Genomic DNA, 57,671 nt, shown 5'->3' on the forward strand with positions numbered 1-57,671 from the left:
TGATTCATTCTGAGGCAAAGCATGATCCGCATGATGATATGGCCTATGAGCGGTCGCGACGGACCGCAGCTGATCTCTTAAAAGAACAGCCTGATGCGATTTTTGACGTACATCGTGATTCAACGCCACCGCAGGTCTATCAGACACAGATCAATGGTCAGGATGTGACGAAGGTGCAGCTCGTTGTGGGCCAGTATGGTCCTACAGGCAAGCAAATTGAAGACTATGCGTTGCAGCTTAAATCGGTAGCGGATACGAAGCATCCGGGACTCATTAAAGGGATCTTTTTTGCCAAAGGCGGCGATTATAATCAGGACTTGTTTCCCCGATCCATGTTATTAGAAGTAGGAGCTCATACGAATAGTAAGGAAGAAGCCGAACGCGGTATTGCCTTATTTGCCGATGTGCTTCCTGGCGTAATTGCCAAAAGCGGTGCCAATGGCGTGAGTGGCCAGGCTGGTGTCGGTACCACCACGACAGGGCCATCGGGGGCCGTTAAATCGATGGGCATTATGGCTGTAGTGATTGTGATTGGCGCCGCACTATTTCTCCTGCTCAGTACAGGCAGTATGAAAGAAGCCAAGGCAAAACTGAAGCAATTTACTACAACGGAATTTGTGAATTTATTTGCGGCAAAACAAGAAAAAGGGGAAAACAAAGCGGAAGATGGAAAGAAAAAGGATGAATAAATAGCAAGTTCATGATATGATTAATTAGGTGTTCATTCTGGTGTACAAAAGAGTGATGTTTTTCATCACTCTTTTCCTTTGTATTTCTAGCCAAGCAGGAAAAGGCTAGATAATAAGGAATTATGATTTTGAGGTGAGTAGTTTGGCATATAAAGCCTTAATTGCAAGTGTTCAGCCTGAGAGCATTGCCGAGGAAATAGGCCTTGTTTCTGGTGATGCACTCATCAGTGTAAATGGCGAAAGTGTTGAGGATTTGATTGATCTTAGCTTTGCCTTAGCGGATGAATTTGTGGAACTTGTTATTGAAAAAGCATCGGGAGAAATTGTTGAAATAGAAATAGAAAAAGATTTCGATGAAGATTTAGGAATTGAGTTCGAAAGCGCTGTTTTTGACGGTGTGAGACGGTGCGGCAATCATTGTATTTTTTGCTTTGTTGATCAGATGCCGACAGGTATGCGACAAAGTTTATATGTAAAAGATGACGATTATCGACTCTCTTTCCTCTATGGAAATTTTGTCACCTTATCGAATATCGGACCTAAAGATATGGAACGGATTAAGAAGCTGCACTTATCGCCGCTCTTTATATCAGTTCATACGACAGATGGTGAACTACGCTCGCGTATGCTCAATAACAAACGAGCAGGACAGATTATGCAGCAGCTCAAGGCCTTGATTGATATTGGCGTCGATTTTCATGCCCAAGTTGTATTATGTCCTGGCTTTAATGACGGCCCTGCCTTAAAAAAGACTTTTGAGAATTTGTATGCGCTGTCGTCTTCCGTACTCTCTATGGCGATTGTTCCGGTTGGCTTAACCCGCTACCGGGAAAAGTGCTTTGAACTCAGAGGCTTTACGGCCGAGGAAGCAGGAACCATTATTGATGAAGTTTCTTCGTGGCAGGAACAATGCCGGAAGGAACAAGATCGCACTTTTGTTCATCTTGGCGATGAGTTTTACATGGCGGCAGGCCGTCCTTTACCGAAAACAGAGGATTATGATGGATTTCCTCAGCTTGAAAATGGCATTGGTCTTGTCCGCAGCTTTATTGATGAATGGCAGGAAACGGAGAAAGTGACACAAGGTTATGAAAAGCCCTTTCATTTGACTGTCGTTTGTGGCGCTTCCGCCGCTAAAATCATTGCTCCTTTGACCGAAGAACTTGCTATTACAAATTTAAAGGTTCGCGTAGTGCCGATTGAAAATACTTTTTTCGGCAAAGCTATTACTGTGACAGGACTTTTAACTGCCACAGATATTATCAATCAATTGCAGTCGCTTGGCGGTGAAATGGATGGACTTATTTTACCTGGCGTGGCTTTACGCAAGGGCGAGCATATCTTTTTAGATGGCAAAACGCCAGATCACGTGAGCGAAGCTCTCAACACCCCCGTGCGTTTGGCTTGGTTTGCCAAAGATTTACTGGAACTATTGAAAAACTGGAACTAATGGATTTATCGATTCAAGAGGCTGATTAATAATCAAATCCAGAGGTTGAATTAAAGGTTGAATTTTGGAAGGTGAGAATGATGAGTAAACCAATTGTAGCGATTGTAGGAAGACCGAATGTCGGTAAATCGACGCTCTTTAATCGTATTGCGAAAAAAAGAGTGGCGATTGTAGAAGATTTTCCCGGTGTAACACGCGATCGCCTTTATATGGATGCGGAATGGCTTGACCGCACCTTTACCATGATTGATACAGGCGGAATTGAAGTAATGGCTGAGGATATTATTTCGACGAATATTCGTATTCAGGCAAAACTAGCCATGGAAGAAGCCGATGTAATTTTATTTATGGTGGATGCCAAAGCCGGTATGACTCAATCTGATGAAGAAGTAGCTTCCATGTTGCGCCGGGCGAAAAAACCGGTGATTTTAGCTGTCAATAAAGTAGATAGTCAAAAAGACAGTATGGAACTATATGAATTTTATAATCTGGGACTTGGCGAGCCGATTCCTATTTCGGCGGCGAATGCGCTTAATACAGGCGACTTACTTGATGAAATTGTCAAAGCTTTGCCGAAAGATGATGCCGACACAGTGGAAGACGATCAAATCAAAGTAGCTTTTATTGGTCGACCCAATGTGGGAAAATCCTCGATGGTTAATGCCATTTTAGGCGAAGATCGAGTTATTGTGAGTGACATTCCTGGTACGACCCGCGATGCCATTGATACGCATTTTGTCAAAGACGGTCAGAAATATGTTCTCATTGATACAGCAGGAATGCGCCGCCGTTCTAAAGTGGAGATTGCCGTAGAACGCTATAGTGTCATGCGTTCGCTGCGAGCCGTAGACCGTTGTGACGTCGTTCTTATGGTCATTGATGCGACTGACGGTATTACGGAACAAGATAAGAAGATTGCCGGTTATGCCCATGAAGCAGGTAAAGGCGTAGCCATTGTAGTCAATAAATGGGATCTCGTGGAAAAAGACGACAAAACCACCCTTCGTTATACTGATACCATTCGCAGCGAGCTTGCTTTTATGCAGTATGCGCCAGTTCTCTTTATTTCCGCTTTGACAAAGCAGCGGATTCAGCGCGTAACCGAAATTATTAAATATGTGGCTGAGCAGCATAGCATGCGCGTGTCTACCAGCGTGTTGAATCAGGTGGTTGAGGATGCGATTCACATTAGTCCGCCGCCATCAGATAAAGGCCGGAAATTGAAAATTTACTATACGACGCAGGCCAGCGTAAAGCCGCCTACTTTTATTTTCTTTGTCAACGAGCCGGAAATCGTGCATTTCTCTTATAATCGTTACTTGGAAAATAAGCTCAGGGAAGCCTTTGGTTTTGAAGGAACGCCGCTTCACCTGATTATGCGCGGGAAAAAACAAGAAGAATAAAAGGAGTTTTACAATGGAATATGTCATGACACTGCTCGTAAGTTATTTGATCGGTTCCATTCCTAACGGTCTTTTAATCGGAAAATATTTCTGCCAAGTTGATATTCGTCAGTTTGGCAGCAAAAATATCGGTGCGACGAACGCCTTTCGTGTGCTTGGGCCTAAACCAGCGTTGTTTGTTTTGCTCACTGATGCGGCAAAAGGAATCGCCGGCGTTTATTTGGGTGCTTATTTAGTTGGTACGCCGCTTGGCAGTTTGGCTGGGGGGATTGCTGCAATTTGTGGTCATAACTGGCCTGTTTTCTTGAAATTTCAAGGCGGTCGTGGCGTAGCGACTGGCCTTGGCGTAATTGCAGTTCTTGTGCCAAAAGTTACGGCAATTGTGTTTACTGTGTGGCTGCTTATTGTTCTCGTTACTCGCTATGTATCGCTTGGCTCGATTGTGGCAGCTTTCCTTGTTCCTGTGTGCATGTGGTTTTTTCAAGTGCAAATGGAATATTTTATCTTTGGCCTACTAGCGGCTTTATTTGTTATTTATCGTCATAAGCCCAATATCGGTAGATTGCTGCGCGGCGAAGAGCTTAAAATTAAGCCAGGCAATAGCAAAAATATCGTGAAGAAGGAGTGAGCTTCATGAAAATTGCTGTAATCGGCGCTGGCAGTTGGGGCACCGCTTTAGCGAAACTATTAAGTGAAAGCAGTCAAGCCGCCACTGAAAACAGGCAGGTTTATCTGTGGGCGCGCAGCGACAATCAGGCCCAAGCAATGAAACAAGATCGGGAAAATAAGACCTATCTGCCTGGTGTTGCTTTGCCTGATTCATTAGCGATCACTACGGATTTAGCGGAAGCAGTAACGGAAGCTTCGGTGATTTTTTTCGTCAATCCTTCAAAAGTCATGCGGGAAATGGCCGAACGAGTCAAGCCTTATATAGCAAAAGGGGCGATTCTCGTGAGCGCCGCAAAAGGGCTTGAGGCCAAAACCTATTATCGTATGTCAGAAATTTTAGCACAGGTAATGCCTGATGCAGGCGCTGTTGTGGCTTTATCCGGACCGAATCATGCTGAAGAAGTGGCTCTTAGTTCACCGGCAGCGACTGTGGTGGCTTCAGCGAATCGGACGGCGGCGGAGCTTGTGCAGACACTCCTTATGACAATAGCCTTTCGGCCTTATACAAATGACGATATTATTGGCGTCGAACTAGGCGGCGCCTTAAAAAATATTATTGCTCTTTGTGCAGGTATTGCCGAAGGACTGGGCTTTGGCGATAATGCCAAAGCGGCATTGATGACCAGAGGGCTTGTTGAAATTCGTCGTCTTGGCGTGGCCATGGGCGCAACCAATGACACTTTTTCCGGTATGAGCGGCGCTGGCGATTTAATTGTTACTTGTACCAGCCGTCATAGTCGGAATCGTCGTGCCGGACTGATGCTTGCCGCTGGGCAAAGTATGACGGAGATTCAAGAGGGCAGTAAAATGGTTGTGGAAGGAATTCGAGCGACAGAAGCTGCTTATGAGTTAGCGCAACTGCACCAAATAGAAATGCCCATTACCTATGAGGCGTATCGCGTAATTTATCAAGGCAAAGATCCCAAACAGGCTGTGCTTGATCTCATGACTCGCGGTCGAACCGAAGAAAACTGGTAAAAAGAGTATGGAATATTCCATACTCTTTTTCTTTTGGTATAATTAGGAACCCTCCACATATATTTATAATGATAATGACGATTTTGCTTAGTTTGTGAGCCGAGGCCAGGGGAAGCAGGGGAGGGGACAAAATGGAAAGATTTGATTTATTTCGCGATATTGCCGAACGGACCGGCGGCGACATTTATTTAGGCGTAGTTGGTCCGGTACGCACAGGAAAATCTACTTTTATTAAGCGGTTTATGGAAACTTTAGTGCTGCCGAATATTGTGGATCCTTATGACAAAGAGCGGGCCAAAGATGAACTGCCCCAAAGCGCTGCCGGAAAAACAATCATGACAACAGAACCCAAGTTCATTCCGAATGAGGCAGTGGAAATTTCCATCAAAGAAAATGTTACAGTACGCGTTCGCCTGGTTGATTGTGTTGGTTACACTGTTGACGGAGCATTAGGCTATGAAGAGCAAGATGGGCCGCGTATGGTGCTGACTCCTTGGTTTGAAGAAGAAATTCCCTTTCAAGAAGCAGCGGAAGTAGGAACGAAAAAAGTCATTGCCGAGCATTCTACGATTGGTCTTGTGGTTACGACGGATGGATCAGTGACCGACTTACCCCGTGAGAACTATACGGCAGCGGAAGAACGGGTCATTACCGAATTAAAAGAAATCGGCAAACCTTTTCTCGTATTATTCAATACGAATAGGCCGACAGCGAAAGAAACGCGCGAACTGATTGCCAAACTAGAGAGTAAATATGATGTGCCGGTTTTGCCTGTCGACTGCGCTCAATTAAATTCTGATGATATTTATGCGATTTTGCAGGAAGTTCTCTATGAGTTTCCTGTCAAGGAAGTTAATATTTCTTTGCCCAAATGGGTAGAGGAGTTAGAAACAGATCATTGGCTGCGTCTTAAATTTGACGATGCTGTCCATGAAGTCGTCCAATATATTAAGCGTCTGCGAGATATTGACAGGGCTATTGATGATTTATCAAGCTACGAGTTTATTGCTGATGTCATTTTGCATGATATGGACCTGGGTAGTGGTGTCGCCGTGATTGAGATGACTGCAAGACCGGATTTATTTTATTCCATTTTAGAAGAATTGACTGGTTTTACTATTGGCGGTGAACATCAGTTGCTACGGCTCATGAAAGAATTATCCTACGCGAAACGGGAATATGACAAAGTGGCCATGGCGCTATCGGAAGTCAAAACGACAGGTTATGGAATCGTTACGCCCCAGCTTGACGAGATGGTTTTGGAAGAGCCGGAAATTATTCGTACAGGCAACCGCTTTGGCGTAAAACTGAGAGCGTCCGCTCCTTCACTGCATATTATTAAAACGGATGTGCAGGCGGAAATATCGCCGATTATCGGGACGGAAAAGCAAAGTGAAGAATTGATTCAATATCTTATGAGAGAATTTGAGGGCGAGCCGGAAAAAATCTGGCGCACAAATCTCTTTGGAAAATCCTTAAATGCACTTGTACGGGAAGGAATACAGAACAAGTTAACAGGTATGCCCGAAAATGCCCAGATCAAACTTAGAGAAACTTTACAAAAAATTGTAAATGACGGCAGCGGTGGCCTGATTTGTATCATTTTTTAAAGGGAAGAGCCAGTCAGAGGAGACTGGTTCTTTTTTTATAAATTGCTTTATACTGAAAATTCACTATAAATATACCTTGTGTTGATAGGTGAGAGACGTATAGTGAAAAATAAATAATTTTTCTTGTGTTATTTTGGCCTGTATTATATAATGTCTACTGTAAATAGATAATGTTCCGTTTATGAAGCACTAGAAGGAGGCAATACAGTGACGGGTCAAAAAGCCGTATTTTATCTTGTCAGGGAGGAAATCTTGCCTGAAGCAATTAAAAAAACAATCAAAGTCAAAGAACTCTTAAAACGAGGCGAAGTAAAAACCATTAATGAGGCTGTGGAAAAAATGGAATTAAGCCGCAGCGCTTATTACAAATACAAAGATTATGTATTTCCTTTTTATGAAGCGAGTCAGGAGAAAATTGTTACTTTAGCGCTGCTTTTAGAGCATAAGCAGGGTGTGCTTTCGCGTGTCTTAAACACCATTGCTGGCGATCGCGGCAGCGTTCTTACGATCAATCAGGGTATTCCTCTCCAGGGAGTAGCCAATGCGACGATTTCCATTGAAACGGCGGAGCTTGATATTGATTTAGAAGCGTTGCTTGATAAACTGAGAATGATTGAAGGCGTCAAACGATTAGAAGTATTAGGTCAAGCCTAATAACAGAGTTGGTCATGGGAGAGGGGAAGCTGCGATGAAAGAGACGATTCAGGTCGGTTTATTAGGACTCGGGACAGTCGGTACCGGAGTTGTTAAAATTATTGAAAATGATACTTGTTCCATGGCCCAAAAAGTAGGCATGCCTGTAAAGATTGCTAAAATTTTGGTGCGCAACAAGGAAAAGGCTAGAGGAGTACAGACGGATGCTGTCATTACGACAGATCCTGATGAGATTCTGCTTGATCCGAATATCGACATTGTCGTGGAAGTTCTCGGCGGTGAAGAGCCAGCTCGGACGTATATATTGAAAGCCCTTAAGGCGGGAAAACATGTCGTAACAGCAAACAAGAATGTAGTTGCGCTGTATGGCAAAGAGTTTTTTGCGGCAGCTGAAGAAAATAACGTGGACTTTATGTTTGAAGCTAGCGTTGGCGGCGGGATTCCGATTATTCGTCCGTTAAAGCAATGTCTTGCTGCGAATCATATTACGGAAGTCATGGGAATTGTCAATGGTACGACAAATTATATTCTGACAAAAATGACGGAAGAGCTGCTTGATTTTGACACTGTGCTTAAAGAAGCCCAGGACAAAGGGTATGCCGAAGCCGATCCGACTGCCGATATTGGCGGCTTGGACGCGGCGCGTAAGATTGCTATTTTGGCATCTATTGCTTTTAATACAAGAGTTCCATTAGATGATGTATCAGTAGAAGGAATTGAAAACATTTCTGCCGAGGATGTAGCCTATGCGAAAGAACTTGGCTATATCATTAAGTTGATTGCTACCGCGAAGGAAACAGAGGAAGGCCTCAACGTACGAGTTCATCCGACTTTTATTCCGAAAAGCCATCCTTTAGCTGCAGTCAGCGATGTGTTCAATGCGATCTATGTAAAAGGCGATGCCATTGGCGAAGCGATGTTTTATGGTCGCGGTGCCGGAGAAATGCCTACGGCGAGCGCTGTCGTAGCGGATGTTATGGATGTGGCTCGCGATTTGTATCATCATGTCAGCAGTCGTATATTGTGTACATGTTTTGAAACACGTGATCTTTGCCCCGTAGAAAAGACCTACTCTCCCTACTATATCCGCATTCTTGTGGAAGATAAGCCCGGCGTTTTAGCGGCTATTGCTGGCGCTTTTGGTGCGCAGCAAGTCAGTCTTCACTCTGTTATTCAAAAACGTAAAGTAAATAATTACTCAGAAATTGTTCTGATTACTTACCGAGTTACCGATGGCAATGTACGTATGGCATTACGGACTTTATCAGGAATGCCTGTAGTGACAAACATCAAGAGTGTAATTCGTGTAGAAACAGAAGAAATCGACGGAATTTAAGCGGGGGATATCATGGCATCTGTAAGAGTACGTGTTCCCGGAACAACGGCCAATTGCGGACCAGGCTTTGATTCACTGGGGATGGCTTGTTCCATTTATAATTATGTATCCATCGAAGAGCGAAATGATGCTTCGATTGAAATTGAAGTAGAAGGCGAAGGCAAGGAATCAATTCCTGGCCCAGATCATAATATTGTAGTAAAAGCAATTCAAAAGGTTTGGGAGAAGGTTGATTACCCTAGCCGTGGTTTTCGTCTAACCTTGGAAAATCAAATTCCTTTAGCCAGAGGTCTAGGCAGCAGTGCGGCGGCTATTGTAGGCGGTCTAGTTGCGGCTAATGCTCTAGCTGGCGGCAAGCTGTCAAAAGCCGAGCTTTTAGAGCTAGCTACAGAAATGGAAGGCCATCCTGATAATGTAGCGCCAGCCTTATTTGGCGGTCTTACCATCGGCTTTATGGAACAGGGCAAGGGAAAGTGCTTACCAATTTTACCGTCAAAGCCTTTAACGATGGTTGTGGCTGTACCAGATTTTCAGTTAGCTACCAAAACAGCGCGGCAAGTACTGCCGAAAGAAGTGACTTATAGTGACGCTTTGTTTAATGTAAGCCGCACAGCTTTATTAGTAGGCGCCCTTTGCAGCGGCAATTATGATTTTTTGACGACGGCTTTGGAAGATCGACTTCACCAACCTTACAGAAAGTCCCTTATTGCCGGATTTGATGCCATTATAGCGGCAGCAAAAGAAGCTGGTGCGATTGGTACGGCTTTAAGCGGCGCTGGTCCTTGCATGATTTCGTTTACCATGAGTGAGCCGGAAAAAATCGGAGCGGCTATGGTTGAAGCTTTCCAACAAGCAGGCGTTCAAGCTTGCTATCACATCTTGACATTAGACGAACGCGGTGCTGAAGTTCTTGCCGCAAATTAACATAAAGTTATTTTTATGTTTTCTATTGACAAGTAAGTAAAATCTAGGTATAATATTTTTTGTGAGTCGGGGCGTGGCTCAGCTTGGTAGAGCGCTTCCTTGGGGTGGAAGAGGTCGTGAGTTCGAATCTCGCCGCTCCGACCAATTAAATACTAGTAATATCAAGGCTTCTGAGGTTTTTCTTCAGAAGCCTTTTTGTGCCCTTTTCGTGTTTTGACAGCAACCTGACAGCAACCCGATTTTATTGCTGTCAAAGTCTTACCGATTTTCCGCGCTGCATCTTGCTGCGCTTTTTCGGTAACATGTGTATACCTTCTCGTTGAGCGCTCATCGTTGTGGCCTAATTGAGCCTGGATCAAGCGAGTATGTACATTAAGGGCAACTAGCTGCGTTGCGTAGTTATGGCGTAAATCATATTGCTGGCGCTTATTTTCTCGGACATAATCATACCAATGTTGACGATCGTGAGGAGCAGCCGGTTCAAATTACACAAGAACTTCTGAATAATGTCAACGTATTGCAGAATAAACTTGATATTTCCGAGAAAAATGCGAAATATTTGGCGGATGAATTGGCGAAGATCCGATTAGGACAAGTGCAACCGGTAGCCAATTATTATGTAACAGCGCTGGATGTTACCAAGACTGCCGAAACGGTCCAGCAGCAGATCAAAAATAATAATTCGACATTTACCGCATGTAGTTCTCGAAGAAACCAATAGAACTGTAGTTACGCCCATCACGAAAGATTCGTCAGGCAGCACGTTCCCCACGGAGCAACAAAAGGTAGTCATTTATAAGATTGATCTTGATCGGCGCTGAGATGTTGGTGGCGGTAGTGGATCTATGAACGGTAAGGCTATTGCTGTGGCCGCTGTACAATATAATACAAAGGAAGTATCACTATGAAGTGATCGGCAACAAGGAAAACGTGATCGGACTTTTGAAAAAGAGATTTTGATAAAAAACGCCATTACTTTAGCAAAGGCAAAGTAATGGCGTTTTTCATTTAATATTTATAGGGATGAAGATGATCATATTTCTAGCAGTTTTGAGTTGTTTTTAGATAGTAGGATGTGGAATAAGTCACTAATTTTGGCACAGGTAGTAGATAATATAATTTGGATTAATGTCTATATAAAATCATGGATATAATCTATTAACATACTATTTTTTCCACAACGCTTGTCTGCTTCATTTTGGACGATGCAAACATCATAGTAGTAGTCCTCTATAAGAGGAATATAGATAATTCCTTCGCGGTCAAAGTATGTACAGACATCTCTTGTTGCAAATGCAATGCCCATATTTTTTTCAACTAAGTTGAATATCATCGGCAAGTTATAATAGTTGGTATACGTGTGGATTTCGAGATCAATCCCTGCATTTTTCATAACTTCTTTTGTCATTATATAGGGATATTCATTTGTATCACTTGTTATCAATTTGTTTCCTTCTAAGTTTTTTACAGAAATTTTATTGTATGATGCAAGTGGATTGGACTTACTCATTAGTACGTAGAGCTTTTCTTTGAATAACACATCATATGCTAGCTTTGAGTGTCGTTTCGCAATAGGCGTATATTTTATAATAGCAATATCCAAATGATTGGAAAGCAACATCATTTCTAAATTCTCCATGTTATCCACTTTGATTATATAATTATCCTTGCTATTACTGGATATGAAACTCATAATAGCATCATTGAGAGATGTTGTGAATGAGAGTTTGTATAGCCCAATGTAGTGTGATGAATTTTTCTCCGAATAATTTTTCAGCTTAGAAATAAAAAGATTATATTCATTTAGAAGTGGCGTTGAATCTCTTATAAATTTTATTCCGACCTGTGTGAGTTCCACACCTCGTTTACTCCTTATAAACAAAGGGGTTTTTAATTTTTCTTCAATGGCTTTAATGCTTTGTGATAAACTTGGTTGAGTGATATGTAAATATTCAGCTGCTTTCGTAAGATTCTTAAAATCTGCAACCGTTTTGACATATAAGAGCTCTCTTATTTCCATGACGCCCCCCCTTTTTTTGCTTCTTTATTATAGGGTACACTTATGAATATCATTATATATAGCTATTTTAATTATTACAAGTTGGTTGATATAATAAGGCTAAGCTAATAAGAAATATCGTTCTTTCTTATTGTTCATTAATATAGCCTATTATAAGGAGGATACTATGACAAATATTAAATACAAAGTGGTTACATCTAATAGCATTGATTTCTTAGAAGGATTATGTAATCAGTTGATGAAATTTCAAGCGGACCATGCAAGGATTCGTGCTGATATTATGGGGAGTATGAACTATAATAATAGATTAAAGTTGGAATATGCTAATATCTCAAGAAAGCATTTAGTAGTTGCTTATGATGGAGAAAAGCCTGTGGGATTTGCTTTTGCCAGTGTTGGACGAGTAACTGAAGAAATTTTGAAGGTGAAACCTGATTGGGCATCAGAGCTGAACGGTATAGGCTTTTATCCTGAAAACTACGAAGTTCCGAAAACGATTGGAACATTTAAACTACTCTATGTGAATGATGATTATAGAAGCCTAAGTATAGGTAGACAATTATCAGATATGATTATGGCATGGCTTAACAGTCAGCATGATGTAGAGGATTTATGGGTATATGTGGCAAATGGTAACGAGATCGTTGGTAAATTATACGAACAATATGGTTTTCAGTTAAGTCATAATGTTTATGATGGGTTTATTTATGCTTACTGCCAAAAAAAATAAAATGAAATCCTATCATTTCATGATGCCAGCTGCAATTTTGTCAGCTGGTGTTATTATTACTGGCAAAATTGCTGTTTTAGAATTAGGGACGTTTACGATTCTCTTTTTCAGATTTTTAATAGCTTTGATTACATTGTTACCCGTTGTACTAAGTAACAAGAAAAAGATATGTTTCAAGGTCAAAGATCTTCCAATTTTAACAATTTCAGGCTTGATAGGTTTCCTTGCATATAATCTATTGATTGTAATGGCCTTGAAATACACTTCTGCTTCCAATATTGCTATCATCGGTTCTTTAATTCCTGCTATGACTCTTTTTTTGGAAGGCACCTTTCTGAAAAAAAATTATAGCTGTCAAAAAGTTATCGGGATTTTTATATCTCTTGTAGCTGTACTGATTACAATTACAGATGGTCACATTGGTACGTTCCTAGAGATAAAGTGGAATTACGGTGATATTCTTATGTTAATGGGGGTCCTTTGCATTTCTTTATATAGTATCATTAATACAAAAATACCGAGAAAATATACGCCTAGTCAGATCCTTCTTTATTATTTCGGAGTTACCCTATGTGTTATATTGCCGTTTTTCTTATTTGAAATAAGCAGTGACTTTTATAAAGTGGTGACATGGAGAGGAATAATAATGGTTATTTATCATGGTATTTTTGGATCAACACTGACATACATTCTGATACAGTACTCATTAGAAAAATATGGCGCAAGCAGTACGATGATTTATTTGAATTTAGTCCCAATATTCTCGCTGGTACTAGCAATAGTATTTTTAAATGAAAGTTTTAAAATGTCCTTAATGGTTAGTGCAGTCTTAATTTGTATCTCCGTATATTTGAATAATAGAAGCAGTGGGATTTAAAGTTTTTTATGAAGAATTTCTCTGAATGCACTTAGCTTTTTAGAATAAGTGCCCTGGTTATATTTTATAACCAGGGCACTTCATAATATTTATTAAAGATATAAATTAAAAAGTATATTCTACCGGTAAGCTGCCCGAAAAATCGACTATAACGGCCTTGGCATTTTCAAGATAAAATACTTCTAGTAGAGGATTATCTGCAGACTGATATAGACTCTTTACAATAGGATTGCTAATACATATCTCTTTTATAGCAATGTTATTTTCAAATAATAAAAAGAAAGAGGCATAGATCATAAAAAAAAATTACCCGTTTGTCATATAGAGACAACCTTATTACTTATAGGGGATAAGTGGAAAGTGCTGATATTAAGAGATCTTATGGATGGCACTAAAAGATTTGGAGAGTTGAAAAAATCGATAGGTGCTGTAAGTCAAAAGGTACTTACACAACAATTAAGAGATATGGAAAGAGATGGTCTTATAGAAAGAAAAGTATATGCTGAAGTACCACAAAAGGTTGAATATTCACTCACACTTATTTATAGGAGACTCGGATGTAGGAGGGGATTATATGCATTTAAGCTGCAAATGCGGGAACACAGAGATCTTAGCTGCTAAAATGGGGGCTTTGGTTTTGAGATCGTTAGATTATCTAAGGATAGCCAAACTGTTGTTATATCGGTAAAGTGTCATAACTGTGGATTGGAGTCAGAAAAGATTTTGTTAGGGGCTCATTAATAAATAATATTTTTTATAATCAACCCTACTTTGGCCTTGAGGCTGCGGTAGGGGCGTTTTTTATTTTATACATGAATTTCGATTGTTGATGATCAGAATTGTTTTCTATAACTTTTGATGTAGTTCTTTATTACTTCATAATCGTGCTCAACCCCTTGTGAAATATGTGTTTTTTATTAAAGAATAATTATTACAAAATATATCTTTTGGCAGAAGTAACTTTACTTTAATTCTATTACACTGTACTCAAGAGAAGCAAGAAAACAAGAAGGACAAGCTACTCGAAAGGAGATGGTTTTATGAAAAAGAAAAAGCTGCTCATGTTCCGCTGGGGCGCTGTTGAATATGGAATTCCCTTAGAACTTGTTACAGGAATGATTCACGAAAAGTGGCTAGAAGGATTGGTTGACAGCGGTTCTATTCCCGTAATTAGAGATACACGAGAAGAAGCATCAGATAACAAGCATGTGATTTTAATTGAATCGAATGGTTTGTTCCTAGCTCTGGTCGTCGATGAAATTCTTCCCCATACGAAAACAATTACCAATGATCAAATAACAAATATGATAGAATCATCTTTTTCACTCTTTCAATTCAAACCAAGTACCTACAATTAACTTTCAAATGATCAAAATAAGAATGAAAATAACAACAACTAGTGAGGAGGCGATCCCCATGACTATAAAAAAGAAACTTTCCTTAGGTTTTTCCTTAGTGATTTTGATTAGCATACTTTCTTCATCCTTCGTGTTCTACCAGCTCAATAAGGCACAAAGTGAAGTGCATGAACTTGCTACAGACTGGGTTCCTAGCATTAAAGCGGCTGGTAAAATCAATGATGATTTCTTAAACTACATTCGGTTCTTATATGCTTTCGCACTCGAATCAGATAGCGCGGCCAGGGAGCGTTTAGATCAGCTCATTACTGATAGACAGCAAAAGGTAGAGAAAGACCAAGCTATTTACGAACCCCTATTTAACAGCCCGGAAGAAAGAAAACCTTACGAGCAATTTGTTGCTAGATGGCAAGAATATCAGCCAATTGCAGTACGAATCAAAGAAGCTGTCCGGAAAAATGACATCGCCGGAGCCAATCGCGAATTTGTCAAAGGTCGTCCCCTCGTAAATGAGATGGGTGAATTATTGCAAGAACTTGTTAAAATCAACGAAGATGGATCCGGCGAATCAGTTGCAATTAGCACTCAAGCTGCTTCCTTCAGTAAGATTAGTCTAATCGTCGCATCGATCATCAGCGCCATCAGTGGCACGATCATTGCAGTAGTCATCGCTTTGTCGGTAGTACGGCCCCTAAGGACTCTGGAAAAATCAATAGGTGATCTTGTGGAAAAAGGCGGCGATCTAACCCAGGAAATCGCTATATACAGCAAAGATGAAGTCGGTGATTTAGCGAAAGTCGTCAATGCCTTTATTGCAAACCTCAGAACAATTATGGCTGAAGTGATTGATGATGCACAGCAAGTTGCCGCTGCATCGGAAGAATTGACGGCCAATGCGGAACAATCAGCTCAAGCATCGAATCAAGTGGCTGTATCAGTCATTACCGTAGCTGATGGCGTAAACAAACAGTCAACAGCTGCAGCGGATACACTAAATGTAGTGACCCAAATGTCTGGCGGCGTCCAGCAAGCAGCAAGCAACGCCACAGCCGTTGCAGCAATTGCCGACAATACAGCTCGCTCAGCTCTCAAAGGCAGCGAAGCTGTGGGCAAAGTAGTGGATCAGATGAATGAAATTGAGAAAGCGTCGAAGAATGCAGCCGAAGCAGTGAATAAGCTCAGCATTCGTTCGCAAGAAATTGGTCAGATAGTAGAAGACATTACGGCGATTGCCGGACAAACAAATCTGTTGGCGCTCAATGCCGCAATTGAAGCGGCTAGAGCGGGAGAACAAGGCAGAGGCTTCGCTGTAGTGGCCGAGGAAGTTCGTAAGCTTGCCGAGCAATCGAAAGAAGCAGCCAAACGGATTTCTGGGCTGATTACGGAAATCAAGAAAGATACGGATGAAGCTGTAGGGGCCATGAATAAAGGCTCTAATGAAGTAAAAAACGGCGCCCAAGTTGTCCGGACAGCAGGAAAATCCTTTGATGAGATTCGCGGTTTGATTGACAATGTATCAAGTCAAGTAACCGATATTTCCGCAGTGGTACAGCAATTAGCAAGCAGCAGCGAAAATATCGTGGATGCAGTGCAAAGCATCACCGGAGTAAGCAAGGCAACAGCTACGGAAGCCGAATCCATTTCGGCAGCTACGGAAGAACAGTCGGCCTCTGTGGAAGAAATTGCTTCCGCCAGCATGAATCTTGCTAAGCTTGCACAGAATCTACAAAATGCGGTTAGCAAATTCAAAGTTTAAAAGATAAAAGGACCTCAAAATTGAGGTCCTTTTTAAGTCATTAGATTTCTATATAGCATATGAGAGATAGAAATTTTGTATACATAGATTTAGGACTTGTATATATCAGAAAGACTTTTATACTAAAAGTATGATTGGATTTTTACAAGCTTGAAGGTGACTAAGTTGGTTTGTGAAAAATGTAATTGTCCTATGAAGGAATCAGCTAATCCTAAAATTGTGAAGTGGGGCGATTTCGGGACCCCACATTACTGCGAAACCATATACACTTATTATTATTGTAAACGATGCGCAGTGTTAGGTGTGAAAAAAGAAGAATTAGGCCAAGTAGTAACGATACAAGGAGAAATAAATAAAAAGCTAATTAATGTGGGTAAATAATTGAGGCTCTTCTATTCCGTATGATTGGAGTAGGAGAGCTTTTTTATTTTTGACAAAAATGATACTTTTTTTCAGTTTTGAAGAGCTAAACTAAAAATAGCAGTTTTTTAGACTGCAGATTGGAGGGCGGTAAAATGGCGAAGTTTTACGAGTAGGCATCGGAGCGTTTACTGTTTGGTTATTTTTTCAACAATTATTGGCACTATAGGACAGGATTTTAATGATTTAGATTGAAACGTTCCATTAGGGGAGGTGAGAACATTGCGAGGACGAAAGAGGGATGATAAGGTAATGCGAAGGGAAGAAGAATTATTATCTTTATTAAACAGTGGCGATCCTGGCGTTAAAGAGAAGGCTGAAGAAGATTGGAAGAAATTTTTAATGGAACATCCTGAAAGACAAATTAATTTATTCATTCAGCAAGGGTAATTTAAAAAACGCAGCTGGGGGCATTTTCCTAGTATCTGCGCTAAAGTGTGCCAATGGTTCTTTGTGTTTTACTAGGGATTATTTTTCTTAATACAAAGGAGCCCTCAATTTTGAGGACTCCTTTCTCTAAAAGCCGCTGCTTCATCAACGCGTTTTTTGAGACGTTTACGATTTTCAATAAGATTGACCATAGCTTGCTTTAAACGCTCTTTAAAAAGCTTTGGCGTTTTATCTGGCGGGTATAGTGTTCCATTTGAGTCCTCCCTAAAAAATTAAATCTTAATTTTGTTTTTTCAATTGAATCAGCCCTTTCATTTTTGACAGCAACCTGAATGATTTTTAGTGATTTTTAATGCATTTTAAATCATTTCTAATACGCCTATAAGCCCAGTAAAATCACGGTTTTCGGCTGCTTTAAAGGCTTGTACTAAATTGGTCTTTCATCCTTAGGGTGGAAGAGGTTGTGAGTTCGAATCTCGCCGCTCTGACCAATTAAATACTAGTAATATCAAGGCTTCTGAGATTTTCCTCAGAAGCCTTTTTACGTTATTATGTGAAGTTGGGTCCTGTATTTGGCCTTTTCTGAATTTGGCCTTAGTTTTTCTAAATAAAGAAGTTTTGGATATAAAGGTCTTGGAGAATGCAGGAAGTTACTTCTCTGGAATTTGTCAAGAAGAGTGTTGCCAATCCGCATAAAAAGATAAGCACCTAAATTAATAGGCAACAGAATTACTAAGATTTTCATTGTCTCCCATAGGGGAGCTTTTTTTATGGTAAAGTTCAAATAAATCTAAAAGAAAAGATTCAATAGAATAATTGACTTATTTAATCAAGATCGGGATCTTTTGTTTCAAAAATGAGAATGAAGTAATTATAAAGTATTCGCTGAAGAAAATTGAAAGAATAGAATTTTTTTTGTCCTAAAAATGAGAAGGGTATGCTTTGAAAATGCTTGATTTACGTAATTTTTTATGTTGGCACGTTTTTTGCGAATAAATAGGGCAGACAGAAATTATAACTGTTTCATGTGAATAAGTGGGAGGAAACTTGATGCACCCGGAAATGGAAATGTTGAAATGCTCTATTGTACGAGGGGGGACCAGTAAGGGAATTTTTATTATGAAAAATGAGTTGCCCCAAGATCCAGTGAAACGGGACCAAATAATTTGTGCTATTTATGGTAGCCCTGATTTGAGACAGATCGATGGCTTAGGCGGCGCTGATGTTTTGACCAGTAAGTTAGCCATTGTTTCTCCGCCAAGCCGTCCAGATGCGGATGTTGACTATACGTTTGGTCAGGTAAGTTTTGAAACTGAATTTGTAGATTACGGTGGAAATTGTGGTAACATATCAGCTGCTGTAGGACCGTTCGCGATTGATGCTGGGATGGTTGAACCTGTAGAGCCAGTAACTACAGTTCGTATTCATCTTACAAATAGTAATAATATCCTTGTGGCCGAGGTACCCGTTAAAAATGGAAAGGCTTGTGTGGAAGGCGATTATTCCATTGACGGTGTTCCAGGAACAGGAGCAAAGATTACACTTGATTGGTCAGATGTAACTGGAGGTATTACAGGTAAGTTATTGCCAACTGGTAATGCAAAAGATGTGATTAGTGTTGATGGGAAAAACTATACAGTATCTATTGTTGATGCGGGCAATCCTCTGGTATTTATTCATGCCGATAGTCTTGGAATGAGAGGAACTGAGACACCGCAGGAGATCGAAGCGAATCTCCTTTTGATGGAAACGATAGAAAAGATTCGTGGTCAGGCTACAGTGATGTGCGGTATGGTCGATAAAGCTGAAGAAGCGAAATTTAAAAGTCCTTATGCTCCTTTTTTCGCTATTGTTAGTCCTCCCGCCGATTACACCACTATAAGCGGAGGCTGTGTGAAGGCTTGTGAAGTGGATATTGTTTCCCGATTGTTATTCATGCTTAAGATGCATAAAACTTATCCTATTACTGGTACGGTTGCTACTGGCGCAGCCATTCGTGTACCGGGAAGTGTGGCTTGGGAAGTGTTGCGAGAAGAAGCAAAGACTAGAACGACAGTAAATATTGGTCATCCAGGTGGGATTATTCCAGTAGAAACAGAAGCCGAGGTTGTTAATGGACAAGTTAAGTTAAAGAGAATTGGGGTCTATCGTACTGCTAGAAAAATTATGGATGGCCAAGTTTATGTACGAAAGTTAATTTTGAAATAACAATGAGCGCATCATTTTGGGAATTTCATTTAGTAATAAATATAAGTAGAGGGTGATGGCATTTGGGAAAGACAATGTCTGAAAAGATACTAGCCAGAGCGGCTAATATTGAGACTGCTTCAGCCGGGGATATTCTTTGGGTTAATGTTGATAAAGCCATGATGGATGATATTTTGGGACCACGAGTTGAAATTGCGGAGAAAATGCTGGAGATCAAAGATGAGGTTTGGGATAAAAATAAAGTAGTTATTATATCCGATCACTATACTCCTCCGGCTAATGTTAAACAGGCGGAAATTGTGAAATTTACCCGGGATTGGGCAAATAACCATGGCATTAATAGTTACTATGAGTTTGCTGGACCGTGCCATCAGGTGATGGCGGAAAATGGTCATGTGATACCTGGGACTATTGTTTTGGGAACAGATTCTCACACTTGCATGGGTGGTGCATTAGGTGCATTTGCTAGTGGGATCGGATCGACAGAAATGCTGGGGATTTTGTTAACAGGGAAAACCTGGCTAAGAGTTCCTGAGACAATTCAAGTGCAGTGGAATGGAACTCTTCCAGAGGGTGTTATGGCTAAAGATATTTCACTTAAAACGATTGGTGAGATTGGTCATAGCGGGGCTACCTATAAAGCGGTGGAATATGTGGGTGATACGATCGGAAGTTTAAACATGGATGAGCGTATGGCAATTACTAACATGGCAGTGGAAATGGGGGCTAAAGTTGGTTTAATGGAAGCAGATGAAAAAGCACGGCAATATTTAAAAGAGCATGGCATTAATGAAGATTATACGTGTTTCCGTAGTGATTCCGATGCATCTTATTGTGCTACCTATGCTTTCCAAGCCGAAAAATTGGTGCCTGTTGTTGCGTGTCCCCATGAAGTAGATAACGTTACTGAGGTAAGTAATGTAAAAAATACTCAGATTCATCAAGCATATATTGGTTCTTGCACCGGTGGAAGATATAGTGATCTTGAAGCCGCAGCACGTATTTTGCAGGGAAGAAAAATTAAAAGCGGGACAAGGCTTTTAGTTTCTCCTGCATCACAAGAAGTTTGGGTGAAGGCTAATAAAGCAGGCATTTTAGAGGCTTTGATTGAAGCTGGTGCTACCATTATGGCTCCATCTTGCGGCGTATGCGTGGGAGTTCATTCAGGGCTTCTTGCAAGCGGTGAAAATTGTATTTCATCTACTAACCGCAATTTCCTTGGGCGGATGGGGAGTAAAGAGTCTAATATTTATCTTGGTTCACCATTGGTAGTAGCCGCGAGCTCTGTTACGGGTACTATTACAGATCCAAGGGAATTATTGTAGGAGGAACGAAGATGAGCAAACCAGTTTGTGGCAGAGTGCTAAAATTTGGTGACAACATAAATACTGATATTATTTCTCCACCTCAGTACATGGAACTTAGTATAGCTGAAGCTGCTAAATATGCAATGAGTGCGGTAGACTCGGATTTTTCAACCAGAGTGAGGCAGGGGGATATTTTAGTTGCTGGTGCTAATTTCGGCTCTGGATCTAGTCGAGAAACATCGCCCTTGACCCTTAAATATCTGGGCGTTGGAGCAATAGTGGCAAAATTTTTTGCCCGGATTTTTTATCGTAATGCAATTAATCTTGGAATTCCGGTCATTGAGTGCAAAGAGACAGATCAAATTTCTGACAACGACGAAATTTCAATTGACCTTGAAAATGGCATTATCGTAAATCACACCAAGAATGAAACGTATCGCTGTAGCAAAATTCCAAGTCATATTATGGAATTGATTAATAATGGCGGGTTAGTACCATTTCTCAAACAAACACTTTAGGAGGATATAGTCGTGGAAAAGCATGGAGCATTAGAAGGCGTTCGTGTACTGGATTTGACGAGGGTTTTGGCAGGACCTTACAGTGGGATGATGTTAGCTGACATGGGAGCGGAAGTAGTCAAACTGGAGGTCCCTAAACGAGGCGATGATTCGCGAGGTTTTACACCGATGATTAATGGCGAATCAGCATATTTCATGAACTTGAATCGCAATAAAAAATCAATTGTTATTAATCTAAAAGAAGAAGAAGGTCGTGTTGTCTTCAGAGAATTAATAAAAGAATTTGATATTCTTTTAGAAAATTTTCGGCCAGGGACGATGGAAAAGTTAGGGCTTGGTTATGAAGAACTAAAAAAGATTCATCCTGGGCTTATTTATGGCGCTGTATCTGGTTTTGGCCATTATGGTCCTTATTCGAAACGTCCTGGCTATGATATTATTGGTCAAGGCATGGGCGGACTTATGAGTACTACAGGCTGGCCTAATGGTGAACCAACTCGCAGCGGAACAGCTATTGCTGATGTTTTGGCAGGTCTCAATATGACGATTGGTATTTTAGCTGCTTATGCAAATAAATTGAAAAATGGTCATGGAGAAAAAGTAGACGTTGCGCTTGTTGATTCCGTTGTATCGGGCATGGAAATTATTACGCAAATCTATTTTGCAACAGGAAAGAACCCTGAACGCATCGGTAATCGTTATGAGTCGGTCTATCCGTATGATACTTTTAAAGCGAAGGATAAAACTTTTATTATTGGTGCTGGTAATAACAAGTTGTTTGCCATGTTGACTGATTACATGGGACGTAATGATTTACTGGATGATCCACGCTTCAAAGAGAATGCAGATCGTGTTAAAAATCATGCTGCATTAAAACCTATTATTGAAGAATGGTCCAAAAACAAGTTGGCCGATGATATCATCAACGACTTGTTGAAAAAAGGCTGTCCGGCAGCGCCAGTAAACAATATTTCCGATATAGCCAAAGATCCTCATATTGCCAAGGCGCGAGAGATGTTTGTAGAAGTAGATCATCCTAGAGCTGGGAAAACCACATTAACTGGTTGCCATATTAAATTTTCGGAAACTGACTGCAGTATTAAGACAGCGGCGCCAGATTTGGGACAACATACTGAGGAAGTGCTAAAAAAATATCTTGGTTTTGATAAAGCAAAGCTTGCAGAATTAAAAATTAAAGGCATCATCGAAGGATAAGCGTTGTTATTTAACGGGAGGAAAATCATGAATTTGTCAACAAATATTGAAATTATTGAAGTCGGACCACGAGATGGTTTTCAAAACATAAAATCTCAGATATCGACACAGACTAAGTTGGATATTATTGAGGGGTTAGTCTGTTCGGGGATAAAGGCAATGGAAGTGACATCTTTCGTTCATCCCAAAGCGATTCCTCAAATGGCTGATGCGATAGAAGTTGCAAAAAGTGTTGTTGCTAAATATACTCAGGATGGCTTACGGGCGATAGCGCTTGTTCCTAATCTTGTCGGTGCTAAAAAAGCCTATGAATGTGGTATTAGGGAAGTTACCTATGTCATATCAGCCAGTGAAAAGCATAATCTTGCGAATATTAACCGTACGCGCCAACAATCGCTTGCTGACTTAAAAAACATTGTTCAAGAGATTCCTGAATTAAAAGTTCGTTTAGATATTGCCACAGCTTTTGGGTGCCCATTTCTCGGTAAAGTGGATGAGGATCTTGTATTTAGTTTAATTGAGGGAGCACTTAATTGCGGCGTAAAGTCCATCATATTATGTGATACTATTGGTGTCGCGAATCCAAGTCAGGTGAGTAACTTAGTCAAAAATACGAAGACAAGGTTTGCAGATGTTCCTATGGGGCTTCATATGCATGATACTCGGGGCATGGGGCTTGCCAATATGTTAGCAGGTCTTCAGGCAGGTATCACAACCTTTGAGGGGGCGATTGGCGGACTTGGTGGATGTCCCTTTGCACCAGGCGCGGCTGGAAACACAGCTACAGAAGATATGGTCAATATGTTGCACGAAATGGGTATTAGTACTGAGATTAATTTGGAAAATTATCTTAATGTGGTTCGAGTTGTACGTGAAAAAATACAAACGATACTCACAAGCCATATGGCTTATGCAAGCAAATATGAAAATCAATAATTTATCCGGTTTTTTCAATGAGACCATCTGTTAGCATTGATATTTATATCTGGTCGAAATGAGCAAAGAAAATAGAATTATTTAAGGGCTAGCTTGGAAAAGTTAATTGGGTCTTTAATTTTGCGGTTACTAGAAATTTATAATTGCTATTGCTTGGACGCATCCTAGTATACAAATGAAATATTCTGATGGCAAAACCTTTGCATGAGTATATGCGATAGGTTTTGCCTTTTTTCTAGACACATTTCTGGGGGTTTTACGATGGAAGGAATTGCGGACTTTATATGTTGAATATTTAAAAATAATACGTAGAGGATTTGAAATATACGGGGGGGCAAAGGATGAAATGGCAAATAGCGCCGCACAGTACAAGTGATATAAAAGTGGCACTTGTTTATGATGATAGTAAAATGACCGATACATTTACACGAATGGCTGAGAGTGTAGGGGTGAAAACCTATACAGTTTCGGCCACCTTGGAAGAAGCAGCTATGAATGCATGCCAATTAGAAGAGGATGTTGATGTAATCTTGAGCCGTGGTGGAACTGCCGAATACATTAGGAAAGCTGTCAACATTCCCGTTGTGAGTGTTCCGATTACTTTCTCTGATGTATTGCGGGCTTTATATACAATTCGAGGTCAGGTAAAAGAAGTAGCTTTTTTTAAGTACGGAGAGAAATTACGTGGTATTCGTTTTATAGAAGAAATTTGTGGTATTAAAATTCATGAGTATTCTTTTATTACTCATCAGGAAATAAAAAAGGGAATATTAGATGCTAGCAATCGAGGCATAAAAGTTATGGTCGGAGGGATTGTCATTGTTCATTTTGCAAAGCAAATGGGATCGGAAGGCATATTAATTGAATGTGGCGAAGAGACCGTATCTCGTGCATTGGAAGAGGCTATACATGTTGGTCGAGTACGTCGAGAAGAGCGAAGTCGTAGGGCTAGAATAGAAAAGGTTTTGGATTCAATTGCCGAAGGGATTATTGTTACCGATGAGCAAAACAGGGTTGTTATTTTTAATGCTGCAGCGGAGAGGATTTTTCATATAGCGAATGATGCCGTAATTGGTGAATGTGTACAAGGGGTTATTCCTAATACACGAATGCAAAATGTGTTTGAAAGCGGAGTGGCAGAATTAGCACAGTTACAGGAAGTTAAAGGTGGAATTATTGCCACAAGCCGTATACCAATTCTTCTTGATGAAAAAAAAATTGGTGTTGTTGGAACATTTGAAGATGTTACGAAAATACAATATCTTGAACAATTAATAAGAAAGAAAATTTATTCTAAGGGATTTGTGGCTCGGTATGTCCTGGAAGATATTTTGACAAAAAGTGAAAAAATGATTGAGATAAAACAAAAAGCGGAGCAATATGCGACAACTGACTCCACTGTTTTGATCCAAGGAGAGTCTGGGACGGGGAAAGAGTTATTTGCGCAAAGCATTCATAATGCAAGTAAACGGCAAAGTGGTCCTTTTGTAGCGGTCAATTGTGCTGCTATTCCAGAAAACTTACTAGAAAGTGAGCTCTTTGGATATGAAGGTGGAGCATTCACTGGTGCAAAGAAGGAAGGTAAACCGGGGCTATTTGAATTGGCTCATGGAGGGACAATTTTTCTTGATGAGATTGGAGAAATACCGCAGCCATTACAAGCTAGATTGCTGAGAGTACTGCAAGAAAAAGAAGTTCGGCGTGTTGGTGATGATAAGATAATTCCTGTAGATATTCGAATTATCAGTGCCACTAATAAAGATCTGAAGAAAAGGGTAGAAGTAGGGTTGTTTCGTGATGATTTGTATTATCGGCTTAATGTGCTGAATTTAAAGATTCCTCCACTCCGAGAGCGGCTCGAAGATGTGTCGTTGCTAGCCCAAAAATTTCTTGAGCACCTTACCGTATATATTCCTTATGACACGTTTGTTGCGCAGTTGGGGAGAGTGCTAACTTCTTATGATTGGCCAGGTAACATTCGAGAATTATCGAATGTTATGGAACGATTTGCTTTAGCTATAAGCTATTCGCCAAATCAAAATAATTGGTCAGAATTACTGAATAGATTGATTGATATTGATTCGGACAGCGGGTATACAATTTCACTGAAAATAAATTTAAACCAAGGATTAAAAGAAATTATTCATCATGTTGAAAAAGAGGTTATCAAGATGATGTTAGCCATTTATGAACAGGATTATCTTGCTGTTGCAGAAAAACTCGGCATTGGGCGATCTACCTTATGGAGGAAAATACGGCCTGAAGAAAAAGATAATGCTCATAATCTCTAAAATTAAGCAAGGATTAAAAGATTAACGTAAAATTTGATAGTGAGCGAGAGCCGGGGAGGGTTAGCCGTAAAAATTGTTGGAATTATGGGTAGCCCGCGAAAAAGGGAAAGAGATGTTGTTTTAGTGTTAGAGGCTTTAGAATATGGCCGGGCATTAAGACGATGAAAATGGTTTTTAAGAGAGCTTTATTGTCCAAAGAGTCACCATTGAGGTGACTTTTTTCTTTTTGATAAAGATATTCATTAAGGTACCTGAAAATTAAAATTTGGTTTAAAATAGAGATCTCATGCTCAATTTTGGGATAAGAAAATAGTCGCTTAAAATAAAGCTATTAGTTGAAGTATCTGTCTTTTATTATTACCAATAATGAGACTGAAATAATCTTGGTGTCTTATTATATAAGCTTTTAAGCTTGGCATACTTTTTGCTAAAAATATAAGTAGGGCGCCTACAAAACTATATGTCTGAAAAGTCTGGACAAATTTAGAAGGAAAGGAGAAATATAGGATACGCATACTAGCATATCGAGGGAGAGATGAAATGGAGAAGAAGCATATAAAAGCGATGGTAAATATTTTAATTCCGGTCATGATACTATTGATGCCGACTCCGGCTGGATTATCAACATCTGCGTGGCAACTGTTTGCAATGTATATTGCAGCAATACTTGGAATTATGTTACGACCAGTAGCGGAGCCAGTGGTGTTATTGGTCGTAATTAGTGTATCAAGTATTTTTTTAAATAATTTGGGCGTTGTTTTAGCCGGATATGCCAGTTCAACAGCATGGCTGGTTTTTTCAGCATTTATGTTAGGACAGGCATTTATCGAAACGGGCTTAGGTAAACGAATTGCATATATATTAATCGGCAAAATGGGCCGAACAACTCTTGGTTTAGGTTATGTCGCGGCACTAACGGATTTAGTAGTAAGCCCAGCAACTCCGTCTAACACTGCTCGCACAGGAGGTTTGGTCTATCCTATTTTTCGTAGTCTCGCAGTTACTTTAGATTCAGAGCCAGGTGCTACTTCGCGCCGAATAGGGGCTTATTTAACAATTCTTCTTTATCAAATTAGTTTAACGACTGCGGCCATTTTTGTTACTGCTTTAGCGACGAATCCGTTAGTGGTAACATTTGCGCGAAGTATTTTAAATCTAGACATTTCGTGGATTCAATGGACACAAGCAACCATTGTGCCGGGCTTAATTGTATTGCTTGTTGTTCCTTATCTTGTCTATAAGATATATCCACCTGAATTGAAACAGATCGATAATAAGGCAATATCACAGGCTGGTTTAGTTCAGATTGGTCATATTTCTAAGCGGGAAAAGATATTGGCATTTCTTTTTGCTATGGCGATTCTTGGTTGGGCGACTGGAAGTATTACAAAGATTGATCCTACGGCGGTGGCTATTACTTTTATCAGTGCTTGTCTTGCTGCTGGAGTTATTTCCTGGGACTGCTTGTTAAATGCTAAAGGAGCTTGGAGTACATTTATTTGGTATGGTGGTATTATCAGTTTGGCTGATGGTTTATCAAAAGCACAATTTTTTACCTGGTTAGGTAAGCTGCTAGCTAATAATATAAGTTTCGCTGGGTACGACACTTATGTTGTATTATCAGCGTTATTAGTGCTCAGTTTAGTAGCTCGTTACTTTTTCGCATCAATTGCTGCTTACGTTTCGACTTTCATTCCTGTTCTTTTTACACTTGGTTTAGTTGCCAATGTACCGCCGATGGTTTTAGTGCTTTTAATGGGAGCCTCATCTGCGTTTGGTAGTCTATTAACTCATTATGGGAATGCCGTTGGACCTGTGTTATTTGGTAGTGGTTATGTTGATCAAGCTACTTGGTGGAAAGTGGGAACAGTAGTAACTGTCGTTAGTGGAATCATTTATATGGTAATAGGTCTTCCGTATTGGAAACTGCTTGGCTTTTGGTAGATTTTCATAAAATGTAAAAAATTAAGGAGGTTATCTTATGCATCCGGAAATGGAAATGCTACGTTGTGCTATTGTGCGTGGTGGAACAAGCAAAGGCATCTTTATTATGAGTAATGAATTACCGAAGGACCCGACTTTGAGAGATAAGGTAATATGTTCAATTTATGGCAGCCCCGATATTCGCCAAATTGATGGGTTAGGCGGTGCGGATGTTTTGACAAGTAAATTAGCTATTATTTCACCGTCATCAAGGGAAGATGCGGATGTTGACTATACCTTTGGTCAAGTTAGCATTGAAACAGAGTTTGTCGATTATGGTGGAAATTGTGGCAATATATCAGCGGCAGTTGGACCATTTGCAATTGATGAAGGTCTTGTGCAAGCGGTTGAGCCGATCACTACGGTTCGTATCCATTTGACTAATAGTGGAAATATCTTAGTGGCAGAAGTGCCAGTGGAAAATGGCAAAGCAATGGTAGATGGTGACTGTAAAATTGATGGATGCCCTGGTACTGGAGCGAAGATTACACTGGATTGGTCAGATACTGCAGGCGGGATTACTGGTAAATTGATGCCCACTGGCAATGCCAAGGATATTATTGATGTCGATGGAGAAAAATACACTGTTTCGCTCGTTGATGCAGGAAATCCGTTAGTTTTTATTCATGCTTCTAGTCTTGGCATGAAAGGAACAGAATCGCCGCAGGAAATAGAGGGCAATAAAGAGCTTATGATGATTATAGAAAAAATACGAGGACGGGCCGCTGTTCTTTTCGGCCTGGTAGATAGACCGGAAGATGCAGCTACCCAAAGTCCATATAATCCTTTTTTTGCTATCATCAGTCCGCCTGCTGATTATGTGACGATCAGTGGCCAGACAGTTAAGGCATCTGATGTTGATATGGTTTCTCGCTTACTTTTTATGTTGAGGATGCACAAAACATATCCTGGAACAGGTACTGTTTGCACTGGAGCTGCTGCAAGAATTCCTGGAAGCATCGTTTGGGATGTTTTACGTGAAGAAGCAAAGTCGAAAGTTACTATCAAGATTGGTCATCCGGGAGGAATTATTCCGGTAGAAGCGGAGGCTGAGAAGGAAGAAGACGGTGTTAAATTAAAGCGGGCAGCCATTTATCGAACTGCTCGTAGAATTATGGAAGGTTATGTTTATATAAGAAAATCTATTTTAAAATAAAAATTGGTGGATTATTTTGGCTTTTACTAATCTAATTCAAGCGCTTGAGTAGTTCGTTTGGTTGTTTTTAACAGTTAAATTTTTTGAGCAATTGCCGGAGGCTTTTATTTTGTTTAAAAGAGGTGGGTAAGAGTTAAATCTTACCCATTTTCTTTAGAGATAGCAAGTAATAAAAAAGTACCTTTTATTTTTAAAAGATATGATTCTGATCTGCCAATGTTTGGCATGATATTAATTGCTACTTATTGTGTGTATTTTACCACTATTTTGATTTTATTTACCTTTACTTATTGGCAATGGATTGGTTTAATTTAGTTAGAGGTGCATATTATCAAACTTCAGAAACCTTTTTCAGATTGATATCCACGTACTTACAGTTGAAGGCTACTCCAATTATAAAAAGAAATTAGAGATAGGAGTTGGAACCCATGCATGATAATAAAACATCACAGTCTGCACAAGAATATGATTCTAATATAGAAAAAACTATTCCCTACTATAAAAAGTTTCATGATGAGGCAATTGATCTCGTAAAGTCAGTTAATTTAAATCCTCTTAGTTGGCTTGATACTGGATGCGGTACGGGCACATTTATATCCCATGCTAGTAGTTGTTTTAAGGAGACCAAGTTTATATTGGCTGATCCAGCAGAAGCGATGATGGCAATTGCTCGCGAAAAACTCTTTAAAAATAGAAATATTGAGTTTATTGTGTCTGGGACAGAGGAACTTAAGTATTGTAACGAGAATTTCCATGTTATTACAGCTATTCTCGCTCATCATTATTTTGATTTGCATGCAAATCAAAAGGCAACTGAAAACTGCTATAGGATGCTTAAAGATAATGGGGTATATATTACATTTGAGAGTATATTGACTGCTACCAAACAAGGAACTGAAATAGGTCTCGAACGTTGGAGAAGTGCGCAAATAAGAAGTGGTAAAGATCCGCAAGCAGTGGAACGGTACTTTAAGCGTTTTGGGGTTGAGCTTTTACCAATTTCGATAGACGATCATATTTTTATGTTGAAGAAAGCTGGCTTTTCGATTGTCGAGGTTTTTTGGATATCTGGTTTGCAGGCAGGATTTTACGCAATAAAATGATTATCTAATATAAAATTACTTTGAGTGTTAATCGGTAGAAATGTTGATGGCATGTTACATTAAGATGGTCAATAGAGAAAATGGAAAAATGGTTTGTTGGTTGTACGTAAAGGACCAGAAACTTTTATTTCTGATGGAAATAATGGCTTTTATCCCGCCCCTTTAGAATGGGGATTAATTATTGGATATAAGTCAATTTCGGAATTGATTGAAGTAAGCGGTAGAAGAAAAAGTAGCAGATAATTTGACGAGCCGTATGGCTAAAGCAAAATTATATAGATGTTTAAATTGTTAGGGGGAATAAACGATTATTGCAAGAATAGATCATTTGGTTCTTACTGTAAAAGATATTGATAAGACAATTGCTTTCTACTCGGAAGTTTTGGAAATGAAAATAGTTGAGTTTGGTGAAGGGCGAAGAGCGTTAAAGTTTGGGCAACAAAAAATAAATCTTCATGAAGTAGGAAAAGAATTTGAGCCGAAAGCCCAATTTCCTACAGCCGGATCAATAGATCTTTGTTTTATTACGGAAAAATCCCTTCCAATCGTAATAGATAAACTACGAAAACATAGTATTTTGATTGAAGAAGGACCAGTGATGCGTACCGGAGCAGAAGGGGAGATCGAATCAGTCTATATAAGGGACCCTGATGGTAACCTTATTGAGATTTCTCATTATTGCACTTGAAAAGACAGCAGATCCGTAACAAGTATTTTTCTATAAAGGAGTAGACAAATGAAGATAGTTGTTTTAGATGGCTATACGTTAAATCCAGGTGATTTAGGCTGGGATAGAATCAGCGCTCTTGGTGAACTTGTTGTGTATGATCGCACTTCGCATCAAGATAGAATCGCTCACATTGGTGATGCCGAAATTATATTTACCAATAAAGTAGTGATTGATAAAGAGGTTTTTATCGCCTGTCCGTCAATTAAATTTATATGTGTATTAGCAACAGGCTATAATGTCGTTGATGTACAAACTGCCACAGAAAAGGGAATTATTGTAGCTAATATTCCCACGTACGGAACAAGGGCAGTTGCCCAAAGCGCTATTGCATTGTTATTAGAAATTTGTCATCATGTAGGAGCTCACAGTAGTAGCGTATTACAAGGCGATTGGGCACGCTCCGCCGATTGGTGCTATTGGAAGTATCCTTTAATCGAACTTTACGGAAAAACACTGGGTATTATTGGTTTTGGGAGAATTGGCCAGCAAGTGGGGGAAATTGCGAAAGCATTAGGAATGAAAATTTTGGCTTATAGTAAAGAAGAGGCGCTGCTTTCTCAAAGCGACCAGCTCAAATATGTGAGCCTTGAAGAATTGTTTACCGAATCGGATGTTATTTCACTTCATTGTCCATTGTTTGAAGATACACGTGGAATAATTAATCAGAAAACAATTGCAAAAATGAAAAATGGGGTTATTATTATTAATACTTCCCGCGGACCTCTTGTTGCAGAGAATGACTTGGCTGACGCGTTAAATTCTGGCAAAGTATATGCTGCAGGACTTGATGTAGTTTCGACCGAGCCGATTCAAGCAGACAACCCTTTGTTGACTGCTAAAAATTGTATAATTACGCCTCATATTGCTTGGGCGCCAAAAGAATCTCGTCAGCGCTTAATGAATATTGCTGTCGATAATCTTGAACAATTTTTATTGGGGAAACCAATTAATGTTGTAAGATAAAGGTATATTCATGGTATGTTGGCAGAAACTCTGATGAACCTTTAGCGATTGTTATGCAAAGAAATGGATTTGTTTGTGGAAATCATTCTATATATCTATTTCTGTTATTAATACTGGCGGGCATATTGGAAGTGTTATATCACAAATGTTCGCAGGCTTTTTGCTTGATCAATTTAATTACAGTGCAGTATTTATTTTTTTGTCTGCTCAGCTGCTGTTAGTTTATTAGCAATTTTAACAATTGATGAGTCGATTTGCTAATTAAGAAAAGTGAGATAACTTTGGTTATCAAGAAGGGTTATTATTTCATTAGATAATATAGGGCTTAGCAAAATGGCTAAGCCCTATATTTAGTTTGCCCGGCATGAGCAGTAATTTGGCGGTGAGAGTTCGCTATGGGCTTGGTAGTAGGAACCATTAGCTAACGGCAAGGGTGTCCACAGTGAAGTGGGATCTGAAGGAAGCTGAAGGCAAAATCCTGCACCGACGAACAGAAACCGCATAGCATTCTTTACAAGGAATAGCATGTCATATAAAATTAGGGTTTACCTTAGAAAAGTAGCTAGAACGATTTATGCTCAATAAGCAGTAATGATGTAATTAGAAAATGATATTTACACGATTGGGTCCTAAATTGGGTCTTTTTATATAATAAGGTTTGGCATAGTATATAAATATTTGTCAAGGGACATTGCGATAAACCTAGTGATTTCAATGGGTTTTAAAAAGAAGTCAATTCGTTACAATGCTTTTTTCGCGTAAGATGGAAGAGGTCGAGAGTTCGAATTTCGCCGCTCCGACCAATTAATACTAGTAATGTTAAGGCTTTTAAGGACGCCAAAGGTTTCTTTGACTTGAATCAACCGATTTACGCGGAGCAGAATACCTTATTCACTTTGCATGCGTGCCTGTATTTCTTCCCGCTGTCTAAAAAAAACTTTGGATACGTGTAGATTCTTGCTTCGTTCTTCTAAACTTGATTTTACAATAAAAAAACGGCTCTCGACTATTGTCGGTTGCCGTTTTTGTTTCCTTTCAGGGCTGTCTTAATGCGGACGGCCCTTTGAATTCATATGACCATTAAACTTCGGATTATCTTTTCTTCACACCTGTGATATCTTCTATTTTTATGCGAATTACGATACATCTATCTTTAAAAGCATCAATTACTTTCATTCCTTTATCTTGGAACTCTAAGCTGTACTTGTTAACCAATTCGGTTAACATTTTAACTTTTTCAGGCTCGTCGGTCAACATGGCTTTGCCAAAAACAATAACACTTTCATATTTGGCCGTAAATGAGCTGGGCACTATTTCTGAATATCCGACTACTGTAAAGCATACTTGGATGTTTTCGGCAATATTATCTAGCTTATGCCCCTCAAGAGCACAATGCAGATAAATCGCCTCATCTAGAAAGATATAGTTTAGCGGTACACCATAAGGTTGCCCATTTTTGTCTACAGTAGATAACACTCCGTATTCGCCAGCTTTTAGAATACTCATGGCTTCATCGCGTGTTACTTGTTTTTCTGTATCACGGACATATCTCATAATTATCTCCTCTTAAAGAATTTTTGTATTAAGAAACACTTAGAAAATTTTAACTTGCAAAACTGCTAGGTTACCTAAACTAGTATTGAAAAAACCATGCCCTTCTCCCCTTGGGGATAAGATTAGATCTTTTTCTTTAAGGGCAAATTCTTCCCCGTCGATAGTTAGTTTCCCTTCACCTTCCACAACATAAAAAACTTCGTCCATATCTTTATGAGTATGTTCCGGTGTACTCTGACCCGGCGTATAGAGTAGTAACCCTACATCAAGCTTACTGCTCTCATGATTAAGTGCTTTACGCACGGATTTTTCCAGTGAAAAATCCAATAGAGAATCTGTATTAATTTTTTTCATGTTTTTCCCCCTTACTATTTAAATAAACTATTATAAACTAGTATTACATATTGCTTGTAATCTCTTTCATTACATATAATAAGAAAGAAAGTTACTTTTCGCAAGAAGGCACTATTTTGTTTGATACAAACCGAAGGGTAACTATTGTTGATTTTACTGGAGGTTTTGAATATTGAATATTAAAATTTGCCCCATTGAAGCGGCACTGAATTTAATAGGACATAAGTGGAAAGTCCTTATTTTACGAAATTTATTAAGCAGAAGCAACCAGCGTTTTAGTGACTTATTAAGAGGTATAAATGGAATCAGTCAAAAAATGTTGACCCAGCAACTCCGGCAAATGGAGCAGAGTGGTCTTATTTCCCGCAAAGTTTATGCGGAGGTTCCACCTAAAGTTGAATACTCTCTAACAGAACTTGGCTTGAGCCTTCAGCCCATTCTTGAATCAATAAGCATTTGGGGTAAGGGGTATTTAGAACGTCAAGGTAAACAACAAGAAGATTTCATTAATGATTAAAGAAGAGGCGGTGAGACTGGCCTCTTTCATTCTTTAAAATCTGGTTCTTTTATAAAAAAATGTTTACAAAAAAAGTATTTTTCAGATAATTCAGTTTGTACAGGGTTTTGGGAACTATTGCGAAAAGAGATGCTTTATAATTAAAATTGAACTACTATAAGCATTGACAGCTTTATTCATGAACGAAATAAATATTTCCACTGGTATAATCATGTAAGGGTCAAATAATCATTAGCTTATCTTAGTCCGGTGGAGTATAGGCATAATCTTGGAATATCAGCATAGGCGTAGTCCAGGATTATGTCCGCACTCCCAAGTCTCAAATTTAGGAAAAGTGTTCTACCCTAAGATCGGATTTACTAAGCAGCAAATGATCGACTACTATATAAGATTTATTTGCCCCAATTCTCACAATGAAGCAATACCTATCTTAGGTATCTCTATTAAGAGGTACTTTTTTATTTGCATTGAACAACGCTCTTTTATTCCCATTTGCATTTTTGTCGCAAAAACCATATAATTTAATCGAACAAACGTTCGTTTTGGGGGCGGGGATATGGCGAGGACAATCTTGCATGTAGATCTCAATAATTTTTATGCCAGTGTAGAATGTCTGTATCGGCCCGAAATCAGAGATAAACCCGATTGTGTGTGGTGATATCGAGGCGCGTCATGGCATTGTGTTGGCTAAAAATAATATTGCTAAGAAGGCTGGCGTGAAAACCGGCGATGCTATCTGGGAAGCGAAACAAAAAATAGCCGACCTGGTAACGGTACTGGCCGACTTTAAAAAGTATCTTCGTTTCTCTCAGATGGCTAAAGCTATTTATGCTGATTATACTGACCAGATTGAGGCTTTCGGTATAGATGAATGCTGGCTTGATGTGACTGGTTCTGTGTGGCGTCTTGGGTCGGGTGAGCAAATTGCGAATGAGATCCGGCAGCGGATTCGGAACGAACTTGGAATTACAGCTTCGGTCGGAGTCTCATGGAATAAAATATTTGCCAAACTAGGTAGTGACATGAAAAAGCCGGATGGCACGACTATTATAATAGAAGAGAATTTTCGTGATAAGGTTTGGTCGCTGCCAGTATCGGAACTTCTTTATGTTGGCCGATCGACCGCTAAGAAGCTTCGAAGCCGTGGTGTCTATACAATCGGGGATTTAGCGAATCGTGATTTACATAGCTTAAAGTTGCTTCTGGGTGTATGGGGTGAAACTTTATCTTGCTTTGCGAATGGCCTGGATTCGGCTCCGGTAAAAAGGGCGGGAGAAGAACGAATTATTAAGTCAATCGGCAACAGCACTACAACTCATCGCGATCTGGTTAACGATGAGGATGTAAAAATGATCATTTATGTATTAGCTGAGAGTGTTGCGGCCCGCTTAAGAGGGCATGGGTTAAAATGTACTACCGTATCAATTTATGTGCGCGGCAATGATTTGACATCCTTTGAACGACAAGGCAAGTTGCTGCAGCCATCATTCGTATCGGGAGACCTTGTTGATATGGCATACGAGCTTTTTTATAGTAGTTATCGCTGGGATCGCCCCATTCGAAGTTTAGGCGTGCGCGGCTCTGATCTTGTTACGGCAGAGGGCCATGTTCAGCTAGCTCTTTTTGGTGAAGATCCCCAGGCAAAGGAAGCTGTAGAAAAAACGATTGATGACATTCGGCGTCGGTTTGGTCAATATAGCATCCAGCGTTGTTCAATGCTTCAAGACCGAGCATTAACGGGGTTCAATCCTAAAGAGGATCATGTAATTCATCCAACATCATTTTTTAGATAGAGGTCTTTATTATGGGAAAGGTTATTGTAAAAGTATTAGCAGAACATGATAGGCAAGGGCAGATTAGACCATTACAGATTACCTGGAGCGATGGTCGCCGTTTTGCCATTGATCGAGTATTAGATATTCGGCAAGCAGCTTCTCTTAAGGCAGGAGGCTTGGGGATGCGCTACACTTGTAGGATTTGCGGCAAGGAAGTGCATCTTTTCGATGATAATGGTATTTGGTTTATTGAAACAGATTAGTAGAGGGGATTTCATGAGATTAAGTTGCAAGCGTGGAAATGCAGAGAACGTAGCTGCAAAAATGGAAGGCTTTGACTTTGAGATTGTAAGACTAGCCCAGTCACATATGCTGTAAGGACATGATTGAGCATCATGTCCTTTTATAGTTTCATAGGGATTTTTGCTTTTTTGTCGAAGAATATCTCGTAAAATCTAAAAAATACGAATTGAAGAATTTTATTCTCATTTTTCGCAGAGGAGGGCTTTAATTTTGGCTTGGAATATCACGGCAATGTATTTTAGTCCGACAAGAACAACACAAAAAGTAGTGCACAAAATAGCTGAAGTCCTAGCAGAAAAGATTAATAATGATCATGCTATACAGATTGAAGATTTTACTTTACCTGGTGCTAGAGAGAAAATAGCAAAGTTCACAGAAAGTGATATTGTCATTGTTGGCATTCCTGTTTATGCAGCAAGAGTTCCCAATGTTTTATTAAAGTACTTACAGTCTATTACGGGAAATGGTGCATTAGCGATTGCCGTAACTGTTTATGGCAATCGTAACTATGACGATGCCTTAATCGAATTGTACGATATTTTAACAGTAGATGGATTTAAAGTCGTTGCCGCTGGGGCGTTTATTGGTGAACACTCCTTTTCAAAGACGTTGGCTGCTCACAGACCTGATACGAACGATCTGGAGATTGTCGAAATCTTTGCAAAACAAATAACAGAAAAAATCATTTGCCAAAAGGATTTTCAAGTACCAGCAGTAAAGGGAAATAGGCCCTATCGCTATTATTATATTCCTAAAGATACACAGAACAATCCTGTTGATATTCGAAAAGTAAAGCCCAAAACGAATGATGCCTGTACAAACTGCTTAAAGTGTGTTTCCGTTTGCCCGATGGGATCGATCCGTAAAGAAAATGTCAAAATGGTTGAGGGCATATGTATAAAGTGTGGTGCTTGCGTAAAGATATGCCCGGTACAAGCGAAATATTATGATGATGCAAGTTATCTCTATCATAAAAAGGAGCTAGAAGTTAATTTTTCATGTCGCAAAGAGCCCGAAGTCTTTCTTTAATTGAATAACTTTATATTTCACAGTGTTTTGCTAAAAACAGACTTCACCTAAAGAAAAGTCTGTTTTTTCTTTTGCGCGAGATGAATTTTTATAAATAAAAATCTTTGCGATTGCGATACTATATGGTAAAATAAAATTGTACCAACCGGTAGGTATTTAAAGTGGTTGTAGAAAAATGATGGCAATAAAAGTGAGGAATTACGATGAACGATGGAAAGCGATTACTTATTATTGGTAAGCCAGGTCAAGATGAAAATGGCATCATTTATTACCGAAAAAGTGGCGGTGTAACAGAAAAAAATTTAGAAGAAGTTAACAGAAAAAGGGGGTGAGAAAAGCGTTGGAAAACATAACGATTCTTGCTGCTTTTACTGGTGGATTTCTCTCGTTCTTATCGCCTTGTGTCTTGCCGCTTCTTCCGACCTTTTCGGCTGTTTTGGCAGGCGCTGCGGATCCCAAAGCGGCTTCGCCTTATAAGATCTATGTAAATACTTTTTGTTTTCTTTTAGGGTTTACGTTTATGTTTGTTGCTATAGGGGCTACGGCTTCGCTGCTAGGGCAGTGGTTATTTGATTACCAGCCTATTTTGAAAAAAGCAGGAGCTGTCGTGATTATTCTTCTGGGTAGTATATTAGTCGGAGCTGTACGAATTGACAGGTTAGAACGTGAATATAGACCTTTTATGTACTTTAAAACAGGCGGGCCTGTAGGGGCTTTTTTACTGGGGATCGCCTTCACGATTGGTTGGACTCCTTGCACAGGGCCAATTTTAGCGACTGTTTTAGTTTATGCTGGCAGCAGCGATACGGTAGGAATGGGAACTTTTCTACTTTTTGTTTATGCAATGGGATTTTCGGTTCCTTTCTTTTTTATCGCCACGATTTTGCGAACGGTGCTTTTTTCGGTGCGTCGGTATTATGAGTGGCTTCCGGTTATACAGCGACTAACAGGTGTGTTGTTAATTTTAAGCGGAATTGCTCTGTGGTTTGATTGGGTTGAGAAAGGAATTGGAATTCTTTCTTCGATTTTTTAAAAACTACGTAGATGAGCAATGGGCTAGTTTAAATTTTTTTAAGGAGAGTTGTTAATGGATAAGATCGAGAAAAATTTTGCTTCTGTTACAATGAATTTATTGTTATTGCCAATACGGTTTGTTGCGGCATGGATGTTTTTTTCAGCAGCTTGGCGACGTTTAGTGCTTGATGGTGCTAAAATGGATCCTAACAATGCAGCATGGATTGGAGGCAAAATTAACACTTTCTATCCGCACGCATTAGGGATTAAGCCACTTTTATACTATTTATTAACCAATCCCGATTTGCTTAATATTTTTATGTGGTTTTTCACTTTTATAGAATTTACAGTTGGATTTTGCGTAGCTTTTGGACTAGTTTCTCGTTTGGCGGCATTAGGAGTAACGGTACTATCTTTTTCCATGTTATTGGGGGCAGGCTGGTTAGGAGCTACCTGCTTGGATGAATGGCAGATTGGATCGTTCGGTATTGCTATTGGGGTTATTCTTTTTATGTCTGGATCAGGAAATTTTTCTTTGGATGCAGTCATTGGTCGGCGGTGGCCTTCTTGGATTAAACAACCTATGTCATGGATTACTTCAGGTAATTTTGTCAGCGAAGGTACAGGACGGAAACTTATTTATGGGTTAACTGCGTTTACCGTTATTGCTATGTTATGGACCAATCAGGCTTTCGTAGGGGGGCTATGGGGACCTCTTTCCAATCCATCCGCTAAACCACATGTACAAATTCATCAAATTAGTGCAAAAGGTACTCAAGTAACAATAAAAGTTTTTCGTGAGGGCGGACCCGATACTTATGGGGCTTTTGTTACAGAATTGGTCGCTGAAGATGCTAACGGCATAGTACTTGCTGATTTACGAGGGGAACATTTGTCTGCAGTGATGAAAAAAGCAACTATCCAGAATTCATTCCCTCTCAAAGTAAAAGCAGGTCCAGACGGTATTATTATTCCACTTGGCGCCGAAGCAATAGTAACTCTTGATTTAGGAAAGGACGTAAGTAATGTAACGAAAATAACATTACGTGATGTCTCGGGAGTTAAATGGGTATCGAAATAAAATATTAATGTTAGCGGCAATGCAGGAAATCGATGCATCCAGTCAAGTTCTTGCCGTCATGGCAGAAGAATTAATGCGGTCTGTCAGTATTTTAAAATGTAGTTCCTATAAAATGGTTTATTAAAAACAGACTTTCTTCTAGCTGAAAGTCTGTTTTCGCTTTTGACGCGGAATACAATTTTTATGAATAAAAATCTTTGCGGCCATCATACTATATGATAAAATTAAATTGTACCAACTGGTAGGTAAGGAGGATATTATGACTGACAAAAAATTGGAAATTATAAAAGTGACAGCTGATTTAATGCATTCGAATGGCTATGAAGCAACATCAGTCAAGGATATTATGGAGGCGGCCCAGATCGGTAAAGGTCAGTTTTATTATTACTTTTCTTCCAAAGAAGAACTGGGACTTGCTGTGATTGATTATTGTTTTGAAAAATGGCAAAAGCGAGTTATTGAAGAGAATCTAGCGCAACCAGGTGACCCGCAACGGAAAATTCGCCATATGCTTGCTTGTTCGATTGATATACATAACAAGCGGGAAAGTAAATGTGGTTGTTTCTTCGGCAATCTGGCTATTGAACTCAGTGAGAAGCATGAGGTTTTTCGGGAAAAAATCTATCAAATGTTTTCTCTGTGGAGCCATCACTTAACGCTAGTAATTGAAGAGTGGCGACAAGAACAGGCTTTACCGCTAGATTGCAGCAGTGAATGTTTGGCACAGGCTATTGTTGCCTTAATGGAAGGCGGCATTTTATTAATGAAAAGCAAACAGGACATAGCGCCTTTGCGGAATGCCGCTTTGGTTGTAGAAAAAATGCTAGCTATGGAAGCGAGGAATTTCGATGAATAATCGAAAGCGCTTACTGATTCTTTTTGGTTCGTTATGTATTTTGGCTGGAATCTGGTATGTGTTTCTTAATAAAACGAATACTCCAAGCGGAGCAAGCGGTTCAAGCAGCCAGAGCACTCGCAGTGGTGTTAGTACCGGCGATCGTATGCCTGAATTTACCTTGCAAGGACTTGCTGGACAGTCGGTAACTGTTGGCAAACCTGGTCAGATTAGTGTTATTAATTTCTGGGCAACTTGGTGCCCGCCATGCCGGGCAGAGTTTCCTGAGCTTGATCAATTTGTTCGCAATAACAAGGATAAAATGCAGTTTTACTCGATAGATATTCAGGAAGACAAGGGGAAGGTAGCTGCTTTTTTAAAGGAAGGAAACTATTCGTTTACGGCTTACATTGATTCAGATGGAGCGATTGCTAAGCAGTTTCGCATTACAGCGATTCCCGCGACGCTTGTTGTCGATGAAAACGGGATAATTCGTTACCGAAAAAGTGGCGGTGTAACGGAGACCGAATTAGAAGAAATTATCAAAAAGGGTTGGTGAGAAGGGCAGTGGACTTCTTGCACAGAGAGAGGGAGGTGGCGAGATGATGTGGAAAGCTGTTTTTCATATTGATGAAATGGAAAAATGGGACCTGTTACTTGGTAACATTAGTAATTTTCTGAATGGCTTACATGATGATTACTTGCTGCATGTTGTCAGATTGCACTACAAGGAAACGGGATAGATGCTTCTTATTTACCGCAAGGGGTACATGTTGTTCCATCAGGGATACAGCGGTTGATTGAGTTGCAGCAACAGGGATTTGCTTATATAAAGCCGTGAGTCGATGAGAAATAGAGCTATGATAATCGGATCAATAACTCTGCTCCAACTTAAATAATGAGGTATTTCGAAAAAGAAACGAATGTAGAAGTTATAGAAAAACCTTCGCTGATAGAACATAGATGCAATTTACTCAATGCATTTAGTTCTATTAGCGAAGGTCTTTTTCTATTTGTCTACAACTTTATAGGCGAAGAATGTCTGTAAGGAAGATATTCTAAAAAACGAGTAACCGCTAGAGAAGCTGTTTTTCTTTCTTTCATAGCAAAACATATTTTACGATGCGCTGGTACAGCTAATTCTTTGAGGACTACCTGATAAGGAATGCGATGCAAAATAAGTTGCGGTAAAATGCTGATACCAAGTCCACTTTCAATCATTGAAAGAATGGCATAATCATCCCAGGTCGTAAACTTTATGTTTGGCGATACCTTCCATCGTTCAAGAAGCTCTGATATTTCGGCCCGAGCTCCTTTTTCTAGTAACATAAAAGGATAATTACAGAGTGAATTAATTGGAACTTGTTCATAGTTCGTTAAAGGATGATTTGGTGGTAAAACTACTAATAGTTTATCTTGGTCTAGAAAGATTGTTTCCAGTTCCGGGTGTGTCGGGAGCCTGAGAAAACCACAATCGACCCTTCCTTCTAAAATCCAACGTTCAATTTCAGTGTAGTCACCCAACAGCAATTCATAATCAATGTTAGGATACGTTTTTTGAAATTCGCGGATTATGTTAGGCAGCCAATGGGTTGCTACACTTGAAAAAGTCCCAATGCGAATCAAGCCTGACTGTAAACCGTTTATTTCATTAATTTGGGTCTGCAGTTCCTGATATTCGATACATACTCTTTGAGCAAACGGTAGTAGCTTTAGACCATCAGAAGTTAGACTAACACCGGAACGGCTCCTCTCTAATAGTGAGACTTTCCACTCCTTTTCCAGGTCATTAATCATTCGACTAATTCCTGATTGTGAATAGTTGAGCGCAATTGCGGCTCTTGTAAAACTGCCGTGTTCCACTGTTTTTATAAAAGCCATGTATTTTTGAATGTTCATATCCATATTTATTACCTTCAATCTGGTTTTGTGATTTTACATATGATAAATATTCGTTTTTGTGATTATCGAAAATATGATAACTTATAAATAAAATAAATTCAAGAGAAAGATGAAGGCGCTATTTCATCAATTCGAAGAAAGCGGGAATAGATCATGAAGGAAAAAATATATTTTATGCTGTCAATGATCATCTTTGGTGCAGTTGGTGTGTTTGCAAAATATATTGAGCTGTCTTCTAGTAAAATCGCCTTATTTTTGAGCTTGATTGGGACTATGGTTTTGCTATTGATCTTCATGGGGACGAAACAGAAAGTGTTGTGGTATAGAGTGAAAGAGAATGTTGTTGTTTTACTACTCGCAAGTGTTGCATTGAGCGGTAATTGGATTTTTCTATTTCAAGCTTATAAGGAAACAACGATTGCCAATGCGGCGCTAAGTTATTATTTTGCTCCTGTTTTAGTTATCCTGTTAGCCCCTTTTTTTCTGAAAGAAAAGTTATCGTTTCCAAAGGTAGTATGTATTGGTATTGCCTTGCTTGGCCTATTCTTGATTTTGCAAAATAGCGGAAAGGTAGAAACTGGCGGAAATCATCTGCTTGGCATTGGCTATGGACTTGTTGCGGCGGGATTCTATGCTAGTTTGACGATTGTGAATCAATTTATTCGCGGACTAGATGGGATTGTAAATACGTTTTTGCAGCTTGGTTTGGCTGTGATAATACTGCTTCTATTCGTTCTATTTACGGAAGGGTTTAACTTTTCGTTAATAACCAGAGAGACGATTATATGGATGATTGTGTTGGGGATGATTCATGGCGGGGTTGGATTTTATCTATTTTTTGCTGGAATGAAAGGACTAAATGGCCAAAGTATCGCTGTGTTGAGCTATATGGACCCGTTAACATCACTCTTGATTTCAACCCTAGTCATAGGTGAGAATCTGTCGTTGCAGCAAATGATTGGTGCTGCATTGTTACTAGGTTCTGTTTCAATCGGTGAATTTTGCGGAAAGAAGACGCTCGGGAGTGCAAAAAAGCATGTCCGAAAACAGCCAGATATTTTTAAAGAAGGTGATATAATTAAGTCAAAGTCAATGTAGGAGATAAGATCATGCAGGCAAATGCAAACGGTTTATATGCGGCATTTAAGGCAAAAGATGCAAGGTTTGATGGGCGTTTTTTTGTAGGCGTTTCGTCTACGGGGATATATTGTCGCCCTGTGTGCCGGGCCAAGCAGCCAAAAGTTGAAAACTGTACATTTTATGCGACGGCGGCGGAAGCGGAACAAGCTGGTTTTCGGCCTTGTCTGTTATGTCGGCCAGAGTTAGCTCCTGGTAGTTCTATTGTTGACGCCTCGACTAATTTAGTCTATCGAGCAGCGAGATTACTCGAAGAAAATGGCTGGAACGGACAAAGTTTACAGGATCTGGCCGCACAGCTTGGCTGTACGGATCGACATTTACGGCGTATATTTAGAGCCGAATACAATGTTTCGCCAGTGCAATATTTACAAACTTATCGCTTGCTGCTTGCTAAGAACTTGCTTACGGATACGGATTTGTCGGTGCTTGATGTGGCAATGACTGCTGGATTTGGCAGCTTACGCCGTTTCAATGAAGTTTTCAAAAAGCGCTATAATCTTTCGCCTACAGGGTTACGGAAACAGACTACGAAAGCAAAACACCATACTGGCGATTTTATTTTGGCACTGGGATATCGTCCGCCCTATCGTTGGCAAGAAATCTTGCAGTTTCTTGCAGGACGTGCCATTGCTGGTGTTGATATAGTGAAGAATAACCAATATATGCGTACAGTCCATCTCATAGGTGCCGCTGGAAAGAGTGTATATGGCTGGGTACAAGTGGGGCATCAACCTCAAAGTAATACGTTAGCCGTCACAATAAGTGAAACGTTACTGCCTGTATTACCACAAGTTTTGGCACGAGTACGCCAGTTGTTTGATTTGTACTGCGAGCCCAATGCAATATATCAAACGCTTTCAGCAATGAATGATATACGACCCGGGCTCTCTGTGGTAGGAACCCGTTTACCAGGCTGTTTTAATGCTTTTGAAATGGCGGTGCGGGCGGTACTTGGACAACAAATCACGGTAAAAGCGGCAAGCACTTTGGCCGCAAGGATTGCTAATACCTATGGTACGCCAATTCAAACTGGAATAGACGGCTTGACTCATGTGTTTCCTTCGCCGGAAGATGTACTAGCGTTGAACGGGCCGATTGAAAACCACTTTGGGCCGTTAGGCGTAATTGGAACACGGGCAAAAACAATCTATGAGCTTGCCGCGGCAATCGTGCAAAGAAAAATCAACTTTGACTTTTGCCTTGATCCAGAAGAAGAAATTAAAAAATTGCTGACAATTCGCGGTATTGGTAAATGGACGGCACAGTATATTGCTATGCGCGCGTTGGAGTGGCCAGACGCTTTCCTTGAAACAGATGTTGGTGTGAAAAAAGCACTTCCCGATTACACAAGCAAAGAACTGCTTACAATTTCGGAAGGCTGGCGGCCCTGGCGCAGTTACGCTACAATCAATCTCTGGAACACGCTATAAAGGGGGGATCTACCATGTATTATTCAACGAATTACTTATCGCCTATTGGCAAACTTACCCTTGCCTGTGATACCAACAACCTGGTAGGGTTATGGCTGGAGGGGCAAAAGTATTATGGTGGCGCTATTGCTAAAACGATGCTAGAAAACAATGACATGCCGGTATTTGCAATCGTGAAGCAATGGTTAGACCGATATTTTGCGGGGGAGAAGCCTGCGATTTCTGAATTAGCATTAGCTCCCATTGGTGGAGATTTTCGTCAAGTCGTATGGCAGCTGTTATGTGAGATACCCTATGGCACAGTTATTACTTATGGCGATATTGCGAAAAAGGCAGCCTTGAAACTGCATAAACAAAGCATGTCAAGTCAAGCGATAGGCGGAGCTGTGGGCCATAATCCGATCTCTATTATTATTCCGTGTCATCGAGTTGTCGGCGTAAAGGGAAGTTTGACCGGGTATGCTGGCGGTGTGAATACAAAAGTCAAATTACTTGAATTAGAAGGCGTAGATATGTCTCGGTTATTTGTTCCCACCGAGGGGACAGCGCTTTAAGCTTCTATATTACGATTGTTTTAGTAGTGAAGCGGCGGGATTGATCGCCATATAATTTGGATTTTAAGCCATGACATTTTGATTTTACTATGGTATTATACAGTTACTAAGCTGGGAATAGGTAGCTAGGGTTCCGCCTGGATTGCAGGGACAGTGACCGAGCGCTACAGTTCTGTTCTAACTGGACAGAAGCACCTATTGGCATAAAAAGCCCGAGGGGGATAGCTTGGCGCACTTAGTGTGCGCTGAGATATTCTCTTTAGGCTTTTTTATTTTGTAAGGAGGCGTTACTAGTGATACTGGCAGAAAGATATGATCTATTCTTAGTAGATCTGGATGGGGTTATTTATTTCGAAAATCAATTGGTACCAGGGAGCCAAGAGGCCATTGCGAGGCTGAGAAGTATGGGCAAGAAACTATATTTTTTTACCAATGATCCAGGGATTTCACGGCAAGCGGTATGTGAAAAATTAAATTATCTAGGAATTCCGGCAGTGCTAGCAGAATGTATAACGTCCGGTTGGACTGCGGCATTCTATTTAGTTCCCAATAGAATGGCTTGCGCTTATGTGATGAGTGATCAGTCAGAAACCGATATTAGGGGGGCGGAACAAGGGGGAATGGATGTAATTTTGGTCGCGCGGCAACAAGCGAGTCGTGATGGCTACAGAGAAGATTACAAACCCAAGGCGGTAATTGGTAGTTTAATGGAACTGTTTTGTTCTGTAAATTGTTGCGGCGCGCAAGAGCATTCTACTTATTTTTGGCCAGATACCATAGAACCAGGCGTAGCAGGTGTTGTTTTTAATGAGCAACATCAGATTCTTCTTGTTAAACGAGTCGACAATGGCTTATGGGGACTGCCATCAGGTCATGTGGAAAAAGCGGAAAGTGTTGCCCATGCCATTTGTCGGGAAATCTTGGAGGAAACAGGACTTATTGTAACTGCGGAAAAGTTAGTCGGAGTATATTCAGATCCTGAAACACAAGTCTTTCGGTATCCATCAGGAAAAGTGACTCATTTTATTACACTGTCTTTTTTGTGTCGAATTAAAGAGGGTACTTTACAGGCTGATTGTAAGGAAATCAGCGAAGCGAATTTTTTCGATATAGATAACTTACCCTTAAATCTTATGAAAATGAATCCTTACTGGCTATCTGACGCCTTGGCAAAGAGCGCGGCGGCCTGGGTTAGATAGAGGAAAGACTATGGTGTGAGCGGCGGTTATCGAGGTATAATGTATAGGAAGCGAAGGAAGGGGCTGCTGCTGTACAGATTATATTGCAGCAGGTTTACTGCCAGTAGGTATTTTCCGATCAAGGTGGGGTTATTGTGACTACGAATCCATTTTTTAAGCAAGTCTATGAAATTGTTGCGCAGATACCGTACGGTAAAGTCGTATCCTATGGGCAGATTGCCCGGATGTTGGGACGTCCAAGCGGGGCTCGTGTTGTCGGTTGGGCTATGCGGTGCTGCCCTGAAAATTTGCCCTGGCAGCGGGTAGTTACGGCCGATGGTTCTATTACAGGCGGCCAGTATGCGAATATGCGTAGAGGCCTTTTGGAATCCGAAGGTGTAACTTTTTTAGTAGATGGTCGCGTCGATATGAAGGCATGCAGTTGGCCGGAATGAAATAGTCTTAGGTGATGAAAATAGAGGAATAAGTGATGTTACAGTTAATAAACTCTACTTTGCCTTAAACGGTTAAAGTAGAGTTTTTTTATAACATTGCGCTTTGTGTATGGCGAATATATGAGGCAAACCAATTATTATATGTCGTTTTTTTATAATAACTGTTACAAAATAACAATCATTAGGATAATTTGTTGGAAATGATAACAATGGTTATTTTTTTCTTAACTGTTATACAATAAAATATAATGGTAAAATTTTCATTATATAATATCATTTTGCAATGATGCATAAATCCGTGAGAGGTGGTCTTAGATGAAAAAATCATTCCGATTTGAATGTACAAGAAATCCTGAATCTATGATTTTTATACGTCAGATAGTATCGAATCAATTTGCCAGAGAACTATCTACTAATACGGTTCAAATAGCATTGAATGAAGCTTTAGTAAATGCTGTTCAATCAGGAACAAGGGCCAGTGTGAAAATTCGTTATTACGGTCAACTGTTAGTAATACGCATAAAAGATAATGGAAAAGGCTTTCCAGGCAATGAACTAATCAATAAAATATTAGAAGAGGGAGTGCAAAAATTTTTAGATAAAGAACTCTGGGAACAACATGGCAGAGGGATTCCACTGATGCTGGCAATTATGGATAAGGTAGTTTATAACCACATCGGAAATGAAGTAATGCTAATTAAGCGGTTAAAAACTCTAAAAGATACGTGAAAGAAGAGTCTCTATAAATAACTTTAGCAGTAGTTATTTTTTTGCTAATAGGTTATCGATAATGGGGGATGAGATGTCGATAGTTTTTAGAGAAGAACATTCAGATAAAAGTTTAGACATTTTACAATGTATTGAAAAAATATTTCATAATAGTGTTGCACTTGTTACGATCATTCAGATATCAACTATGTCTGTTTTATTCGTCAATAAAGCATGGGAAAAAGCTATGGGGCGCACGTTTGAGCAAGTTGTCGGCAAAACTCCTCAAGACTTAGGGTTTGGTGATTGTCATGAGGTAGTTCTAAAAATCAAAGAATTAGATGATGATTCTAGTATTCTTCCTTATGAATTGTCATACTATGCGCCTACAGGAGAAAAGCGTACTCTTATTTGCAAAGCTATTTTAGTTAAAGATGGCAGCGAAAGATATGTTATATTTATTGATTTTGATATTACTAGAAACAAGCAAGTGGAAGAACGGTTTCGCATGGCTTTTCATCATAACGTCTCACCCATGTCCATAAGTAGATTTATTGACGGTTACTATATAGAGGTTAATCAAGCATTTTTAACATTTATGGGGTATACAAAAGAAGAGGTAATCGGGAAAAAATCCAGTGAATTGAATATATTTGTTGAACTTGATCGAAAAGCGGTTATTAATGCGTTAAAAAAACGCGGTTATTTTCAGAATTACGAATATAAGATTAGAACCAAAAAGGGAGAATTGCGGTATTGCCTATTGAATGCTGATGTAATTGTACTTGATAATTCCGAATACTTATTGGCTTCAATGACGGATATTACGGAGCGAAAAAAATTAGAGCTGGCATTAAAGAAGAATGAAAAAAACTTAAATGTAGCGGAACAAATAGCGAAAATAGGCTATTTTGATTGGGATGTAGTGGCTGACAGACTGAGTTGGTCTGATCAAATGTATAGAAATTTAGGTTTTGAGCCAGGGGAAGTAAAACCTACGGAAAAACTGTATCTGAGTATGATACATCCTGACGATTTTTCATGGGTGTCAGAGTATATTTCCTATGCCAAGGATCATTCTCTTTATGATGTGCAATACCGGATTATTAAAGCGAATGGTGAGATTACTTGGCTTCATCTTCGCGCTAATATGAATTTTAACAATCAGGGAAAGCTTATCAAAATGTTTGGAACATGCCAAGATATTACCGAACAAAAATTAGGAGAAGATAGAGTTCAAAAAGCAGAGAGTGAACTTTCACTAACAAATCAAGCTTACATTCAGAGTGCCTTTTTTTATAATGTAATAAATAGTAAAGAGCCTATTGAGGTTATTGGCGAAAAACTGCAACAGTATGGCATTAATCCCCGAGCAACCTATATATGCTGTGTTTTAAGAATGACAAAACAAGTGCCTAATATAGTACAACAATCTGTTTTTGTATGGATGCTTAGCAATTTGCCTGGTTGGGTATGGCAATATAATCAAGTAATGATTGCCTTAATACCTGTCGTAAATAATAATCTTTCAAGCAAAGCGGGTCAAATTGAGTATGGAGAACAATTACTACAAGAAATTGAACGGTGTTGCCAGAAGGTTCCAGTAAAAATCGGTATTTCGGGTTTGTCGCAAACCACATTAAATATAAAAGAATTATATGTTAAAGGATTCCGCTCGCTTATTGTCGGGGAGGTGCGAGGGAGTTCCATTACTCACTATGAAGATATCGGCTATTATGAACTTGCTTTTTGCATTTTAGAAAATAAAGGATCAGGTAGTATAAGTACAGAGGCTATTGAGCAGGTTGCTGTATATGATCAGGATAATGGCACTAGTTTTTTGCAAACATTGAAGATGCTGTTAAAGGAACCAAATTTTAAAATGGTCGCACGAAATTTGTTTATTCACTACAATACCGTTATATGGAGAAAACAAAAGATTGAAAAGATGCTCGGTCTGTCGCTCGATGATTTTGAAGTGAAATGCCAATTATTATTACAGCTCAAAATTTGGGAGATTAAAAAAGTGAAAAAGGTTATTCTGGGCTTTGATCTTAAATAGTTTCTATTTATATTGTTGCAGTTGGCTGTTTAAATTGGCGCCTGTTGTATAGTTTTATTCACTATATAACAGGCGTTTTTGTTGTCCGGCTATCATCTGACGTTTAGTTGTATTTAGTAGATAAAGGGTAATAAATTTTAACTATTGCAACATAAAAATATATTGCAATAGTTAACTGGTATATTATATAATAAATATAGAAAGAAAATTCGTAATAATAATTGAAGGCCTTAGTGAGATTTAGAAAACCTATAATTCATTATATAAGCAGGGAGAGTGTTCAGATGAGCTATTTGAAGGTTACCGAGGAACTGTACAAAGAAGCGTCGCAGACCGTACAGGAAGATTTGTGCTGTGTCGAAAAACCCTTGCAATTTTTGCCGGATCTTCATATTCCTGATGAGATGACAGCAATGGATTATGGTTGCGGTACGACAGTATATTTTGGAGAATTGTCACCGCAAGAGAACATTTTATATGTTGGGATAGGTGGTGGTCTGGAAGCACTACAGTTTTCCTATGTGACAAGACGCCCGGGATCGGTTACTGCGGTCGACCGCGTTCCTGAAATGATGGCGAAGGCAAAGTTGAATTTTGCAATAGCGGAAGAGCAGAATAGTTGGTTTAAGTCTGATTTTATTAATATTTTGGAAGGCGATGCACTAGCTCTGCCCTTAGCAGATAATTCTGTTGATGTAGCCGCGCAAAACTGTCTTTTTAATATTTTTAAAGGTGATGATTTACTGATTGCTCTGAAAGAAATGTATCGAGTATTAAAACCTGGCGGGCGACTTTATATTTCTGATCCTATTACAAGTCAGCCGATTCCCGCGGCGTTGCGCGATGATGAGCGGCTGCGGGCAATGTGCTTATCAGGCGCTCTGTCGCTAGAAGATTATGCACAGAAAATTAGTGATGCTGGGTTTGACGAAGTGCAGATCCGGGCTCGTCGGCCCTATCGTTTGCTTGATCAGCATACTTACGGTGTTGATGATATTTTGCTAGAGACGGTTGAGCTTGTAGCAGTAAAGAGCGTTTGCCCACAAAGTGAAACAGCGGTATTTCTTGGCGAATCAGCTATTTACAAAGGGGCGGAAAAAGAGTTTTTAGCGGAAGATGGCACTTGCTATAAAAAAGGAATTCCTGTTTCTGTCTCGGTGCGAGTAGCAAATCAGTTGCGGGAAAAACTTGATTTTGTTGTAACAGCTCCGACCTATCATTATATTGGTTATCGCCCAGCTAAAACAGGTTGTTGCTGCTGCGGTTAAAGTAAAAAGAAAAGAGGATGCATGATGAAAAAAGAAGTGCTTGGGGAATTTCTTGGTACCTTTTTGATGATTCTGTTTGGCTGTGGCTCTGTCGGTGTATCTATTTTGTTCAATATGCATCAGGGAATTCTTCCGATTGCTCTGATCTGGGGTCTCAGTATTAGTCTAGGTATTTATGCAACACGCTCACTGTCTTGCGCACACTTTAATCCAGCTGTGACGATAGCTATGATTATCAGCAAACGAATGGCCGTAAGTAAATTACCAGCCTATGTTACAGGCCAATTCTTAGGGGCCTTTGTGGCTGCTTCCTTGCTGTATATATTTTTTGAGCCTTCGATTGCCGCTTATGAAGCCGCGAATCATATTGTACGTGGTACAGCGGAATCGGTTGGTACGGGAAAAATGTTTGGCGAGTATTACCAACTGCCGGGAAGTACGGCGATTGTTTCGATGGGACTGGCTATGTTTGCCGAAGCGTTCGGCACCTTTATCCTTGTTGTCATGATTTTCTTCTTAACGGAAGGCTGTAATGTGGGGCGTCCTGATGACAATTCAGCGCCACTATTTATTGGTTTGACCGTATCGTCGCTCATTTGTCTGATTGCACCACTCACGCAGGCTGGATTTAATCCAGCTCGGGATTTTGCTCCCCGTCTTGTAGCCTGGATTCATGGCTGGGGCAATTATGCTTTTCCTGACACAACTGGCGGCTTCTTCTGGGTTTATATGGCGGCTCCTGTTGCTGGTGCTGTTGTTGCTGCGTTGTTTTTCCGTTTTGTTGTGGAACCAGTTATGAAGAAAAAAGAGACTGTAGTTGCTGTAGAAAAATAGCTTATGGGAGACGAAGGGAGACAAATAACGATGAAGACGAAAATGCTTTTAATTGGTGGTTTTTTGGGAGCTGGCAAAACAACGCTGTTAAATCGAGCAGCCGATTTACTGCGAGTTGAGGGAAAACAGGCTGGGTTGATTACGAATGATCAAGCCAGCGCTCTTGTTGATACGGCGTTACTATTGCAAAGAGACAGCGGAGAGCCCATCGAAGAAGTGAGTGGCAGCTGTTTTTGCTGCAATTTTCCGGGATTAGAGCAGGCTATGGCCGAATTGCAGAAACAGCAGGAGCTTCAGGTGATTTTAGCGGAACCTGTAGGCAGCTGTACTGATTTATCGGCGACAATTTTACAGCCTTTAAAGCAATATCATGAAACGGATCTTAGCGTAGCTCCTTTATCGGTACTTGTTGACCCTTGGCGTATTCAGGCGGTTCTAGAAAAAACACCAGGAGTTATTCATGAAAGCGCGGCCTATATTGTGGAAAAACAACTAGAAGAAGCCGATATGATTGTGATCAATAAAATTGATGCGTTACAAGAGTCGGATTTGCAGCAATTAAAAATGGCGATTGCAAAGCGTTGGCCTCAAGGCGATATTTTTGCGATCAGCGCTCAGACAGGAGATGGGGTGGCTGCTTGGTTGAACGCAGCGCTGGAACGTTCCGAAGCTGGCCAGTATATTGCAAAAGTCGATTATGATATTTATGCCGAAGGGGAAGCTGTTCTTGGTTGGCTAAATATGAGCTTGCATTTGGCTGGTGCCAAACAGAACTATGATTCGTTCTTGCAACGATTGATGGAAAATTTATCTGGACGCTTTGATAGAGAACAGGCTGCTGTTGGTCATGCTAAGGCATTCCTTGAAGCAGGCGGCAAGAGTGTAATTGGCAATATTACCGGTCGAAAGGAAACGCTGGACATCCGCGGCTCTGTCGGTTATGCCGACGAGGCTTTACTGACAGTGAATGCCCGAGTAGAAATGGAGCCGGATCAACTGAAGTCGATTGTTTTGGAGGAAATGAAACACCTTTGCGGCGCCACGATTGCTACAAGTGATATGGTGCTTAATTGCTTGAAGCCAGGTCGGCCTAACCCTACTCATCGTTTCTCAGCTGTCATTTAATCTGTTTCATTGACAAAGAAAAAACATCTACTGGCAGAACCAGCAGATGTCTTTTTTTCTAATCCTTAGTGTGAGCGTTCCAATCTTCTAAAGAGATAGGCAGCAAATAGACCGGCAATATTTAAGGCAAGGGCAATCCAGAAGGCGTTGCTGTAGGAGCCTGTCGTTTGACGGACCGTTGCGGCAATCATAGGGCCGAATATAGCAGCCAGACTGAATCCGATAAAGGTGATGCCGTAATTCACACCAAAATTTTTGAAGCCATATCGACCAGTAATAATGCCAGGCATGGTGCTCATAAAGCCGCCAAAGACAGCGCCGATGCCTACGCCGGAAATAGCGAAGCCGATCACCGATCCTGTTAGGGACAAGTTAAGCATACAGACAGCGGAAATAACGAACATGACCATGAGCGTATTAGATCGGCCAATACGGTCAGAAACTGCGCCGAAGATGATCCGTCCAAGAGCGTTTGATACGGAAACAAGGCTGAGAAATAAAGCAGCAACCATGGGGGTAAGTTGGAACATCTGTTGGCCAATCGGCGAGGCAGCTGAAGTAATCATAAGTCCTGATACGGCACCAAGAATGAGCATGACCAAAATGACCCACCAGGTTTTATCACGCAGCATTTCATGCCAGACTTTGTCAGTAGTGGTTGGGGCAGCTGTTGTTTTTGCTGGCTCTGGATTCCACCCCTGCGGTTTGAAACCTGCGGGTGCTTTTTTGATAAACAGCGAGCCGATCAGGATAATGATCAGAAAAGCAATGCCAAGGATTTTAAAGGTAGAAAGCACTCCGACAGAACTGATTAGAGCGCTGGCCAAGGGAGCGACAATGGTGGCGCCTGAGCCATATCCTGCGGCTACGAGGCCGGAAGCGAGCCCTTGTTTGTCAGGAAAAAATTTTACTGTATTTCCGAGCGTACCTGAGTAAATGACGCCGCCGCCGATTCCAGCCAGGACACTGTAAGATAGGTAGAGCATTTCAATATTGGAAACGAACCCGGTAATGATTAAGCCGCAGCCAAACATGAGACCGCCAATGAGTACATTGGCTTTACAGCCAAGCCGATCTTGGATGTAGCCGCCGCCAATCATTGCTATCGGGCTCAGACCATGAGTAATTGTAAATGCAAGGGCGATGGCTGTTGCTGGCCAATTAAATAGCTTTCCCAGTGGCAGGGCGAATACGCTCCACGCATATAAAGTACCAATGCAAATATTTATAATGATCGCTGCTGTAAGAATCAGCCAGCGATTGTACCGTTGCTCAGACATGGTATCTCCTTCTTTCGTTATAATTTGGCTAGACTGGTCCTGGGCCATAAAACGTGGGAAACGGAGAAGTATCAAATGTGAGTGAACGATAAGTAATAGGGTCTCGCAATTTGCTGATAGGCAACACCTCGATATCTAGAATGAAATAAGAGACCTCAAAACACCTCCTTAAATTGAAATAGTGACTTCCTATTAAAATTTATGCAATATATATGCCAGAGGAAAGAATGTGTCGGAGCGGCTTAGAACGGCTGCTTGCGGCTTTTTTTATGGCGGATAGGCATCTTATTTTGCGATAAAGTAGCAATTTAAGATTGATTATTGTGAAAATAAGAAAAATGAGCGAATCCTTCGTTTGTTTTAAAATGATATTTCTATAGCAAAAAAGGATTGAGAGGATTGTCGGGCTGTATAGGCTGTATTTCCAGCCATTACAGGGCTTGGGCGGTGTTATTTTCCTATGTCAAAAAAAAACGACCGTCTTCTGTCTTGCGTTACGAATCGTCAGAAAAGGGCCGTTTTTCGCCGTTCGCGGCTTTTTTTTTTTTTGGCATGATTATTGCTTTATATATAGGCGTTGGCATAAATCAATCTTTGCTGAATATGAGGTCTTAGACCTGTACTGATGCCTGGGAGGTGTGAAAGGAGAATAAGACAGCAAAGAACCGTCACTAGTAAATATATTGGGAAAGGGATGATTAGGTCGTGAAGAAAGAGTGGAAAACACAAAATGAAGATGGCTCTTATACAGTCAGAACGTGCTGTTGGTCGCCGCCGGGTGATCACCCTGTTGGCTGTGGCCTTAAACTGACGGTAAAGGGCGACAGACTTATAAAAGTAGAAGGCGATGAAGAACATCCAATTACGCAAGGTCGTGTATGTGTCAGAGCGCTTTCTCTGCCAGAGTTTGTTCATCATCCGCAGCGTATTACGTCACCGATGAAGCGTGCCCCGGAAGATCGCGGCAAAGATAAATGGACAAAAATTTCCTGGGATGAAGCATGGGATATTATTGTTCCTAAGATTAAAGATCTGAAAGCAAAGCATGGCGCTGAATCGATCGTCGTGTTTGGCGGCACAGGACGTGAAGCTTGTCTTTACTATTATCCGTTGGGATTTGCTTCGATTGGCACGCCGAATGTATGCTATCCTCAGAGCGGCTGGTCCTGCTATGGTCCTAGATGCTCCATCACTGACTATATTTTGGGAGCTGGTTATCCCGAGCTTGACTATGCGGGAACGTATCCAGACCGCTATGATAATCCGAATTATGAACTTCCTAAATATGTAATTGAGTGGGGTAAAAATCCGCTTATGTCCAATGGAGACGGCTTCTTTGGTCATGCGCTGATTGATATGATGAAACGCGGGACAAAGATTATTTCCGTCGATCCACAGATTACGTGGCTGGGAACCCGCTCCGCCTATGTGCTGCAATTGCGGCCTGGCAGTGATACGGCTTTGGCTATGGGGCTCTTGCATGTTATTATCAATGAAGATCTCTATGATCATGACTTTGTTGACAACTGGTGCTATGGCTTTGATGAACTGAAAGAACGTGTACAGGAATATCCGCCGGAAAAAGTTGCGGAAATTACCTGGATTCCGAAAGAAAAAATCATTGAAGTTGCCCGGGAATTTGCAACAAATCATCCTTCGTCAATTCAGTGGGGGCTTGCTGTTGACCAGAACCCCAACGGCGTACAGCTTGGTCATGCGATTCTGGCTCTTGGTGCTATTACAGGCAATCTTGACGTGCCTGGCGGCATTACGCTTGGACCACCGGCTGCTCTTCTTGGCAAATGGCGTGTTGAAACACGCAGCAATCTGTCGGAAGAATTATGGGATAAACGGATTGGCGCCAAAGAATGGCCGGCACTGAGCACAGCCATGGCGACGACTCATCCTGATGAAACGCTCGATACCTTGGAAACTGGCAAACCTTATAAATTGAGAATGGGCTGGTTTAACAGCAGTAACTTTATTACTCCGACCTGCTCTGCTGCGCCTGATCGTTGGTATCGTGCTTTGAAATCGCTCGAATTCAATGTAGTACAAGATTGCTTTATGACTCCAACGGCTATGGCTTTTGGCGACATTTTCCTGCCGCTGCCAACGCTTGCTGAACATGATGGCGTTGTTGTTACGCATTACGGGCGGAATGCAGTTTTCCTTGGCGCTATGAATAAGGCCCTTGAAGTGGGCGAATGCAAGTCTGATATTGAAGTTTGTATTGAACTTGGTAAAAAATTACATCCCAATATGTGGCCGTTCGACAGTGTCGAAGATTTCTTCAGCAAACAGCTGAAACCGGAACTCGGCATTGATTTTAACGATTTGAGAGAAATTGGTCTCTATCAGCCTAAATATACTTATAAAAAATATGAAACAGGCCAGCTTCGCGGCGACGGCGAGCCCGGCTTCAATACGGTTACCGGCTTGGTAGAATTGACATCGACATTGTTTGAAGCATGGGGCGATGATGCGCTGCCATACTTTAAAGAACCTCCTTACAGCCCTTACAGCACGCCAGAACTCTTTAAAGAGTATCCGCTTGTTCTTACAACTGGCGCAAGAACGTTTGCTACCTTCCATTCAGAACATCGCCAGATTTCTACTTTGCGTGAAATTACGCCTTATCCAGTTATGAACATTCATCCGGAAACGGCTGAACAACTCGGTATCAAGGAAGGCGACTGGGTTTGCATTGAAAATATGTTTGGTAAAGCCAAAGAAAAAGCTCATTTGACGCCTTGCATTCATCCGAAAGTCGTTCATGCTGAACATGGCTGGTGGTATCCGGAACAAAAGGGCGAAGAACCGAATCTGTATGGTGTTTGGAAATCGAATATTAATACGCTAGTACCACACAAACAGATTGGTAAACTTGGCTTTGGCGCTCCCTTTAAACAAATGATCTGCAAAGTGTATCGCGTTGAATCGCTGGAAAGTGATGTAGGCTTCGAACCATAACTAGACGATGACCAATAAAAGTGATGGGAGGGTGCTGTAATGGCGCGTAACGGTTTATTGATTGACTATGAATATTGCACGGGATGTCATAGTTGTGAAGTATCATGCAAAAACGAACATAAAATTCCTCATGGGCAATGGGGCATTAAATTGACGGAAGTCGGTCCGTTTAAAATTACCGAAGATAAATATGAGTGGGATTATGTTCCTGTTCCTACTTCGCAGTGTGATTTGTGCGAAAAAAGAGTAGAAAACGGTGAAAAACCCGCTTGTGTCCTCCATTGTTTAGCGAACTGTATGGAATATGGTCCGCTTGATGAATTAGCGAAGAAGGCAGAAGAAAAAGGCAAAAAGGTTGCCATTTTTACGCCTTGAGGCAGAATGTAGCGAAGTAATGAGATTATAAATACGTCGTGTGCCATGTTTTTGCATGGCACACGAAAAAGTTTACAAAAAAATCCTGCAAATATTTTGCAGGATTGAGTAGGTTAGGCCTGTAGGTGAAAGTTGAAAAAGAGTGGTCTACTTCTGACTGTCTGGCGGTGTATGCCACTGGCAGGTTCCCTTACCGCCGTCTTTTGGCGGCGCCTTATGGCGATTACAGGGGTTGGCGCATAATTGATCGA

At 40.4% G+C, this 57,671-nt stretch carries 57 protein-coding genes and 1 tRNA gene (2 of these 58 cut by a window edge); 51 read left to right on the top strand and 7 right to left on the bottom strand.

Translation table 11 applies throughout. The features are described 5' to 3' along the window. The 10 genes from spoIIP to AC0NJP_RS09935 form a co-directional block, all read left to right on the top strand. A protein-coding gene (spoIIP, locus tag AC0NJP_RS09890) for a stage II sporulation protein P (protein WP_474699700.1) crosses the window boundary here: on the top strand, positions 1-689 show its 3' portion. The gene continues 448 nt to the left of window position 1, outside the view; only the last 689 of its 1,137 coding nucleotides appear in the window; its start codon lies beyond the left edge, outside the window; the stop codon is at positions 687-689. 142 nt (positions 690-831) lie between these two features. Then, complete coding sequence (locus tag AC0NJP_RS09895) at positions 832-2,139, top strand: DUF512 domain-containing protein (protein WP_474699701.1); 1,308 nt, start codon at positions 832-834, stop codon at positions 2,137-2,139. A gap of 80 nt (positions 2,140-2,219) precedes the next feature. After that, positions 2,220-3,542, top strand: coding sequence for a ribosome biogenesis GTPase Der (der, locus tag AC0NJP_RS09900; RefSeq protein WP_474699763.1), 1,323 nt, complete (start codon positions 2,220-2,222; stop codon positions 3,540-3,542). Positions 3,543-3,555: 13 nt separating this feature from the next. Then, entirely contained in the window at positions 3,556-4,170 is a 615-nt protein-coding gene (gene plsY / locus AC0NJP_RS09905) for a glycerol-3-phosphate 1-O-acyltransferase PlsY (protein WP_474699702.1), read from the top strand. A 5-nt stretch (positions 4,171-4,175) separates the two neighbouring features. Then, the gene (locus AC0NJP_RS09910) at positions 4,176-5,189 is read left to right on the top strand and encodes an NAD(P)H-dependent glycerol-3-phosphate dehydrogenase (RefSeq protein WP_474699703.1); all 1,014 of its coding nucleotides are present in this window, start codon (positions 4,176-4,178) and stop codon (positions 5,187-5,189) included. Positions 5,190-5,320: 131 nt separating this feature from the next. Further along, positions 5,321-6,799 (top strand): stage IV sporulation protein A, encoded by a 1,479-nt coding sequence (gene spoIVA, locus AC0NJP_RS09915; protein WP_474040322.1) that lies wholly within the window; start codon positions 5,321-5,323, stop codon positions 6,797-6,799. Positions 6,800-7,006: 207 nt separating this feature from the next. After that, a complete protein-coding gene (locus AC0NJP_RS09920) occupies positions 7,007-7,453 on the top strand; it encodes an ACT domain-containing protein (RefSeq protein ID WP_474040321.1) in 447 nt (148 codons plus the stop codon). Between the two features lie 34 nt (positions 7,454-7,487). Next, positions 7,488-8,789: a homoserine dehydrogenase gene (locus AC0NJP_RS09925; protein ID WP_474699704.1), complete on the top strand. Its 1,302-nt coding sequence runs from the start codon at positions 7,488-7,490 to the stop codon at positions 8,787-8,789. Between the two features lie 9 nt (positions 8,790-8,798). Then, a complete protein-coding gene (gene thrB, locus AC0NJP_RS09930; RefSeq protein WP_474699764.1) occupies positions 8,799-9,713 on the top strand; it encodes a homoserine kinase in 915 nt (304 codons plus the stop codon). Positions 9,714-9,780: 67 nt separating this feature from the next. Continuing rightward, positions 9,781-9,857: transfer RNA gene (locus tag AC0NJP_RS09935), tRNA-Pro, on the top strand. Positions 9,858-9,874: 17 nt separating this feature from the next. Here AC0NJP_RS09935 and AC0NJP_RS09940 read toward each other — a convergent pair. Next, positions 9,875-10,072 carry a hypothetical protein gene (locus AC0NJP_RS09940; protein WP_474699705.1) on the bottom strand — a complete coding sequence of 66 codons (198 nt, stop codon included), beginning with the start codon at positions 10,070-10,072 and terminating at the stop codon, positions 9,875-9,877. Between the two features lie 32 nt (positions 10,073-10,104). Here AC0NJP_RS09940 and AC0NJP_RS09945 point away from each other — a divergent pair, with 32 nt between their 5' ends. Continuing rightward, complete coding sequence (locus AC0NJP_RS09945; protein WP_474040318.1) at positions 10,105-10,434, top strand: hypothetical protein; 330 nt, start codon at positions 10,105-10,107, stop codon at positions 10,432-10,434. A gap of 411 nt (positions 10,435-10,845) precedes the next feature. Here AC0NJP_RS09945 and AC0NJP_RS09950 read toward each other — a convergent pair whose 3' ends face one another. Then, positions 10,846-11,733, bottom strand: a complete 888-nt coding sequence (locus tag AC0NJP_RS09950; protein ID WP_474040317.1) for a LysR family transcriptional regulator — start codon at positions 11,731-11,733, stop codon at positions 10,846-10,848. A 166-nt stretch (positions 11,734-11,899) separates the two neighbouring features. Here AC0NJP_RS09950 and AC0NJP_RS09955 point away from each other — a divergent pair, with 166 nt between their 5' ends. The 17 genes from AC0NJP_RS09955 to AC0NJP_RS10035 all read left to right on the top strand — a co-directional run bounded on the left by AC0NJP_RS09955 (position 11,900) and on the right by AC0NJP_RS10035 (position 31,674). Next, positions 11,900-12,463 (top strand): GNAT family N-acetyltransferase, encoded by a 564-nt coding sequence (locus AC0NJP_RS09955; protein ID WP_474040316.1) that lies wholly within the window; start codon positions 11,900-11,902, stop codon positions 12,461-12,463. Next, on the top strand, positions 12,441-13,340 hold the full coding sequence (locus AC0NJP_RS09960) for a DMT family transporter (protein ID WP_474699706.1): 900 nt from the start codon (positions 12,441-12,443) through the stop codon (positions 13,338-13,340). Before AC0NJP_RS09955 ends, AC0NJP_RS09960 begins: the two co-directional genes overlap by 23 nt. 342 nt (positions 13,341-13,682) lie before the next feature. Continuing rightward, complete coding sequence (locus AC0NJP_RS09965) at positions 13,683-13,961, top strand: winged helix-turn-helix transcriptional regulator (RefSeq protein ID WP_474699765.1); 279 nt, start codon at positions 13,683-13,685, stop codon at positions 13,959-13,961. Positions 13,962-14,380: 419 nt separating this feature from the next. Further along, complete coding sequence (locus AC0NJP_RS09970) at positions 14,381-14,698, top strand: hypothetical protein (protein ID WP_474040314.1); 318 nt, start codon at positions 14,381-14,383, stop codon at positions 14,696-14,698. A 58-nt stretch (positions 14,699-14,756) separates the two neighbouring features. After that, positions 14,757-16,454, top strand: a complete 1,698-nt coding sequence (locus AC0NJP_RS09975; RefSeq protein WP_474699707.1) for a methyl-accepting chemotaxis protein — start codon at positions 14,757-14,759, stop codon at positions 16,452-16,454. A 642-nt stretch (positions 16,455-17,096) separates the two neighbouring features. Continuing rightward, a complete protein-coding gene (locus tag AC0NJP_RS09980) occupies positions 17,097-17,264 on the top strand; it encodes a hypothetical protein (RefSeq protein ID WP_474040312.1) in 168 nt (55 codons plus the stop codon). 1,050 nt (positions 17,265-18,314) lie between these two features. After that, positions 18,315-19,472, top strand: coding sequence for a PrpF domain-containing protein (locus tag AC0NJP_RS09985; RefSeq protein WP_474040311.1), 1,158 nt, complete (start codon positions 18,315-18,317; stop codon positions 19,470-19,472). 62 nt (positions 19,473-19,534) lie between these two features. Further along, the gene (locus AC0NJP_RS09990) at positions 19,535-20,797 is read left to right on the top strand and encodes a 3-isopropylmalate dehydratase large subunit (RefSeq protein ID WP_474699708.1); all 1,263 of its coding nucleotides are present in this window, start codon (positions 19,535-19,537) and stop codon (positions 20,795-20,797) included. 11 nt (positions 20,798-20,808) lie between these two features. Beyond that, on the top strand, positions 20,809-21,297 hold the full coding sequence (locus AC0NJP_RS09995; protein ID WP_474040309.1) for a LeuD/DmdB family oxidoreductase small subunit: 489 nt from the start codon (positions 20,809-20,811) through the stop codon (positions 21,295-21,297). A gap of 12 nt (positions 21,298-21,309) precedes the next feature. Next, positions 21,310-22,512 carry a CaiB/BaiF CoA transferase family protein gene (locus AC0NJP_RS10000; protein ID WP_474040308.1) on the top strand — a complete coding sequence of 401 codons (1,203 nt, stop codon included), beginning with the start codon at positions 21,310-21,312 and terminating at the stop codon, positions 22,510-22,512. Between the two features lie 27 nt (positions 22,513-22,539). After that, entirely contained in the window at positions 22,540-23,448 is a 909-nt protein-coding gene (locus AC0NJP_RS10005; RefSeq protein WP_474040307.1) for a hydroxymethylglutaryl-CoA lyase, read from the top strand. A gap of 341 nt (positions 23,449-23,789) precedes the next feature. Continuing rightward, positions 23,790-25,739, top strand: a complete 1,950-nt coding sequence (locus tag AC0NJP_RS10010; RefSeq protein ID WP_474699709.1) for a sigma 54-interacting transcriptional regulator — start codon at positions 23,790-23,792, stop codon at positions 25,737-25,739. A 540-nt stretch (positions 25,740-26,279) separates the two neighbouring features. Beyond that, complete coding sequence (locus AC0NJP_RS10015) at positions 26,280-27,683, top strand: DASS family sodium-coupled anion symporter (RefSeq protein WP_474040305.1); 1,404 nt, start codon at positions 26,280-26,282, stop codon at positions 27,681-27,683. 37 nt (positions 27,684-27,720) lie between these two features. After that, complete coding sequence (locus AC0NJP_RS10020) at positions 27,721-28,878, top strand: PrpF domain-containing protein (RefSeq protein ID WP_474699710.1); 1,158 nt, start codon at positions 27,721-27,723, stop codon at positions 28,876-28,878. 428 nt (positions 28,879-29,306) lie between these two features. Next, positions 29,307-29,981, top strand: a complete 675-nt coding sequence (locus tag AC0NJP_RS10025) for a class I SAM-dependent methyltransferase (RefSeq protein ID WP_474699711.1) — start codon at positions 29,307-29,309, stop codon at positions 29,979-29,981. A gap of 328 nt (positions 29,982-30,309) precedes the next feature. Then, positions 30,310-30,669, top strand: a complete 360-nt coding sequence (locus AC0NJP_RS10030) for a VOC family protein (protein WP_474040302.1) — start codon at positions 30,310-30,312, stop codon at positions 30,667-30,669. A 48-nt stretch (positions 30,670-30,717) separates the two neighbouring features. Continuing rightward, positions 30,718-31,674 carry a D-2-hydroxyacid dehydrogenase gene (locus tag AC0NJP_RS10035; protein WP_474040301.1) on the top strand — a complete coding sequence of 319 codons (957 nt, stop codon included), beginning with the start codon at positions 30,718-30,720 and terminating at the stop codon, positions 31,672-31,674. A gap of 1,092 nt (positions 31,675-32,766) precedes the next feature. Here the strand turns inward: AC0NJP_RS10035 and AC0NJP_RS10040 are convergent. Further along, a complete protein-coding gene (locus AC0NJP_RS10040; RefSeq protein ID WP_474040300.1) occupies positions 32,767-33,228 on the bottom strand; it encodes a pyridoxamine 5'-phosphate oxidase family protein in 462 nt (153 codons plus the stop codon). Between the two features lie 39 nt (positions 33,229-33,267). Next, positions 33,268-33,582 carry a cupin domain-containing protein gene (locus AC0NJP_RS10045; protein ID WP_474040299.1) on the bottom strand — a complete coding sequence of 105 codons (315 nt, stop codon included), beginning with the start codon at positions 33,580-33,582 and terminating at the stop codon, positions 33,268-33,270. A gap of 172 nt (positions 33,583-33,754) precedes the next feature. On the opposite strand from AC0NJP_RS10045, the gene AC0NJP_RS10050 reads away from it, so the two are divergent. From AC0NJP_RS10050 to AC0NJP_RS10100, 11 genes are all read left to right on the top strand, one after another. Continuing rightward, positions 33,755-34,099, top strand: a complete 345-nt coding sequence (locus AC0NJP_RS10050) for a winged helix-turn-helix transcriptional regulator (RefSeq protein WP_474040298.1) — start codon at positions 33,755-33,757, stop codon at positions 34,097-34,099. Between the two features lie 647 nt (positions 34,100-34,746). Beyond that, entirely contained in the window at positions 34,747-35,892 is a 1,146-nt protein-coding gene (locus tag AC0NJP_RS10055; RefSeq protein WP_474699712.1) for a DNA polymerase Y family protein, read from the top strand. A gap of 11 nt (positions 35,893-35,903) precedes the next feature. After that, on the top strand, positions 35,904-36,137 hold the full coding sequence (locus AC0NJP_RS10060) for a hypothetical protein (RefSeq protein ID WP_474699713.1): 234 nt from the start codon (positions 35,904-35,906) through the stop codon (positions 36,135-36,137). A gap of 250 nt (positions 36,138-36,387) precedes the next feature. Then, entirely contained in the window at positions 36,388-37,206 is an 819-nt protein-coding gene (locus tag AC0NJP_RS10065) for an EFR1 family ferrodoxin (RefSeq protein ID WP_474699714.1), read from the top strand. A 203-nt stretch (positions 37,207-37,409) separates the two neighbouring features. Then, the gene (locus tag AC0NJP_RS10070; protein ID WP_474040294.1) at positions 37,410-37,538 is read left to right on the top strand and encodes a hypothetical protein; all 129 of its coding nucleotides are present in this window, start codon (positions 37,410-37,412) and stop codon (positions 37,536-37,538) included. A gap of 8 nt (positions 37,539-37,546) precedes the next feature. Further along, positions 37,547-38,239, top strand: coding sequence for a cytochrome c biogenesis CcdA family protein (locus tag AC0NJP_RS10075; RefSeq protein ID WP_474040293.1), 693 nt, complete (start codon positions 37,547-37,549; stop codon positions 38,237-38,239). A 54-nt stretch (positions 38,240-38,293) separates the two neighbouring features. Continuing rightward, positions 38,294-39,301 carry a TQO small subunit DoxD gene (locus tag AC0NJP_RS10080; RefSeq protein ID WP_474040292.1) on the top strand — a complete coding sequence of 336 codons (1,008 nt, stop codon included), beginning with the start codon at positions 38,294-38,296 and terminating at the stop codon, positions 39,299-39,301. Positions 39,302-39,560: 259 nt separating this feature from the next. Next, positions 39,561-40,157 (top strand): TetR/AcrR family transcriptional regulator, encoded by a 597-nt coding sequence (locus tag AC0NJP_RS10085; RefSeq protein WP_474040290.1) that lies wholly within the window; start codon positions 39,561-39,563, stop codon positions 40,155-40,157. Then, a complete protein-coding gene (locus tag AC0NJP_RS10090; RefSeq protein ID WP_474699715.1) occupies positions 40,150-40,695 on the top strand; it encodes a TlpA family protein disulfide reductase in 546 nt (181 codons plus the stop codon). The genes AC0NJP_RS10085 and AC0NJP_RS10090 overlap by 8 nt, the downstream gene beginning before the upstream one ends. Before the next feature lie 43 nt (positions 40,696-40,738). Next, positions 40,739-40,879 (top strand): hypothetical protein, encoded by a 141-nt coding sequence (locus AC0NJP_RS10095; RefSeq protein ID WP_474699716.1) that lies wholly within the window; start codon positions 40,739-40,741, stop codon positions 40,877-40,879. Next, positions 40,876-40,977, top strand: a complete 102-nt coding sequence (locus AC0NJP_RS10100) for a hypothetical protein (protein WP_474699766.1) — start codon at positions 40,876-40,878, stop codon at positions 40,975-40,977. The genes AC0NJP_RS10095 and AC0NJP_RS10100 overlap by 4 nt, the downstream gene beginning before the upstream one ends. A gap of 176 nt (positions 40,978-41,153) precedes the next feature. Here AC0NJP_RS10100 and AC0NJP_RS10105 read toward each other — a convergent pair whose 3' ends face one another. Continuing rightward, positions 41,154-42,041: a LysR family transcriptional regulator gene (locus AC0NJP_RS10105; protein WP_474040287.1), complete on the bottom strand. Its 888-nt coding sequence runs from the start codon at positions 42,039-42,041 to the stop codon at positions 41,154-41,156. Between the two features lie 150 nt (positions 42,042-42,191). Between AC0NJP_RS10105 and AC0NJP_RS10110 the strand changes: the two genes are divergently transcribed. The 10 genes from AC0NJP_RS10110 to AC0NJP_RS10155 all read left to right on the top strand — a co-directional run bounded on the left by AC0NJP_RS10110 (position 42,192) and on the right by AC0NJP_RS10155 (position 52,792). Next, on the top strand, positions 42,192-43,136 hold the full coding sequence (locus AC0NJP_RS10110) for a DMT family transporter (RefSeq protein WP_474040286.1): 945 nt from the start codon (positions 42,192-42,194) through the stop codon (positions 43,134-43,136). An 11-nt stretch (positions 43,137-43,147) separates the two neighbouring features. Continuing rightward, positions 43,148-44,608: an AlkA N-terminal domain-containing protein gene (locus tag AC0NJP_RS10115; protein WP_474699717.1), complete on the top strand. Its 1,461-nt coding sequence runs from the start codon at positions 43,148-43,150 to the stop codon at positions 44,606-44,608. Positions 44,609-44,622: 14 nt separating this feature from the next. Then, positions 44,623-45,162, top strand: a complete 540-nt coding sequence (locus AC0NJP_RS10120; RefSeq protein WP_474699718.1) for a methylated-DNA--[protein]-cysteine S-methyltransferase — start codon at positions 44,623-44,625, stop codon at positions 45,160-45,162. Between the two features lie 293 nt (positions 45,163-45,455). Beyond that, positions 45,456-46,361, top strand: coding sequence for an NUDIX domain-containing protein (locus tag AC0NJP_RS10125; RefSeq protein ID WP_474699719.1), 906 nt, complete (start codon positions 45,456-45,458; stop codon positions 46,359-46,361). Between the two features lie 134 nt (positions 46,362-46,495). Further along, positions 46,496-46,795 (top strand): MGMT family protein, encoded by a 300-nt coding sequence (locus tag AC0NJP_RS10130; RefSeq protein WP_474040281.1) that lies wholly within the window; start codon positions 46,496-46,498, stop codon positions 46,793-46,795. A 315-nt stretch (positions 46,796-47,110) separates the two neighbouring features. Continuing rightward, entirely contained in the window at positions 47,111-47,524 is a 414-nt protein-coding gene (locus AC0NJP_RS10135; RefSeq protein WP_474040279.1) for an ATP-binding protein, read from the top strand. A gap of 73 nt (positions 47,525-47,597) precedes the next feature. Further along, positions 47,598-49,565, top strand: coding sequence for a PAS domain S-box protein (locus tag AC0NJP_RS10140; protein WP_474699720.1), 1,968 nt, complete (start codon positions 47,598-47,600; stop codon positions 49,563-49,565). Positions 49,566-49,849: 284 nt separating this feature from the next. Continuing rightward, positions 49,850-50,833, top strand: a complete 984-nt coding sequence (gene arsM, locus AC0NJP_RS10145) for an arsenosugar biosynthesis arsenite methyltransferase ArsM (RefSeq protein ID WP_474040277.1) — start codon at positions 49,850-49,852, stop codon at positions 50,831-50,833. A gap of 21 nt (positions 50,834-50,854) precedes the next feature. Then, entirely contained in the window at positions 50,855-51,667 is an 813-nt protein-coding gene (locus tag AC0NJP_RS10150; RefSeq protein ID WP_474699721.1) for an MIP/aquaporin family protein, read from the top strand. A gap of 30 nt (positions 51,668-51,697) precedes the next feature. Then, complete coding sequence (locus tag AC0NJP_RS10155; RefSeq protein WP_474699722.1) at positions 51,698-52,792, top strand: GTP-binding protein; 1,095 nt, start codon at positions 51,698-51,700, stop codon at positions 52,790-52,792. A 65-nt stretch (positions 52,793-52,857) separates the two neighbouring features. Here the strand turns inward: AC0NJP_RS10155 and AC0NJP_RS10160 are convergent, their stop codons facing one another. Beyond that, on the bottom strand, positions 52,858-54,072 hold the full coding sequence (locus AC0NJP_RS10160; protein ID WP_474699723.1) for an L-lactate MFS transporter: 1,215 nt from the start codon (positions 54,070-54,072) through the stop codon (positions 52,858-52,860). Positions 54,073-54,777: 705 nt separating this feature from the next. Here AC0NJP_RS10160 and AC0NJP_RS10165 point away from each other — a divergent pair. Together AC0NJP_RS10165 and AC0NJP_RS10170 are read left to right on the top strand one after the other, a co-directional pair. After that, a complete protein-coding gene (locus tag AC0NJP_RS10165; RefSeq protein ID WP_474699724.1) occupies positions 54,778-57,045 on the top strand; it encodes a molybdopterin-dependent oxidoreductase in 2,268 nt (755 codons plus the stop codon). A gap of 39 nt (positions 57,046-57,084) precedes the next feature. Continuing rightward, positions 57,085-57,420 (top strand): 4Fe-4S dicluster domain-containing protein, encoded by a 336-nt coding sequence (locus tag AC0NJP_RS10170; RefSeq protein ID WP_474040272.1) that lies wholly within the window; start codon positions 57,085-57,087, stop codon positions 57,418-57,420. A 147-nt stretch (positions 57,421-57,567) separates the two neighbouring features. Here the strand turns inward: AC0NJP_RS10170 and AC0NJP_RS10175 are convergent, their stop codons facing one another. Beyond that, positions 57,568-57,671: the final stretch of a hypothetical protein gene (locus AC0NJP_RS10175; RefSeq protein WP_474040271.1), read on the bottom strand. The gene runs 172 nt beyond the window's last position; the window shows 104 of its 276 coding nt (coding positions 173-276); its start codon lies off the right edge, out of view; its stop codon occupies positions 57,568-57,570.

The sequence above is a fragment of the Pelorhabdus sp. sgz311002 genome (genome assembly GCF_056134285.1).

Bases quoted from the DNA above. Each gene is read 5' to 3' on its own strand.
- AC0NJP_RS10060 (WP_474699713.1), top strand. From the start codon at position 35,904: ATGGGAAAGGTTATTGTAAAAGTATTAGCAGAACATGATAGGCAAGGG.
- AC0NJP_RS10105 (WP_474040287.1), bottom strand. From the start codon at position 42,041: ATGGATATGAACATTCAAAAATACATGGCTTTTATAAAAACAGTGGAA.
- AC0NJP_RS10110 (WP_474040286.1), top strand. From the start codon at position 42,192: ATGAAGGAAAAAATATATTTTATGCTGTCAATGATCATCTTTGGTGCA.
- AC0NJP_RS10005 (WP_474040307.1), top strand. From the start codon at position 22,540: ATGAATTTGTCAACAAATATTGAAATTATTGAAGTCGGACCACGAGAT.
- AC0NJP_RS10115 (WP_474699717.1), top strand. From the start codon at position 43,148: ATGCAGGCAAATGCAAACGGTTTATATGCGGCATTTAAGGCAAAAGAT.
- AC0NJP_RS10070 (WP_474040294.1), top strand. From the start codon at position 37,410: ATGAACGATGGAAAGCGATTACTTATTATTGGTAAGCCAGGTCAAGAT.
- arsM (WP_474040277.1), top strand. From the start codon at position 49,850: ATGAGCTATTTGAAGGTTACCGAGGAACTGTACAAAGAAGCGTCGCAG.
- AC0NJP_RS10085 (WP_474040290.1), top strand. From the start codon at position 39,561: ATGACTGACAAAAAATTGGAAATTATAAAAGTGACAGCTGATTTAATG.
- AC0NJP_RS10010 (WP_474699709.1), top strand. From the start codon at position 23,790: ATGAAATGGCAAATAGCGCCGCACAGTACAAGTGATATAAAAGTGGCA.
- spoIVA (WP_474040322.1), top strand. From the start codon at position 5,321: ATGGAAAGATTTGATTTATTTCGCGATATTGCCGAACGGACCGGCGGC.
- AC0NJP_RS09985 (WP_474040311.1), top strand. From the start codon at position 18,315: ATGCACCCGGAAATGGAAATGTTGAAATGCTCTATTGTACGAGGGGGG.
- AC0NJP_RS10160 (WP_474699723.1), bottom strand. From the start codon at position 54,072: ATGTCTGAGCAACGGTACAATCGCTGGCTGATTCTTACAGCAGCGATC.
- AC0NJP_RS09950 (WP_474040317.1), bottom strand. From the start codon at position 11,733: ATGGAAATAAGAGAGCTCTTATATGTCAAAACGGTTGCAGATTTTAAG.
- AC0NJP_RS09970 (WP_474040314.1), top strand. From the start codon at position 14,381: ATGAAAAAGAAAAAGCTGCTCATGTTCCGCTGGGGCGCTGTTGAATAT.
- plsY (WP_474699702.1), top strand. From the start codon at position 3,556: ATGGAATATGTCATGACACTGCTCGTAAGTTATTTGATCGGTTCCATT.
- AC0NJP_RS10140 (WP_474699720.1), top strand. From the start codon at position 47,598: ATGTCGATAGTTTTTAGAGAAGAACATTCAGATAAAAGTTTAGACATT.
- AC0NJP_RS10035 (WP_474040301.1), top strand. From the start codon at position 30,718: ATGAAGATAGTTGTTTTAGATGGCTATACGTTAAATCCAGGTGATTTA.
- AC0NJP_RS10040 (WP_474040300.1), bottom strand. From the start codon at position 33,228: ATGAGATATGTCCGTGATACAGAAAAACAAGTAACACGCGATGAAGCC.
- AC0NJP_RS09960 (WP_474699706.1), top strand. From the start codon at position 12,441: ATGCTTACTGCCAAAAAAAATAAAATGAAATCCTATCATTTCATGATG.
- AC0NJP_RS10015 (WP_474040305.1), top strand. From the start codon at position 26,280: ATGGAGAAGAAGCATATAAAAGCGATGGTAAATATTTTAATTCCGGTC.
- AC0NJP_RS10095 (WP_474699716.1), top strand. From the start codon at position 40,739: ATGATGTGGAAAGCTGTTTTTCATATTGATGAAATGGAAAAATGGGAC.
- AC0NJP_RS10025 (WP_474699711.1), top strand. From the start codon at position 29,307: ATGCATGATAATAAAACATCACAGTCTGCACAAGAATATGATTCTAAT.
- AC0NJP_RS10135 (WP_474040279.1), top strand. From the start codon at position 47,111: ATGAAAAAATCATTCCGATTTGAATGTACAAGAAATCCTGAATCTATG.
- AC0NJP_RS10150 (WP_474699721.1), top strand. From the start codon at position 50,855: ATGATGAAAAAAGAAGTGCTTGGGGAATTTCTTGGTACCTTTTTGATG.
- AC0NJP_RS10020 (WP_474699710.1), top strand. From the start codon at position 27,721: ATGCATCCGGAAATGGAAATGCTACGTTGTGCTATTGTGCGTGGTGGA.
- AC0NJP_RS09910 (WP_474699703.1), top strand. From the start codon at position 4,176: ATGAAAATTGCTGTAATCGGCGCTGGCAGTTGGGGCACCGCTTTAGCG.
- AC0NJP_RS10080 (WP_474040292.1), top strand. From the start codon at position 38,294: ATGGATAAGATCGAGAAAAATTTTGCTTCTGTTACAATGAATTTATTG.
- AC0NJP_RS09925 (WP_474699704.1), top strand. From the start codon at position 7,488: ATGAAAGAGACGATTCAGGTCGGTTTATTAGGACTCGGGACAGTCGGT.
- AC0NJP_RS09975 (WP_474699707.1), top strand. From the start codon at position 14,757: ATGACTATAAAAAAGAAACTTTCCTTAGGTTTTTCCTTAGTGATTTTG.
- AC0NJP_RS10090 (WP_474699715.1), top strand. From the start codon at position 40,150: ATGAATAATCGAAAGCGCTTACTGATTCTTTTTGGTTCGTTATGTATT.
- AC0NJP_RS10170 (WP_474040272.1), top strand. From the start codon at position 57,085: ATGGCGCGTAACGGTTTATTGATTGACTATGAATATTGCACGGGATGT.
- der (WP_474699763.1), top strand. From the start codon at position 2,220: ATGAGTAAACCAATTGTAGCGATTGTAGGAAGACCGAATGTCGGTAAA.
- AC0NJP_RS10120 (WP_474699718.1), top strand. From the start codon at position 44,623: ATGTATTATTCAACGAATTACTTATCGCCTATTGGCAAACTTACCCTT.
- AC0NJP_RS09995 (WP_474040309.1), top strand. From the start codon at position 20,809: ATGAGCAAACCAGTTTGTGGCAGAGTGCTAAAATTTGGTGACAACATA.
- AC0NJP_RS09955 (WP_474040316.1), top strand. From the start codon at position 11,900: ATGACAAATATTAAATACAAAGTGGTTACATCTAATAGCATTGATTTC.
- AC0NJP_RS10155 (WP_474699722.1), top strand. From the start codon at position 51,698: ATGAAGACGAAAATGCTTTTAATTGGTGGTTTTTTGGGAGCTGGCAAA.
- AC0NJP_RS10045 (WP_474040299.1), bottom strand. From the start codon at position 33,582: ATGAAAAAAATTAATACAGATTCTCTATTGGATTTTTCACTGGAAAAA.